General features: G+C 67.3%; 55 protein-coding genes and 1 tRNA gene (2 of these 56 only partly in view). 34 read left to right on the top strand and 22 right to left on the bottom strand.

Features of this window, described 5'->3' with window-relative positions; translation table 11 throughout:
• From EX20_RS17205 to EX20_RS17185, 5 genes are all read right to left on the bottom strand, one after another.
• Positions 1 to 1028 carry the 5' portion of a type II secretion system F family protein gene (locus tag EX20_RS17205; protein ID WP_034194183.1) on the bottom strand. It extends 187 nt beyond the left edge of the window, so 1028 of the gene's 1215 nt are visible here — the first part of the coding sequence; it begins with the start codon at positions 1026 to 1028; the stop codon falls past the left edge of the window.
• Positions 1025 to 2302 carry a GspE/PulE family protein gene (locus EX20_RS17200; RefSeq protein WP_034194182.1) on the bottom strand — a complete coding sequence of 426 codons (1278 nt, stop codon included), beginning with the start codon at positions 2300 to 2302 and terminating at the stop codon, positions 1025 to 1027. The genes EX20_RS17205 and EX20_RS17200 overlap by 4 nt, the downstream gene beginning before the upstream one ends.
• 82 nt (positions 2303 to 2384) lie before the next feature.
• Positions 2385 to 3671 (bottom strand): HlyC/CorC family transporter, encoded by a 1287-nt coding sequence (locus EX20_RS17195; protein WP_175464258.1) that lies wholly within the window; start codon positions 3669 to 3671, stop codon positions 2385 to 2387.
• A gap of 144 nt (positions 3672 to 3815) precedes the next feature.
• A tRNA-Pro gene (locus tag EX20_RS17190) sits at positions 3816 to 3892 on the bottom strand.
• A 151-nt stretch (positions 3893 to 4043) separates the two neighbouring features.
• Positions 4044 to 5039 (bottom strand): polyprenyl synthetase family protein, encoded by a 996-nt coding sequence (locus EX20_RS17185; protein WP_034194180.1) that lies wholly within the window; start codon positions 5037 to 5039, stop codon positions 4044 to 4046.
• Here EX20_RS17185 and EX20_RS33175 point away from each other — a divergent pair.
• The 5 genes from EX20_RS33175 (at position 5038) to proB (ending at position 8355) form a co-directional block, all read left to right on the top strand.
• Positions 5038 to 5169 (top strand): hypothetical protein, encoded by a 132-nt coding sequence (locus EX20_RS33175; protein WP_257786154.1) that lies wholly within the window; start codon positions 5038 to 5040, stop codon positions 5167 to 5169. The two genes, EX20_RS17185 and EX20_RS33175, sit on opposite strands and share 2 nt — an antisense overlap.
• Before the next feature lie 80 nt (positions 5170 to 5249).
• Entirely contained in the window at positions 5250 to 5561 is a 312-nt protein-coding gene (gene rplU / locus EX20_RS17180) for a 50S ribosomal protein L21 (RefSeq protein WP_006025184.1), read from the top strand.
• 24 nt (positions 5562 to 5585) lie between these two features.
• Positions 5586 to 5849 carry a 50S ribosomal protein L27 gene (gene rpmA / locus EX20_RS17175; protein ID WP_006476999.1) on the top strand — a complete coding sequence of 88 codons (264 nt, stop codon included), beginning with the start codon at positions 5586 to 5588 and terminating at the stop codon, positions 5847 to 5849.
• 185 nt (positions 5850 to 6034) lie between these two features.
• A complete protein-coding gene (cgtA, locus tag EX20_RS17170; protein ID WP_011883198.1) occupies positions 6035 to 7147 on the top strand; it encodes an Obg family GTPase CgtA in 1113 nt (370 codons plus the stop codon).
• An 89-nt stretch (positions 7148 to 7236) separates the two neighbouring features.
• Positions 7237 to 8355 carry a glutamate 5-kinase gene (proB, locus tag EX20_RS17165; protein WP_014722406.1) on the top strand — a complete coding sequence of 373 codons (1119 nt, stop codon included), beginning with the start codon at positions 7237 to 7239 and terminating at the stop codon, positions 8353 to 8355.
• A 102-nt stretch (positions 8356 to 8457) separates the two neighbouring features.
• Here the strand turns inward: proB and EX20_RS17160 are convergent, their stop codons facing one another.
• Together EX20_RS17160 and EX20_RS17155 are read right to left on the bottom strand one after the other, a co-directional pair.
• The gene (locus EX20_RS17160; protein WP_011883200.1) at positions 8458 to 9066 is read right to left on the bottom strand and encodes a CNP1-like family protein; all 609 of its coding nucleotides are present in this window, start codon (positions 9064 to 9066) and stop codon (positions 8458 to 8460) included.
• Between the two features lie 13 nt (positions 9067 to 9079).
• The gene (locus EX20_RS17155; protein WP_011883201.1) at positions 9080 to 9727 is read right to left on the bottom strand and encodes an RNA pyrophosphohydrolase; all 648 of its coding nucleotides are present in this window, start codon (positions 9725 to 9727) and stop codon (positions 9080 to 9082) included.
• A 216-nt stretch (positions 9728 to 9943) separates the two neighbouring features.
• On the opposite strand from EX20_RS17155, the gene EX20_RS17150 reads away from it, so the two are divergent.
• Together EX20_RS17150 and EX20_RS17145 are read left to right on the top strand one after the other, a co-directional pair.
• Entirely contained in the window at positions 9944 to 11680 is a 1737-nt protein-coding gene (locus tag EX20_RS17150) for a proline--tRNA ligase (protein ID WP_011883202.1), read from the top strand.
• A gap of 21 nt (positions 11681 to 11701) precedes the next feature.
• Positions 11702 to 12304, top strand: a complete 603-nt coding sequence (locus EX20_RS17145; RefSeq protein ID WP_011883203.1) for a MarC family protein — start codon at positions 11702 to 11704, stop codon at positions 12302 to 12304.
• A 77-nt stretch (positions 12305 to 12381) separates the two neighbouring features.
• On the opposite strand, the gene EX20_RS17140 is transcribed toward EX20_RS17145, so the two are convergent.
• Positions 12382 to 12933 carry a hypoxanthine-guanine phosphoribosyltransferase gene (locus tag EX20_RS17140; protein WP_011883204.1) on the bottom strand — a complete coding sequence of 184 codons (552 nt, stop codon included), beginning with the start codon at positions 12931 to 12933 and terminating at the stop codon, positions 12382 to 12384.
• A 97-nt stretch (positions 12934 to 13030) separates the two neighbouring features.
• The gene (ffh, locus tag EX20_RS17135; RefSeq protein WP_011883205.1) at positions 13031 to 14398 is read right to left on the bottom strand and encodes a signal recognition particle protein; all 1368 of its coding nucleotides are present in this window, start codon (positions 14396 to 14398) and stop codon (positions 13031 to 13033) included.
• A gap of 90 nt (positions 14399 to 14488) precedes the next feature.
• Between ffh and EX20_RS17130 the strand changes: the two genes are divergently transcribed.
• From EX20_RS17130 to EX20_RS30850, 7 genes are all read left to right on the top strand, one after another.
• Positions 14489 to 15382 carry a cytochrome C assembly family protein gene (locus EX20_RS17130; RefSeq protein ID WP_014722409.1) on the top strand — a complete coding sequence of 298 codons (894 nt, stop codon included), beginning with the start codon at positions 14489 to 14491 and terminating at the stop codon, positions 15380 to 15382.
• Between the two features lie 13 nt (positions 15383 to 15395).
• The gene (locus tag EX20_RS17125) at positions 15396 to 15692 is read left to right on the top strand and encodes a PP0621 family protein (protein ID WP_014722410.1); all 297 of its coding nucleotides are present in this window, start codon (positions 15396 to 15398) and stop codon (positions 15690 to 15692) included.
• Positions 15693 to 15702: 10 nt separating this feature from the next.
• Positions 15703 to 16293, top strand: a complete 591-nt coding sequence (gene ampD, locus EX20_RS17120; RefSeq protein ID WP_034194192.1) for a 1,6-anhydro-N-acetylmuramyl-L-alanine amidase AmpD — start codon at positions 15703 to 15705, stop codon at positions 16291 to 16293.
• 463 nt (positions 16294 to 16756) lie between these two features.
• Positions 16757 to 19747: a ribonucleoside-diphosphate reductase subunit alpha gene (locus tag EX20_RS17115; protein ID WP_011883209.1), complete on the top strand. Its 2991-nt coding sequence runs from the start codon at positions 16757 to 16759 to the stop codon at positions 19745 to 19747.
• 362 nt (positions 19748 to 20109) lie between these two features.
• Positions 20110 to 21321 carry a ribonucleotide-diphosphate reductase subunit beta gene (locus EX20_RS17110; RefSeq protein WP_011883210.1) on the top strand — a complete coding sequence of 404 codons (1212 nt, stop codon included), beginning with the start codon at positions 20110 to 20112 and terminating at the stop codon, positions 21319 to 21321.
• 82 nt (positions 21322 to 21403) lie between these two features.
• Entirely contained in the window at positions 21404 to 21730 is a 327-nt protein-coding gene (locus tag EX20_RS30855; RefSeq protein ID WP_011883211.1) for a hypothetical protein, read from the top strand.
• 28 nt (positions 21731 to 21758) lie between these two features.
• Entirely contained in the window at positions 21759 to 22460 is a 702-nt protein-coding gene (locus EX20_RS30850; RefSeq protein WP_011883212.1) for a histone H1-like DNA-binding protein, read from the top strand.
• 217 nt (positions 22461 to 22677) lie between these two features.
• On the opposite strand, the gene EX20_RS17100 is transcribed toward EX20_RS30850, so the two are convergent.
• The 10 genes from EX20_RS17100 to EX20_RS17055 form a co-directional block, all read right to left on the bottom strand.
• Complete coding sequence (locus EX20_RS17100) at positions 22678 to 23151, bottom strand: outer membrane lipoprotein (RefSeq protein WP_011883213.1); 474 nt, start codon at positions 23149 to 23151, stop codon at positions 22678 to 22680.
• A 19-nt stretch (positions 23152 to 23170) separates the two neighbouring features.
• Positions 23171 to 24109, bottom strand: a complete 939-nt coding sequence (locus tag EX20_RS17095; protein ID WP_011883214.1) for a carbohydrate kinase family protein — start codon at positions 24107 to 24109, stop codon at positions 23171 to 23173.
• Between the two features lie 94 nt (positions 24110 to 24203).
• Complete coding sequence (gene tpx / locus EX20_RS17090) at positions 24204 to 24707, bottom strand: thiol peroxidase (RefSeq protein ID WP_034194191.1); 504 nt, start codon at positions 24705 to 24707, stop codon at positions 24204 to 24206.
• Positions 24708 to 24778: 71 nt separating this feature from the next.
• A complete protein-coding gene (locus EX20_RS17085) occupies positions 24779 to 26545 on the bottom strand; it encodes a DUF3426 domain-containing protein (protein WP_034194179.1) in 1767 nt (588 codons plus the stop codon).
• A gap of 45 nt (positions 26546 to 26590) precedes the next feature.
• The gene (gene prmA, locus EX20_RS17080; protein WP_011883217.1) at positions 26591 to 27493 is read right to left on the bottom strand and encodes a 50S ribosomal protein L11 methyltransferase; all 903 of its coding nucleotides are present in this window, start codon (positions 27491 to 27493) and stop codon (positions 26591 to 26593) included.
• A 2-nt stretch (positions 27494 to 27495) separates the two neighbouring features.
• On the bottom strand, positions 27496 to 28863 hold the full coding sequence (gene accC, locus EX20_RS17075) for an acetyl-CoA carboxylase biotin carboxylase subunit (protein ID WP_011883218.1): 1368 nt from the start codon (positions 28861 to 28863) through the stop codon (positions 27496 to 27498).
• A gap of 84 nt (positions 28864 to 28947) precedes the next feature.
• Positions 28948 to 29421 carry an acetyl-CoA carboxylase biotin carboxyl carrier protein gene (gene accB, locus EX20_RS17070; RefSeq protein WP_011883219.1) on the bottom strand — a complete coding sequence of 158 codons (474 nt, stop codon included), beginning with the start codon at positions 29419 to 29421 and terminating at the stop codon, positions 28948 to 28950.
• 64 nt (positions 29422 to 29485) lie between these two features.
• Positions 29486 to 29938: a type II 3-dehydroquinate dehydratase gene (gene aroQ, locus EX20_RS17065; protein ID WP_034194178.1), complete on the bottom strand. Its 453-nt coding sequence runs from the start codon at positions 29936 to 29938 to the stop codon at positions 29486 to 29488.
• 194 nt (positions 29939 to 30132) lie between these two features.
• A complete protein-coding gene (locus tag EX20_RS17060) occupies positions 30133 to 30705 on the bottom strand; it encodes a TlpA family protein disulfide reductase (RefSeq protein ID WP_034194177.1) in 573 nt (190 codons plus the stop codon).
• A 7-nt stretch (positions 30706 to 30712) separates the two neighbouring features.
• A complete protein-coding gene (locus tag EX20_RS17055; RefSeq protein WP_014722418.1) occupies positions 30713 to 31357 on the bottom strand; it encodes a UDP-N-acetylmuramate--alanine ligase in 645 nt (214 codons plus the stop codon).
• A 222-nt stretch (positions 31358 to 31579) separates the two neighbouring features.
• On the opposite strand from EX20_RS17055, the gene mpl reads away from it, so the two are divergent.
• From mpl to pyrF, 17 genes are all read left to right on the top strand, one after another.
• Positions 31580 to 32965, top strand: a complete 1386-nt coding sequence (mpl, locus tag EX20_RS17050; protein ID WP_034194176.1) for a UDP-N-acetylmuramate:L-alanyl-gamma-D-glutamyl-meso-diaminopimelate ligase — start codon at positions 31580 to 31582, stop codon at positions 32963 to 32965.
• Entirely contained in the window at positions 32962 to 33531 is a 570-nt protein-coding gene (locus EX20_RS17045; protein WP_011883224.1) for a YqiA/YcfP family alpha/beta fold hydrolase, read from the top strand. Before mpl ends, EX20_RS17045 begins: the two co-directional genes overlap by 4 nt.
• An 81-nt stretch (positions 33532 to 33612) precedes the next feature.
• The gene (locus EX20_RS17040) at positions 33613 to 35721 is read left to right on the top strand and encodes an RNB domain-containing ribonuclease (protein ID WP_034194175.1); all 2109 of its coding nucleotides are present in this window, start codon (positions 33613 to 33615) and stop codon (positions 35719 to 35721) included.
• Entirely contained in the window at positions 35718 to 36584 is an 867-nt protein-coding gene (gene aroE, locus EX20_RS17035; RefSeq protein WP_034194174.1) for a shikimate dehydrogenase, read from the top strand. The genes EX20_RS17040 and aroE overlap by 4 nt, the downstream gene beginning before the upstream one ends.
• A gap of 14 nt (positions 36585 to 36598) precedes the next feature.
• Positions 36599 to 37336, top strand: a complete 738-nt coding sequence (gene mtgA, locus EX20_RS17030; protein ID WP_011883227.1) for a monofunctional biosynthetic peptidoglycan transglycosylase — start codon at positions 36599 to 36601, stop codon at positions 37334 to 37336.
• A gap of 426 nt (positions 37337 to 37762) precedes the next feature.
• Complete coding sequence (locus tag EX20_RS17025) at positions 37763 to 39373, top strand: S10 family peptidase (protein ID WP_034194173.1); 1611 nt, start codon at positions 37763 to 37765, stop codon at positions 39371 to 39373.
• A gap of 64 nt (positions 39374 to 39437) precedes the next feature.
• Positions 39438 to 39836 carry an EF-hand domain-containing protein gene (locus tag EX20_RS17020; RefSeq protein ID WP_014722420.1) on the top strand — a complete coding sequence of 133 codons (399 nt, stop codon included), beginning with the start codon at positions 39438 to 39440 and terminating at the stop codon, positions 39834 to 39836.
• A gap of 333 nt (positions 39837 to 40169) precedes the next feature.
• Positions 40170 to 41069 (top strand): IclR family transcriptional regulator, encoded by a 900-nt coding sequence (locus EX20_RS17015; RefSeq protein WP_011883231.1) that lies wholly within the window; start codon positions 40170 to 40172, stop codon positions 41067 to 41069.
• On the top strand, positions 41066 to 42091 hold the full coding sequence (locus EX20_RS17010) for a 2-dehydro-3-deoxygalactonokinase (RefSeq protein ID WP_034194172.1): 1026 nt from the start codon (positions 41066 to 41068) through the stop codon (positions 42089 to 42091). Before EX20_RS17015 ends, EX20_RS17010 begins: the two co-directional genes overlap by 4 nt.
• A gap of 13 nt (positions 42092 to 42104) precedes the next feature.
• The gene (locus tag EX20_RS17005; RefSeq protein ID WP_034194171.1) at positions 42105 to 42782 is read left to right on the top strand and encodes a 2-dehydro-3-deoxy-6-phosphogalactonate aldolase; all 678 of its coding nucleotides are present in this window, start codon (positions 42105 to 42107) and stop codon (positions 42780 to 42782) included.
• Positions 42782 to 43561 carry an SDR family oxidoreductase gene (locus tag EX20_RS17000; RefSeq protein WP_034194170.1) on the top strand — a complete coding sequence of 260 codons (780 nt, stop codon included), beginning with the start codon at positions 42782 to 42784 and terminating at the stop codon, positions 43559 to 43561. The genes EX20_RS17005 and EX20_RS17000 overlap by 1 nt, the downstream gene beginning before the upstream one ends.
• A gap of 111 nt (positions 43562 to 43672) precedes the next feature.
• Complete coding sequence (locus EX20_RS16995) at positions 43673 to 44668, top strand: arabinose ABC transporter substrate-binding protein (protein ID WP_011883235.1); 996 nt, start codon at positions 43673 to 43675, stop codon at positions 44666 to 44668.
• A 75-nt stretch (positions 44669 to 44743) separates the two neighbouring features.
• Positions 44744 to 46255 carry an L-arabinose ABC transporter ATP-binding protein AraG gene (gene araG, locus EX20_RS16990; RefSeq protein ID WP_014722425.1) on the top strand — a complete coding sequence of 504 codons (1512 nt, stop codon included), beginning with the start codon at positions 44744 to 44746 and terminating at the stop codon, positions 46253 to 46255.
• 79 nt (positions 46256 to 46334) lie between these two features.
• A complete protein-coding gene (gene araH / locus EX20_RS16985) occupies positions 46335 to 47351 on the top strand; it encodes an L-arabinose ABC transporter permease AraH (RefSeq protein WP_011883237.1) in 1017 nt (338 codons plus the stop codon).
• 23 nt (positions 47352 to 47374) lie between these two features.
• Positions 47375 to 48172 carry an SDR family NAD(P)-dependent oxidoreductase gene (locus tag EX20_RS16980; protein ID WP_034194169.1) on the top strand — a complete coding sequence of 266 codons (798 nt, stop codon included), beginning with the start codon at positions 47375 to 47377 and terminating at the stop codon, positions 48170 to 48172.
• A gap of 73 nt (positions 48173 to 48245) precedes the next feature.
• Positions 48246 to 49307, top strand: a complete 1062-nt coding sequence (locus EX20_RS16975; RefSeq protein ID WP_034194168.1) for an aldose 1-epimerase — start codon at positions 48246 to 48248, stop codon at positions 49305 to 49307.
• A 39-nt stretch (positions 49308 to 49346) separates the two neighbouring features.
• The gene (gene pyrF, locus EX20_RS16970) at positions 49347 to 50174 is read left to right on the top strand and encodes an orotidine-5'-phosphate decarboxylase (protein WP_011883240.1); all 828 of its coding nucleotides are present in this window, start codon (positions 49347 to 49349) and stop codon (positions 50172 to 50174) included.
• A gap of 277 nt (positions 50175 to 50451) precedes the next feature.
• Here the strand turns inward: pyrF and EX20_RS16965 are convergent, their stop codons facing one another.
• Genes EX20_RS16965 through thiL form a run of 3 tightly spaced genes read right to left on the bottom strand, consistent with a single transcriptional unit; the run spans position 50452 to position 52553 of the window.
• On the bottom strand, positions 50452 to 50952 hold the full coding sequence (locus tag EX20_RS16965) for a CinA family protein (RefSeq protein WP_011883241.1): 501 nt from the start codon (positions 50950 to 50952) through the stop codon (positions 50452 to 50454).
• 31 nt (positions 50953 to 50983) lie between these two features.
• Positions 50984 to 51529: a phosphatidylglycerophosphatase A family protein gene (locus EX20_RS16960; protein WP_034194167.1), complete on the bottom strand. Its 546-nt coding sequence runs from the start codon at positions 51527 to 51529 to the stop codon at positions 50984 to 50986.
• Positions 51519 to 52553, bottom strand: a complete 1035-nt coding sequence (gene thiL, locus EX20_RS16955) for a thiamine-phosphate kinase (protein ID WP_051974446.1) — start codon at positions 52551 to 52553, stop codon at positions 51519 to 51521. The genes EX20_RS16960 and thiL overlap by 11 nt, the downstream gene beginning before the upstream one ends.
• A 100-nt stretch (positions 52554 to 52653) precedes the next feature.
• On the opposite strand from thiL, the gene EX20_RS16950 reads away from it, so the two are divergent.
• The 3 genes from EX20_RS16950 to EX20_RS16940 all read left to right on the top strand — a co-directional run.
• Entirely contained in the window at positions 52654 to 54996 is a 2343-nt protein-coding gene (locus tag EX20_RS16950; protein WP_034194166.1) for an NADP-dependent malic enzyme, read from the top strand.
• 376 nt (positions 54997 to 55372) lie between these two features.
• On the top strand, positions 55373 to 55804 hold the full coding sequence (locus EX20_RS16945) for a ribonuclease (protein ID WP_034194165.1): 432 nt from the start codon (positions 55373 to 55375) through the stop codon (positions 55802 to 55804).
• A gap of 16 nt (positions 55805 to 55820) precedes the next feature.
• Positions 55821 to 56363 carry the 5' portion of a barstar family protein gene (locus tag EX20_RS16940; protein ID WP_011883246.1) on the top strand. The gene runs 21 nt beyond the window's last position, so 543 of the gene's 564 nt are visible here — the first part of the coding sequence; it begins with the start codon at positions 55821 to 55823; the stop codon falls past the right edge of the window.

Here is a 56363-nt window from a genome sequence, read left to right as displayed (position 1 = left end):
TCGGCGACGGCGATGGGCTGCACGACGTCGTCCGGAAAGCACCCGGCCGCGTGCATCGCATCGGCGAGCCGTACGCCGCGCAGCACGCGGGCCGCGATCTGCTCGGTGGCGCGCTCGAACACCGGATGGCCGGACGCGCGTTCGAGCGTCGCGAATGCGTCGGCGAGCGGCACGCCGGCGCCGAGCAGCGTCGCGAGCGAGCGACACCAGCGCGCGGCCGCGAACCGCGCGAGCGCACTGCCGACGACTGGCGCGTTCAACATCCGCTGCGCGACCGTGTAGCGCAGTTGTGGCGAGCGCCGCAACGCGTGGCGCGCAGCGAGCGCCAGCGCGGTCGCAACGGCGACGAACGTGCCGCCCCAGGCCGAGGTCGCGGACGAAACGGCGAGCAGGGCGCGGGTCGGTGCGGGCAAGGCGGCGCCGAAGCCGTCGAAGATCTGCCGGAAGGTCGGGACGACCCACACCATCAACGCCGCCGAGATCGCGAGCGCGAACGCGATGACGGCGACCGGGTACGTGAGGGCGGCGCGTGCCTTGCGCCACTGTGCGTCGGCGCGCTCGCGGTGCTCGGCGACGCGGGTGAGCACGGTGCCGAGCGCGCCTGATGCCTCGCCGACTTCGATCAGCTGCCGATACAGCGTGCCGAACTGCGACGGATAGCGCCCGAGGGCGACGGCCAGACGCTGCCCGCCGACGATCTCGCGCGCGAGACCCGCAGCGATGCGAGGCATCCCGTCACGCGTGCGGGTGCGCGCGAGCATCTCGAGCGACGGTGCGAGCGGCAGCCCGGCTTGCAGCAAGCTCGCGAGCTGACGCGTGAAGCGCGTCACGTCGCGCGTGCCGGCGGCGGGCGGCCGCGCGGCGCCGCGCGCGTCGAGCGCGAGCACCGCGATACCGTCCCGCGCGAGCGCGGCACGCGCGGCGGCCGCGTCGAACGCGATGACGTGGCCGCGGCACGCGCTGCCGTCGCGACGACGGCCGCGCCATGCGAACCGGGTTTCCTGACGGGGCGCGCGCATCGCGGTCATGCGTCCGGCGTCGCGGCAAGCGCTTCCGCGATACTCGTCGTGCCGTCGCGAACGTGCGCGAGCGCCGCGTCGCGCAGGTTGCGCACGCCTTCGGCCGCGGCGCATTGCGCCAGCGCACCGACGCTTGCGCGCGCGACGATGCGCTCCGCCATCTCGGCCGACACCGGCATCGTCTGATGCAGACCGATCCGCCCTCGATAGCCGATGCCGTGGCAGGCGGCACAACCGCGCGCGACGAACGGCCGCCAGCCGGACGCCAGCGCGGCGGCATCGCAACCGGCTTCGCGCAGCACGCTTGCAGGCGCATCGGAACGCACGCGGCACGCGGTGCACAGGCGCCGGACGAGGCGCTGCGCGGTCACGAGGCGCAACGCGGCCGCAAGGTTGTACGGCGCGACGCCGATGTCGAGCAGCCGTGCGACCGCTGCCGGGGCGTCGTTCGTATGCAGGGTCGACAGCACGAGGTGGCCCGTCTGCGCGGCCTTCAGCGCGACGTCGGCCGTCTCCGCATCGCGAATCTCGCCGACCATGATGACGTCCGGATCCTGTCGCAGCAGCGCACGCAGTGCGGTGGCGAAGGTGAGGCCGGCCTTTTCCGCGACGCCGACCTGGTTGATGCCGTCGAGCTGGATCTCGGCCGGATCCTCGACCGTGCAGACGTTGTGCGCGTCCCGATCGAGCATCTGCAGCGCGCAATAGAGCGACAGCGTCTTGCCGCTGCCGGTCGGCCCGGTCACGAGCACGAGGCCGTGCGGCGCACGTATCGCGGCCTCCATCGCCGCGGTCTGACGCGCGTCGAAACCGAGGCGCGCGAGCGTGAGGTCGGGCGGCAGCGTCTCGAGGCGGCGCAGCACGAGCTTCTCGCCGAACAGCGTGGGCAACGAGCTGACCCGGTAGTCGCCGCGCTTGCCGGCGTCGATCGCAATGCGCAGCCGGCCGTCTTGCGGAAGCCGCCGCTCGGCGATGTCCATCCGGGCGAGCACCTTGATCCGCGTGACGACCGCGTCGCGCAGATGAACCGGCGGGCGCAGGTGCTCGTGCAGCACGCCGTCGATGCGCAGTCGGATGCGCCAGCCCGTTTCGAACGGTTCGACGTGGATGTCGGACGCGTCGCGTACGCGCGCGGCATGCAGCGTATCGGTGAGCAGCCGTACCGCGGGGGAGTCGTCGAGCTGCGCGGCATCGAGCGAGCGCGGCGGCGCGGCCGACGACGCGGCGGAGGAGAGCGGCGGCCGCTGCATGTGCAGCGGCGCCGCGGGAGGGGGCGATTGCATGTGAGCCGGCGCTGGGCCGCCTGTTGATCGTGACCGGGAAATGGTCGCGTATCGCGAGCGGCGCCGACAGTCGGCCGTTCGGCTAGCGCACCGCGCGGGCGCGCGTGACGCGCGGCTTGAACAGTTTGACGGTGCGCACGGCCTGATCGTCGCTGCGCATCACCTCGAGCATCACGCCGCCGATTTTCACGCATACGTCGCCTTCCGGAATCTCCTCGAGGATCTCGAGAATCAGCCCGTTGAGCGTCTTCGGCCCGTCGGTCGGCAGTTGCAGATGCAGCCAGCGGTTCAGTTCGCGCAGCGGCATGCTGGCGGCGACGATGCATTCGCCGCTCTCGTTCCAGCCACCCGCGCGTTCGCCGCGCGGCATCGACGTCGTGAATTCGCCGATCAGCTCCTCGATGATGTCCTCGGGCGTCACGAGCCCTTCGAGTTCGCCGTACTCGTTGACGACCAGCGCGGTGCGTTGCCGGCTTTCCTGGAAGTACTGGAGCTGCTGGACGACCGGCGTGCCGGACGGCACGTAGTAAGGCTCTGCGAGCAGCGTGCGCAGCATTTCGCGGTCGAAGTCCTGGTTGTGCAGCGCCGTCAGCGTCTTGCGCACGTGCAGCACGCCGAGCACCTTGTCGATGTCGCCTTCATACACGACGAGACGGTTGTGATAGCAGGTTTCGATCTGATGCAGGACTTCGTCGAACGGCGCGTAGAAGTTCAGCGACTCGATCTGCCGCCGCGGCACCATCACGTCGTCCACCGTGATGTTCTCGAGGTCGAACAGGTTCAGCAGGATGCTGCGGTGCTTGGTCGGCATGAAGCTGCTCGATTCGAGCACGATCGCGCGCAGTTCGTCGGCCGACATGCGCTGGTCGCGGCCGCTCTTCGTGTTGATGCGCAGCGCCCACAGCACGCCGTTGGCGAGCGCGTTGACGAACCACACGACCGGCTTGAACACGCGCATCAACGGCGCGATCACGAGGCTCGCCGGCAGCGCGATGCGCTCGGGAAAGGTCGCGCCGACGATTTTCGGCGCGATTTCCGCGAACACGATGATCAGGAACGCGACGATCCCGGTCGCGATCGACAGCGCGAGGTTGTTACGGCCGAACGTGTGCAGCGCGAGCGACGTCGTGAGCACCGGGATGATCGTGTTGAACAGGTTGTTGCCGATCAGGATCACGCTGAGCAGCAGATCGGTGCGCGTCAGCAGGCCTTGCGTGGTTTTCGCGCCGAGCGCGCCCTGGCTGGCGAGATGCTTCAGCCGATGGCGGTTGAGCGCCATCATCGCGGTCTCGGAAATGGAAAAGAAGCTGGAACAGAGGAGAAGCAGGAAGACGGCGCCGATTTGCGCCCATAAGGGAATTTGGTCCACGCGTCGGAAAGGGCAGTGAAGACAGGGATGGAGGGAATATAGCAGAGGCCGACGGCGGGGATGTGTCGCGCGCGGCGGTACAGCGGTGATACGTGCAGCGGGCAAAAAAAAACCGTGCACACGGTGCACGGTTTTTTCAAATTCTGGTCGGGGTGAGAGGATTCGAACCTCCGGCCTCTACGTCCCGAACGTAGCGCTCTACCAGGCTAAGCTACACCCCGAATTTCTGCTGGTCCGACTTCGCTTTCTTGGTGAAGATCGCTGCGTCGTCTCAAGCAAGAACGTAACTATAACGATGTTTTTTCTAAAAGGGAATACCCTGGCGAAGAAATTTTTTCGGGGCAGGGTAGCGCGTCCCGTGCGCGGCGTGTTTTACGACTGCCGCGACGTCGAGTACGAGCACAGCCCGAGCAGGCTCTCCTTGTAGATGGAGTCGGGAAACGCGGCGATCGCGGCGGCGGCAGCCTGCGCTTCCTGGCGTGCGCATTCGAGCGTATGGTCGAGCGCGCCCGAACGCGTGATCGCCTCGAAGATCGTGTCGAAGCGATCCGTGCCGCCTTGCTCGATCGCCTCGCGCGCAAGCGCCGCTTGCTCGGGCGTGCCGCGTTCGATCAGATAGATGAGCGGCAGCGTCGGCTTGCCTTCGCGCAGATCGTCGCCGGCATTCTTGCCCATCGCTTCGGCGGTGCCCGCATAGTCGAGCCAGTCGTCCATGATCTGGAATGCGGTGCCGATGCGGCGGCCGTATTCGGCCGCGGCGGCTTCGGTCGGCGCGTCGGCGCCCGACAGCACCGCGCCCAACCGGGCCGATGCCTCGAAGAGCTTCGCGGTTTTGTAGCGGATCACCTGCATGTAGCGCGACTCGTCGACGTCCGCGTCGTGCATGTTCAGCAACTGCAGCACTTCGCCTTCCGAGATGATCGTCGTCGCTTCCGACAGAATTTCCATCACGCGCATCTTGCCGACGCCGACCATCATCTCGAACGAGCGCGAGTACAGATAGTCGCCGACCAGCACGCTGGCCGCGTTGCCGAACAGCGCGTTGGCCGTCTGCCGGCCGCGTCGCAGTTCGGATTCGTCGACGACGTCGTCGTGCAGCAGCGTGGCCGTATGGATGAACTCGACGACGGCGGCCAGCACGTGCCGCTGGTGCGAGGTCTCGCCGAGCGCGCCGGCCACGAGCAACAGCAGCGCCGGACGCAGCCGCTTGCCGCCCGCACCGATGATGTACTCGGCGATCTGGTTGATCAGCAGCACGTCGGACGCGAGGCTTTGCCGGATAACGCGATTGACCTGCTCCATGTCGCTGGCGATCGGAGCGAGCAGGTGGGCGGCGCTGAGGGTGGGGGAGGCGGTGGACGACGACATGATGATCGAAATGGGTGATGCGGCGGATTATAAGTCGAATCCGCCATATGCCGGTCTGTCCGACGTGAGCGGCCCGCGATTTTGGCCATCCGGCCAGGGCTTGCGCGCGGCAATCGTGGATCGGCTTTGACTCGGCCGCTAACCCCATGTATAATCACGTGTTTTCCGCGCGTGGTGTGCGGAAAAATTGGATCCAGAGTGAGGTTCTCAATGTACGCGGTCATAAAAACCGGCGGCAAGCAGTACAAGGTTGCCGTTGGCGAAAAACTCAAAGTAGAACAGATACCGGCTGACATTGACGCTGAAATCACGCTCGACCAGGTTCTCGCAGTGGGCGAAGGCGAATCGATTAAGTTCGGTACGCCGCTGGTCAGTGGGGCTTCCGTCAAGGCCACCGTCGTGTCGCACGGTCGTCATGCCAAGGTCACCATCTTCAAGATGCGTCGCCGGAAGCACTACCAAAAGCACGGCGGCCACCGCCAGAACTACACTGAGCTGCGCATCGACGCGATCAACGCGTAAGCGCCTCGGTAAAGGAGCAATCAGATGGCACACAAAAAGGCAGGCGGCTCTTCCCGGAACGGCCGCGACTCCGAGTCGAAACGTCTCGGCGTGAAAGTGTACGGCGGCCAGGCGATCAACGCCGGCGGCATCATCGTGCGTCAGCGCGGTACGCGCATGCACGCTGGCGAGAACGTCGGCATGGGCAAGGATCACACCCTGTTCGCGCTGGTCGACGGTCACGTCAAGTTCGCGACCAAGGGCGCGGACAAGAAGCATCTGGTCATCGTTGTCCCGGCGGCTGCCTAAGTCAAGGCACCACGGGCTTCGTAGCCGAAAGGCCCCGCAGTCTTCGCGGGGCCTTTTTTTATTTGGCCGCCGCGCGCAGGTGCGCGCCGGCGGCTGTCGCGAACGGCGGGCAATCGGCCGAACGGCAGATTGTTCAAGCGTGCCGGCGCGCGGCACAATAGCGGAAATACTGGTCGGAGTGACGAATGAAGTTCATTGACGAAGCACGAATCGAAGTCATCGCCGGCGACGGAGGCGATGGCAGCGCGTCGATGCGCCGCGAGAAGTTCGTTCCGTTCGGCGGGCCGGACGGCGGCGACGGCGGCCGGGGCGGTAACGTCTACGCGATCGCCGACCGCAACATCAACACGCTGATCGACTACCGTTACGCGAAGAAGCACATGGCGCGCAACGGCGAAAACGGTCGCGGCTCCGATTGTTACGGCAAGGGCGGCGACGACATCACGCTGCGCATGCCGGTCGGCACGGTCGTGACCGACATGGACACCGGCGAGCTGATTGCCGACCTGACCGAACACGATCAGCAGGTGATGCTCGCGAAGGGCGGCTCCGGCGGCCTCGGCAACCTGCATTTCAAGTCGAGCACCAACCGGGCGCCGCGCCAGAAGACCGACGGCAAGCCCGGCGAGCGGCGCATGCTGCGGCTCGAACTGAAGGTGCTCGCCGACGTCGGGCTGCTCGGCATGCCGAACGCCGGCAAGTCGACCTTCATTTCATCGGTGTCGAACGCGAAGCCGAAGATCGCCGACTACCCGTTCACCACGCTCGCGCCGAACCTGGGCGTCGTGCGCGTCGGCCCGAGCAAGAGCTTCGTGATCGCCGATATTCCTGGGCTGATCGAAGGCGCGGCCGAAGGCGCGGGCCTCGGCCACCAGTTCCTGCGGCACCTGCAGCGCACCGGCGTGCTGCTGCATCTCGTCGACCTCGCTCCGTTCGACGAAAGCGTCGATCCGGTCGCGGAAGCGAAGGCGATCGTCGGCGAACTGCGCAAGTATGACGAGGCGCTCTACGAAAAGCCGCGCTGGCTCGTGCTGAACAAGCTCGACATGGTGCCGGAAGACGAGCGCGACGCGCGCGTTGCCGACTTCCTCGAGCGTTTCGGCTGGGACGGCCCGGTGTTCCAGATTTCGGCCCTGACCGGCCAGGGCTGCGAGGCCCTGTGCTATGCGATCTACGATTACCTTGCCGAGCATTCGGACGCGCATCGCGCGGCGGAAGAGGAAGATCTGGCCGCGGACGTGCGCTTCCGCGATGCGCCGCCGAGCGACGGCGGCGCAACCTCAGGCGGCGATGCCTGAGCGAGCGCGTCACGCACCGGGCGCTGCGCCCGGTGCCGGAAATTCATCGCGCCCGGCCGGGGCATGCATCAGACAGGAGACAGCGCACGATGCGTTCGATCATCGCGGATTCGAAGCGATTGGTGGTGAAGGTGGGTTCAAGCCTCGTGACCAACGACGGCAAGGGCCTCGATCATGCGGCAATCGGCCGCTGGGCGGCGCAGATCGCTGCGCTGCGCGCGCAGGGCAAGGAAGTGGTGCTGGTCAGCTCGGGCGCGATCGCCGAGGGGATGCAGCGTCTCGGCTGGAACAAGCGTCCGCGCGAAATCGACGAATTGCAGGCCGCCGCGGCGGTCGGGCAGATGGGGCTCGCGCAAGTCTACGAAAGCCGCTTCACCGAGCATCGCATTCGCACCGCGCAGATCCTGCTCACGCATGCCGACCTGGCCGATCGCGAGCGCTATCTGAACGCGCGCTCGACGTTGCTCACGCTGCTGCGCCTCGGCGTCGTGCCGATCATCAACGAGAACGACACGGTGGTCACCGACGAAATCAAGTTCGGCGACAACGACACGCTCGGCGCGCTCGTCGCGAACCTGATCGAAGGCGATGCACTGATCATCCTGACCGACCAGACGGGGTTGTTCACCGCCGATCCGCGCAAGGATCCGAACGCAACGCTCGTCGCGGAAGCGAGCGCGGGCGCGCCGGAGCTCGAGTCGATGGCGGGCGGCGCGGGGTCGAGCCTCGGCCGCGGCGGGATGCTGACGAAGATCCTCGCAGCGAAGCGCGCCGCGCACAGTGGCGCGAACACCGTGATCGCGAGCGGTCGCGAGGCCGACGTGCTGGTGCGGCTGGCCGCGGGTGAGGCGATCGGCACGCAACTGATCGCACGGACCGCGCGGATGGCCGCGCGCAAGCAATGGATGGCCGATCATCTGCAGGTGCGCGGGCACGTCGTGATCGATGCGGGCGCAGTCGAGAAGCTGAGGGACGGCGGCAAGAGCCTGCTGCCGATCGGCGTGATCGACGTGCAGGGCGCGTTTGCGCGCGGCGAGGTGATCGCGTGCGTCGGCCCGGACGGGCGTGAAGTGGCGCGCGGCCTCACGAACTACAGCAGCGCGGAAACGAAGCTGATTCACCGCAAGCCGAGCGGCGAGATCGAGACGGTGCTCGGCTACATGCTCGAACCCGAGCTGATTCACCGCGACAACCTCGTGCTGGTCTGATCGTCCGGCGCACGACCGGCCGCAGCCGTGCATGAAAAAGCCCGCGCGGACGCGGGCTTCTGTACGACGCCGCAAGCCGCCTGAGCGGCCCGTGTCCTGCGCTCAGCGCAACTGGCTCATCGCAGTGCGGTGGAACTTGATGTTCTCGAGGATCTGGCGGGTCGTGCCCTGCGGCATCTTGTTCGCGCAGAAATAATCCTGGTACAGCGCCGAGTGGTACGAGTTCAGCTCGCCGTTCTCGATGCGGCGCCAGTCGTTCTCGACCGTGCGGTCCCAGCCGTCGTGATCCGAATTCAGCCCCGCATACTGACGCCATTCGTAGGTGTCGCAACGGATGCCTTCGTAGTTCACGTTACGCGCGCCGGCCGGACTCGTGATGACCACCGCATAGCGCACGACGCCGTCGGTGCCGACCGCGAGCGACTTGGCATCGACGAAGAACTTCAGCGGCGTGTTCTGCGACACGTTGAACGGCAGCAGATCGGCGGCTTGCGGAAGCGGCGGCAGCGTGTCGACCGCGTTTTCCTTCCATTCGCCCTGACGGTCCAGCAGATACACGAACGCGCTGTCGTCCTTGTTGGTCGGCGCGTTCGAGTGGGCGCAGCCGGCCAGCGCGGCCGCCGCGACGATCGACGCGAGCGCGAGAGCAATCGCTTTCAATATGCATTCCTCGTAAAAAAAGGGCGCGACACCAAGGTCGCGCCCGGTCATGCAGTCCAACTCGTCATTTGCCGATGATCACGCGGGGCGGCATCTCGTCGAGCGTGCGCGCCTCCACTTCGATCTCGGAACAGACCACCGATGTGTCGACAATCGTCAGCGTCTGCTGGGCCGGCGCGCCGCCGATGCGCGGATAGCGCAAGGGGCGCGGCCCGCGCGGCTTTTCGGCTCGCTGCGCCGGGCGGCGCAGGAAGCGCGACAACTCCGTCAGCGCCAACTGATAGACATCCCGCTTGAACTCGATCACCGCATCGAGCGGCACCCAGTACTCGTTCCAGCGCCATGCATCGAACTCCGGGTGATCGGTCGCGCGCAAGCAAATATCGCAATCGCGTCCGACCATCCGCAGCAGGAACCAGATCTGCTTCTGGCCGCGGTAATGGCCGCGTACTTCGCGTTTGATGAACTTGTCAGGCACCTCGTAACGCAACCAGTCGCGGGTGCGGCCGATTATCTTGACGTGTTCCGGATGCAGGCCCGTCTCCTCGTGCAGTTCCCGGTACATCGCCTGCATGGGGGTCTCGCCGTACTTGATCCCACCTTGAGGAAACTGCCAGGAATGCTCGCGGAGCCGCTTGCCCCAAAACACCTCGTTGCGCGCGTTCAAGAGGATGATGCCGACGTTCGGGCGAAAGCCTTCACGATCCAGCATACAACCACCTTCGAATCCTTTAAAATTGCTTTGATTATAAACAGATAACGGGCGCTGCGCACCGTGACGGAGCGAATCCGCGCGGGGTTTGCCGGCCGAAGTGTCCCTGATTTGTCTGCTAAGTCGTCTGCGCCACCGTCGTTCGCCGCGCGCAGCTTTTTCACCTTGAAACTTTTTCGGGCGCCCCGCCTGGGCGCCGTATTTGGAACCGTCCGCATGAAAGCTTCCCGTTTCTTTATCGGCACCCTCAAAGAGGCACCGGCCGACGCAGAGATCGTCAGCCACAAGCTGATGGTGCGCGCCGGCATGATTCGTCGTGTCGCCGGTGGCATCTATAACTACCTGCCGATCGGCCTGCGTTCGATTCGCAAGGTCGAGGCGATCGTGCGTGAGGAAATGAACCGGGCCGGCGCCCTCGAGCTGCTGATGCCGGCCGTGCAGCCGGCGGAGCTGTGGCAGGAATCGGGGCGCTGGGAGCAGTACGGCCCTGAGTTGCTGCGCTTCAAGGATCGCAAGGACAACGACTTCGTGATCGGGCCGACGCACGAGGAAGTGATCACCGACATCGCGCGCAACCAGATCAAGAGCTACCGGCAGATGCCGGTGAACTTCTATCAGATCCAGACGAAGTTCCGCGACGAGATCCGCCCGCGCTTCGGCGTGATGCGCGGCCGCGAATTCCTCATGAAGGACGCGTATTCGTTCGACAAGGACGCGGCCGGCCTTAACGAGTCGTACCGCAAGATGTACGACGCGTACGTGCGCATCTTCACGCGCCTCGGCCTCGAATTCCGTGCGGTCGCGGCCGACAGCGGCTCGATCGGCGGCAACTTCTCGCACGAGTTCCACGTGATCGCCGATACCGGCGAGGACGCGATCGCATACTGCCCGACCTCCGAATTCGCGGCGAACATCGAAGCCGCTGAAGCGCTGCCGCTGATCGCCGAACGTGCGGCGCCGGCCCAGGCGATGGAGAAGGTCGCGACGCCCGGCAAGGCGAAGTGCGAAGCGGTGGCCGAGCTGCTGGCGATCCCGCTCGAGCGCACGATCAAGTCGATCGTGCTCGCGACCGACAACGAAGGCGCCGAGCCGACCATCTGGCTCGTGATGCTGCGCGGCGACCACGATCTGAACGAGATCAAGGTGTCGAAGCTGCCGGGCCTGAAGAACCACCGCTTCGCGACCGAGCAGGAAATCGTCGAGTGGTTCGGCACGCCGCCCGGCTATCTCGGCCCGGTCGGCACGAAGAAGCCGGTGAAGGTGATTGCCGATCGCACGGTTGCGAACATGAGCGACTTCGTGGTCGGCGCGAACGAGGTCGACTATCACATCGCGGGCGTGAACTGGGGCCGCGATCTGCCGGAGCCGGACGTCGCCGACGTGCGCAACGTGAAGAAGGGCGATCCGTCGCCGGACGGCAAGGGCGTGATCGACATCTGCCGCGGCATCGAGGTCGGCCACGTGTTCCAGCTCGGCACCAAGTACTCGGAAGCGATGGGCGCGACGTTCCTCGACGAGTCGGGCAAGCCGCAGCCGATGCTGATGGGCTGCTACGGCGTCGGCGTCACGCGCATCCTGGGCGCGGCGATCGAGCAGAACTTCGACGACAAGGGCATCATCTGGCCCGAGTCGATCGCCCCGTTCGAACTCGTGCTGTGCCCGATGGGCTATGACCGCAGCGAGATGGTGCGTGAGGCCGCCGACAAGCTGTACGCGGAACTGACGGCGGCCGGCGTCGACGTGATCCTCGACGATCGCGGCGAGCGCCCGGGCGTGATGTTCGCCGACTGGGAACTGATCGGCGTGCCGCATCGCCTGGTGATCGGCGAGCGCGGGCTGAAGGACGGCAAGGTCGAGTACCAGGGCCGCCGCGACGCCGAAGCCACGCTGCTGCCGGCCGATGCGGCTGCTGCGACGGTGACGGAGAAGATCCGCGCCGCGCTCGCGCACTAAGCGCGACGGCGGGAGCGCGCGGTGGAATACACCTTCCTGTCGGCCACCGTGCTGCTCGTGCTGATCACGGATCCGCTCGGCAACATCCCGCTGTTCATCACGGCGATGCGCGACGTGCCGCGCGAGCGGCGCGTGAAGCTGATCCTGCGCGAAGTGGGAATCGCGTTCGTGATCCTGCTGTTCTTCATGGTGGTCGGCGACCGCTTCCTGCGGATGATGAGCCTCACCGACCTGTCGCTGCGGCTCGGCGGCGGGATCGTGCTGTTCCTGATCGCGCTGCGGATGATCTTCCCGCATCCGGACGGCGCGCTCGGCAGCGATCCGCGCGCGGGCGGCGAGCCGTTCATCGTGCCGCTCGCGATTCCGGCGCTCGCCGGGCCGTCCGCGCTCGCGACTGTGATGCTGCTCACGTCGCAGGCGCCCGGCAAGATGTTCGAATGGGTCGGCGCGCTGACGGTCACGATGCTCGTCTGTGCGGTCACGCTGGTGCTCGCCGAGCGCATCCAGCAGTGGCTCGGCGAGCGGACCGTCGCGGCGTTCGAGCGGCTGATGGGGCTCGTGCTCGTCGCGATTTCGGTCGAGATGCTGCTGGCCGGCGTGCGCGCCTTCGTGCATCAGCTGTAACGCCGGCGGCGCGTGCCGACGAAAAAAAGCGGCGCACCGGGAACCCGGTGCGCCGCTTTTTCTTTACGACGGGGCGATCAGACGTTCGCGGTCAGCGCGCGGATCGTCGGCAGGTTGCGCCAATAGCCCTTTGCGTCCATCCCGCAGCCGAACACGTAGCGGTCGGGCACGGCGAAGCCGCAGAAGTCCGGGTGCAGCGGCTTGGCCTTCGCGAGCGTCTTCTCGCACAGCACGGCCGACATGAAGCGCTTCGCGCCCATCTCGAGGATGCGATCGCGGATCGCGGCCATCGTCTCGCCTTCGTCGAGGATGTCGTCGAGCACGAGCACGATGCGGTCCTTCACCGATTCGCGCGGCGCGACGCGCCAGTGCATCTCCGGGCTGCCCTGCGTCGTGTTGCGGTAGCGGGTCAGGTGGATGTAGTCGAACTCCAGCGGGAAATCGAGGTGCGGCAGCAGCATCCCGGTAAACACGGCGGCGCCGCCCATCACCGACAGGACGAGCGGGAACGCATCGCCGATCTCGGCGCGGATCGCGTCGGCCATGCTGGAGATCGACGCGTTGACGGCGTCAGCGGAGACGATCTCTTCGGAGTGGTCGAAAATGTGGAGGGCTTCTTCGCGGTTCATGGCTTCTGGCGGGACGGAGTCGGTATACAAATAAGGATGAAGCAGAACGGGCGGCGCGCGCTACGGCAAAAACCCGCGCGCCGGCCCACGGGCGCGATCAGCGCATGCCGGGCATCATGCCCTTCAGGCCGCGCATCATCTTGTGCATGTTGCCGCCCTTCAGCTTCTTCATCATCGTGCGCATCTGATCGTACTGGTTCAGCATCCGGTTGACTTCCTGCACCGGCACGCCGGCACCGGCCGCAATGCGGCGCTTGCGCGTCGCCTTGATGATCTCGGGTTTCGCGCGCTCGGCGGGCGTCATCGAGTTGATGATGCCTTCCATCCGGCGGATCGACTTCTCGGCCTGGCCCATGTCGGCACCGGCCGCCGCCTGCTGGAACTGCGCGGGCAGCTTGTCCATCAGCGACGACAGGCCGCCCATGTTCTTCATCTGCGAGATCTGCGCGCGGAAATCGTTCAGGTCGAAGTCGCCGCCTTTCTTCACCTTGTCGGCGAGCTTCTGCGCGGCCTGCACGTCGACGCCGCGCTGCGCCTCCTCGACCAGCGCGAGGATGTCGCCCATGCCGAGGATCCGGTTCGCCATCCGGTCCGGGTGGAACACTTCGAGACCGTCGAGCTTTTCGGCGACGCCGACGAACTTGATCGGCTTGCCGGTCACGTGACGCACCGACAGCGCGGCGCCGCCGCGCGAATCGCCGTCGAGCTTGGTGAGCACGACGCCCGTGAGCGGCAGCGTGTCGTTGAACGCCTTCGCGGTGTTGACGGCGTCCTGGCCGAGCATCGCGTCGACGACGAACAGCGTTTCGGCCGGCTTCAGCACGCCGTGCAGCGCGGCGATCTCCTGCATCATCGCTTCGTCGATACCGAGACGGCCGGCCGTGTCGACGATCAGCACGTCATGGTAGTGGCGCTTCGCCCAGTCGACGGCGGCAAGCGCGATGTCGACGGGCTTCTGGTCCGGCGTCGACGGGAAGAAATCGGCGCCGACCTGTTCGCTCACCGTTTTCAACTGCATGATCGCGGCCGGGCGATAGACGTCGCACGAGACGGTCAGCACCTTCTTCTTGTACTTCTCGCGCAGCAGCTTCGCGAGCTTGCCGACGGTCGTGGTCTTGCCGGCGCCTTGCAGGCCGGCCATCAGGATCACGGCGGGCGGCGTGACGGCGAGGTTCAGCTCGGCGGCCTTGCCTTCGTAGTCGCCGCCGATCACGGCGGTGAGTTCCTTCTGGACCACGCCGACGAGCGCCTGCCCCGGCGACAGGCTGCTGATCACTTCCTCGCCGAGCGCCTTTTCCTTGACCTTGGCGATGAATTCGCGGACGACGGGCAGCGCGACGTCGGCCTCCAGCAGCGCGAGACGCACCTCGCGGAGCATCTCCTGGGTGTTCGCCTCGGTAAGCCGGGCTTCGCCGCGCAGCGTCTTGACGACGCGCGCCATCCGTTGAGTGAGATTGTCGAGCATGGGGAGCGTTGGACAGTGGGGGCCCGAAGGCGCGACGGAAACCGGATGAACGGACCGTCGCGAGGAGGGGGCCTAGTGTAAACTTCGAACATGGATATTGTACTGTATGCCCTCACCGCGTTCCTGTACGGCGGCCTGGCCGTCGCAGGCTGGCGCACGCACCGTCAGGCCGGTGCGCCGCTCGTCGCGAGCGTGCCGGCCGTGCCGGTTCCGGCGTCCGCCGCCTCGGGGATGAGCGCCGCCGGCCGCGCGCTGCTGCTTGCCGCGCTCGTCGCGCACGGCGTGCTGCTGCACATGACGATCTTCCCGCACGACGCGATGGTCTTCGGCTTCGCGTTCGCGCTGTCCGCGATGTTCTGGCTCGGCGCCGGCATCTACTGGATCGAGAGCTTCTTCTTCCCGCTCGACAGCCTGCGCCTGCTGGTGCTGCCGCTCGCCTGCGGCGCGTCGCTGCTGCCGCTCGTGTTCGGCGGCGTGCGGGTGCTGCCTTATGCCGCAGCGCCGCTGTTCAAGCTGCACTTCCTGATCGCCAACATCGCGTACGGGCTGTTCGCGATCGCCGCGCTGCACGCGATCCTGATGCTGATGGTCGAGCGGCGCCTGCAATCGCTGCGCAACGGCGGGCGCGACGGCTCGACCGGCTGGATCGCGAGCTGGCTCGAAACGCTGCCGCCGCTGCTCACGCTCGAGAAGCTGCTGTTCCGCCTGATCGGCGCCGGCTTCGTGCTGCTCACGCTGACGCTCGCGTCGGGCATTCTGTTCAGCGAGCAGATCGACGCGCGGGCGATGCGGCTCGACCACAAGACCGTGTTCGCGGTGCTGTCGTGGCTGATGTTCGGCGGCCTGCTGGTCGCGCACAAGACGTCCGGATGGCGCGGGCGCGGCGCCGCGCGCTGGGTGCTCGTGTCGTTTGGCGCGCTGCTGCTCGCGTATGTCGGCAGCCGCTTCGTTTTCGAGGTGCTGCTGCACCGTTCCGTGGTTTGAACGCAGGTTACCGATGCGACAGATTCTCCTCCTGATCCTTCTTTTCTTCGCGGGCTCGTGGCTTGCGCGCAAGCTGCGCCAGGCCCAGGATCACGCGCACGCGCGCACCGGCCGCGGCGCCGGTTATGGTGGCGGCGCGGCAGGCCCGGGCGCCGACACGCGCTCGCTGCCCGAGCCGATGGTGCGCTGCGCCGAGTGCGGCGTGCATGCGCCGAAGGGCGATGCGGTCGCGGGCGGCGGCGAATACTTCTGCAGCGCCGAGCATGCGCAGCGCCATCGCGCCCGCGCGAGCGACACCGATGCACGATGAGCGGCGCGCGATGAGCGACGCAGTACGGTTGTCGGTCGACGCGGACGGCTGGGTGCGCGAAGCGCGCCATGCGCGCTCGCCGAACTTCGAGGCGCGGCCGGCGGGTGCGGTGCCGACGCTGCTCGTCGTTCACAACATCAGCCTGCCGCCCGGCGAATTCGGCGGCGACGCAATCGAGGCGCTGTTCCTGAACCGGCTCGATTGCGATGCGCACCCCTATTACCAGAGTCACCTGCGCGGCGTGCGCGTGTCGGCGCACTTCCTGATCCGCCGCGACGGCGAGCTCGTCCAGTTCGTGTCGTGCGACGAGCGCGCGTGGCACGCGGGCGCGTCCGAGTTCTTTGGCCGCCCGCGCTGCAACGACTTTTCGATCGGCATCGAGCTCGAAGGCGCGGACGACGTGCCGTTCGACGCCGCGCAGTATGCGACGCTCGGCGCGCTCGCGCGCACGCTGGCCGCGCGTTATCCAATCGCTGCGGTGGCCGGGCATGCCGACATCGCGCCCGGCCGCAAAACCGACCCCGGCCCGCATTTCGATTGGCAACGCTTCGCAGGCGATGCCGGCTTTCCCGCCGAATACTTTCCTTTCCGTCAGCACTGAGCGCAGGGTTTTTGAACCGGCGAAATTTTTTTTCCGGACCAATGCCTTGTCACGTCTGCGCCTGCGCGGCGCGAGTGTGATGTCAAGACCTCAGGCGCAAATTATCCGTTTGGACGTCGTTCGAATGTCCACTATACTTGGTGCCTGTTGAGTAGTTCTGTACTAGATATAGTGTGTGCCGCAGGGATAACCCGAGCGGCACCGGCCGGCTGGCCAGGCCGGCGGACAGGGTTCTCAGGGCGGCGTGCCAGGCCGGGCGGTCCGGGCGTCGCGATCAAGCGCAGCGAACTTCGACGGGGCGGAGTACACATGACGAAGCACACGACCGGCTCGGTTGTCGCGCATCGGCCGAACCGGCTTTCCCGACGCATCGCTCGCCTCTTACCGCTCGCGCACCGCATTGCGCAGCGTTCGTTCTAATCCGCGGTTCTCTCCGCACCATCCCACACCAGGAGCTTTGCACATGCAAACCACCGACAACGCGACGTCCCAGTACGAGAGCGCCTCGAGCCGTCCGCTCGGCGGGACCGAACAGGGCGCGCAGGCGCTCGCGCCGCAGGCCACGTTCGCCGACTACAAGGTGATCCGCCGCAATGGCAGCGTGGTGTCGTTCGAGCCTTCGAAGATCGCGATCGCGGTGACCAAGGCTTTCCTGGCCGTCAATGGCGGGCAGGGCGCGGCATCGGCGCGCGTGCGCGAACTCGTCGAGCAGCTCACGCACAACGTCGTGCGTGCGCTGGTGCGCAGCCGTCCGAACGGCGGCACGTTCCATATCGAAGACATCCAGGATCAGGTCGAGCTCGCGCTGATGCGCGGCGGCGAGCACAACGTCGCGCGTGCGTACGTGCTGTATCGCGAGAAGCGTCACCTCGAGCGCCAGCACGCGGGCGAGGAAGCGGCGGCAGCGGGCGCCGAGTCGAACACCGGCATCAACGTCGTCGACAACGGCGTCACGCGTCCGCTCGACATGAACGCGCTGCGCGCGCTGATCGTGTCGGCCTGCGACGGCCTCGGCACTGCGGTAAACGCTGATCCGATCGTCGCCGAGACGGTGAAGAACCTGTACGACGGCGTGCCGATGAGCCAGGTCTACGACTCGGCGATCCTCGCTGCGCGCACGATGATCGAGAAGGATCCGGCGTACAGCCAGGTCACGGCCCGCATCCTGCTGCACACGATCCGTCGCGAGATCCTCGGCGAGGAAGTCGTCCAGGCCGACATGTCGGCGCGCTACGCGGAGTACTTCCCGCAGTTCCTGAAGCGCGGCGTCGACGCCGGCCTGCTCGACGACAAGCTGCTGCAGTTCGACCTGAAGCGTCTCGGCGAAGCGCTGGACGCGAATCGCGACCTGCAGTTCGGCTACCTCGGCCTGCAGACGCTGTACGACCGCTACTTCCTGCACGTCGACGGCACCCGCATCGAAATGCCGCAGGCATTCTTCATGCGCGTCGCGATGGGCCTGTCGCTGAACGAGATCGACCGCGAAACGCGCGCGATCGAGTTTTACAACGTGCTGTCGAGCTTCGACTTCATGAGCTCGACGCCGACGCTGTTCAACTCGGGCACGCACCGTTCGCAGTTGTCGTCGTGCTACCTGACGACGGTCGCGGACGACCTCGACGGCATCTACGAAGCGCTGAAGGAAAACGCGCTGCTGTCGAAGTTCGCCGGCGGCCTCGGCAACGACTGGACCCGCGTGCGTGCGCTCGGCTCGCATATCAAGGGCACGAACGGCAAGTCGCAAGGCGTGGTGCCGTTCCTGAAGGTCGTCAACGACACGGCCGTCGCGGTCAACCAGGGCGGCAAGCGCAAGGGCGCGGTGTGCGCGTACCTCGAATCGTGGCACCTCGACATCGAGGAATTCCTCGAGCTGCGCAAGAACACCGGTGACGACCGTCGCCGCACCCACGACATGAACACGGCGAACTGGATTCCCGACCTGTTCATGAAGCGCGTGATGGAAGGCAGTGACTGGACGCTGTTCTCGCCGTCGACCTGCCCGGACCTGCACGACAAGTTCGGCGCCGATTTCGAGAAGGCTTACACGGCTTACGAAGACAAGGTCGCGCGCGGCGAGATCAAGCTGTTCAAGAAGATTCCGGCGCAGCAGCTGTGGCGCAAGATGCTCGGCATGCTGTTCGAGACGGGCCACCCGTGGATCACGTTCAAGGATCCCTGCAACGTGCGCTCGCCGCAGCAGCACGTCGGCGTCGTCCACTCGTCGAACCTGTGCACGGAAATCACGCTGAACACGAGCGACACCGAAATCGCGGTGTGCAACCTCGGCTCGGTGAACCTCGTCGCCCACCTGGTGAAGCAGGCCGACGGCAGCTACGCGCTCGACCACGACAAGCTCAAGCGCACGATCAGCGTCGCGATGCGCATGCTCGACAACGTGATCGACATCAACTACTACGCGGTGCCGAAGGCGCGTAACTCGAACCTGAAGCACCGTCCGGTCGGCATGGGCATCATGGGCTTCCAGGACTGCCTGCATCTGCTGCGCACGCCGTACGCGTCGGAAGCGGCCGTCGAGTTCGCCGATCGTTCGATGGAAGCGGTCTGCTACTACGCGTACTACGCGTCGACCGAGCTGGCCGAGGAGCGCGGCCGCTACTCGAGCTACCGCGGCTCGCTGTGGGATCGCGGCATCCTCCCGCAGGACACGCTGAAGCTGCTCGCCGAAGCGCGCGGCGGCTACGTCGAAGTCGACACGTCGGAGTCGCTCGACTGGTCGACGCTGCGTTCGCGTATCGCGGCGCACGGCATGCGCAACTCGAACTGCGTCGCGATCGCGCCGACGGCGACGATCTCGAACATCATCGGCGTGTCGGCTTGCATCGAGCCGACCTTCCAGAACCTCTACGTGAAGTCGAACCTGTCGGGCGAATTCACGGTGGTGAACGAGTACCTCGTGCGCGACCTGAAGGAGCGCGGCCTGTGGGACGAAGTGATGGTCGCCGACCTGAAGTACTTCGACGGCATGCTGTCGCGCATCGACCGCATCCCGGCCGACCTGCGCGCGATCTACGCGACCGCCTTCGAAGTGGATCCGACGTGGCTCGTCGAAGCGGCATCGCGTCGCCAGAAGTGGATCGACCAGGCGCAGTCGCTGAACATCTACATGGGCGGCGCGTCGGGCAAGAAGCTCGACGAGGTCTACAAGCTCGCATGGCTGCGTGGTCTGAAGACGACCTACTACCTGCGCACGATGGCAGCCACGCACGTCGAGAAGTCGACGGTCGCGCACGGCGCGCTCAACGCGGTGCCGACGAGCGGCGGCTCGAGCAGCGGCGGCGCGCAAGGCGCAGCGGGCGGCTTCGGTGCGGCGGGCGGCGACGTGTCGTCGGGTGGGCTCAACGCAGCAGCGCTCGCGCCGGTCGAAGCAGACGGCCCGGTGTGCACGATGCGTCCGGGCGACCCCGGCTTCGACGAATGCGAAGCTTGCCAGTAACGCGGCGCGCATGAGTTGAAGCAGTTCGGGCGACGCGCACGACAGCCGATCGAGGTTGAAGTGTGCGTCGCTCTCTACTAAAAAAATGATAAGGAATCTGCAACGCGGCACATGCGTTGCAGGCAGCGACAAGCGATCGAAACATCCCCGACGACGTCGCGTTTCGATCAGCGTTCGATGCGTCGAGCGCACCTCGCGATACATGCGCGATACGCGTCGCACTCTGCATGAACGACGATGCGTTGCTCAAAGTGTTGTATCGAGGTCGCAACGCGAATCGAAAAAAGGATTTTTCGTGAGCGAACCCTTTTATCGCTCAGGAAAAGATGGTACAAACCGTTCTAAATTGATGGTGACAATTTATGCTCAACTGGGATGACGAGAAGACTGCCGTAACCCCCGCGAGCGGAGCGCAGCAAAACGCGATGCGCACCTCCGCAGGGATGGCCGTCGGACTGCAGGCTGCAACGCCTGCCGCCCATCAGGTCCGTGACATTTTCGAAGGCGATCTTGCGGTGCCGCCGCAAGCACCGGCTGTTCCCGCCGGCGGTTCGGAAGCGCGGGTCAACGTTGCGGACAAGCGCATCATCAACGGCCAGACTGACGTCAATCAGCTGGTGCCGTTCAAGTACAAGTGGGCGTGGGAAAAGTATCTGGCCGGTTGCGCGAACCACTGGATGCCGCAGGAAATCAACATGTCCCGCGACATCGCACTGTGGAAGGATCCGAACGGTCTGACCGAGGACGAGCGCCGCATCGTCAAGCGCAACCTCGGCTTCTTCGTGACCGCCGATTCGCTCGCTGCGAACAACATCGTGCTCGGCACGTACCGCCACATCACGGCGCCCGAGTGCCGGCAGTTCCTGCTGCGCCAGGCGTTCGAAGAGGCGATCCACACGCACGCGTATCAATACATCGTCGAATCGCTCGGCCTCGATGAAGGCGAGATCTTCAACGCGTACCACGAGGTCGCGTCGATCCGCGCGAAGGACGAGTTCCTGATTCCGTTCATCCATACGCTGACCGACCCGGCCTTCAAGACCGGCACGCTCGAAGCGGATCAGAAGCTGCTGAAGTCGCTGATCGTGTTCGCGTGCATCATGGAAGGCCTGTTCTTCTATGTCGGCTTCACGCAGATCCTCGCGCTCGGCCGCCAGAACAAGATGACGGGTGCTGCGGAGCAATATCAGTACATCCTGCGCGACGAGTCGATGCACTGCAACTTCGGCATCGACCTGATCAACCAGATCAAGCTCGAGAACCCGCATCTGTGGACCGCCGAATTCCGTGCGGAGATCCGCGAGCTGTTCAAGCATGCAGTCGAACTCGAATACCGCTACGCCGAGGACACGATGCCGCGCGGCGTGCTGGGTCTGAACGCGTCGATGTTCAAGAGCTATCTGCGCTTCATCAGCAACCGCCGTTGCCAGCAGATCGGCCTCGATCCGCTGTACCCGAACGAAGAAAACCCGTTCCCGTGGATGAGCGAAATGATCGACCTGAAGAAGGAACGCAACTTCTTCGAGACGCGAGTGATCGAGTATCAGACGGGCGGCGCGCTGTCCTGGGAATAACCCGCAGCAGCGAACCCGTCACATGATGGAGTAGCCGGCGGCCTCTCGGCCCCGGCCCAAGGTTTAGGAGCAAGAACGCCTGATGCAAAGCATGCCCGGTGCCTTAACGGCCCAACGACATCATCGGCACTTTGCGAACCCTTCAGTGGGATGGGCAAACTTCCCTCCGGAAAAAGCGGACGGCCGTGTGGCCGTCAGCTTGATCAAGCGATTAGGGGTAGCGGCGCGGGGTGCGCCGGCTACCGACTTGATTTGGCGCGCGAGGCCATGGGGTCACGCGCGCCATACCGTATTCATTAGCGTAAGCGCGCAGTATCCGCGTACGCCGATGAATAGCCCGCTTCGAAGCGCACGTCCTGAACAGCGTCCGCGGGAAGCGGGTTTTGACGAAGGGTGTAGTTTGAACTGACTCTCATCTGAACCTGAAGGAGAACAACATGGCTACTGCCAAGAAGAAACCGGCTGCCAAGAAGGCTGCTGCTAAGAAGACCGTTGCGAAGAAGGCAGCTGCGCCGGCAAAGAAGGCCGCTGCAGTGAAGAAGGTCGCTGCGAAGAAGGTCGCGGTGAAGAAGGTTGCAGCGAAGAAGGCAGCGCCGGCGAAGAAGGCTGCAGCGAAGAAGGCAGCACCGGCGAAGAAGGCCGCTGCGAAGAAGGTTGCAGCCAAGAAGGTCGCGGTGAAGAAGGTTGCTGCGAAGAAGGCAGCACCGGCGAAGAAGGCCGCTGCGAAGAAGGTTGCAGCCAAGAAGGTCGCAGTGAAGAAGGTTGCTGCGAAGAAGGCCGCACCGGCGAAGAAGGCTGCTGCAAAGAAGGCAGCACCGGCCAAGAAGGCTGCAGCGAAGAAGGCCGCACCGGCGAAGAAGGCTGCTGCGAAGAAGGCAGCGCCGGCCAAGAAGGCTGCGCCTGCGAAGAAGGCTGCCGCACCGAAGGCTGCTGCACCTAAGGCCGCTGCGCCGAAGGCTGCCGCCGCACCGAAGGCTGCTGCTCCGGCGAAGAAGGCCGCTGCTCCGAAGAAGGCCGTCGTGAAGAAGGCCGCGCCGGCAACCACCGCGTCGACCGCATCGGTTGCGCCGGCATCGGGCGTGAAGACGGCGCTCAACCCGGCAGCGGCATGGCCGTTCCCGACGGGCAGCCGTCCGTAATCGCGGCTGACCAGCATCACCCGGACACTCATGTGGTGTCCGCGGGTTGAGTAGCGCTACTCAATCGGTCCCGCCATCTGGCCTGGATGGCGGGATTTTTTTCGCCCGTACGCGGCCGGGCATGGACGTGATGCGCGGAGCGTGGACGAAAAAAAACGCATGTGCGACTTCGCACATGCGTTCGACCGCGGCTTGCGCCGCGTGCTGAGGATGCTCGTTAGTGCGTGACGCGCGTGACGCCGCCGCTCGACAGCAGTCGTACGCGCTCGCCTGCGCGGAAGACTTCGCCGCTGGCTGCTTGCGTGATCGAGCGCAGGTCGCCGTTGTCGAGGCGAACGGTGATTTCGACGCCGTTCGCGGTACTGAGGTTTTCGCCGACCGCGTTGCCCGCCACCGCGCCGACCAGGCCGCCTGCGATCGCCGTCAGGATCGAGCCCTTGCCGCCGCCGATCGCGCTGCCCGCGACCGCGCCGAGTGCGCCGCCGCCGAGCGTGCCGATCGCGCTGCCGCCGCCGTCCGACTGGATGCGCACCGCACGCACGCTTTCGACCGTGCCCATGCGAACCGTCTGTTCGCGCTGCGCCTGGCCGACGCTATAGACGTCGGCCGAACCGGGCGCGGTGAAGCAGCCCGCGAGAGTCAGGGTGGCCGTCAGCATCGCCGCGAGCGTGAGGGTTTTCTTCGTCAACATCTTTGCTCTCCAACAGTATTTATTTGAGACTGTAACCGAAGGCGGCCTCGAAGCGCGCGTCGACATCGGCGCGCGTCAGTGCGTAAGTCTGGGGGCCCTGATGGGCGATCTTGATCGAGCCCATCAGGCTCGCGAGGCGGCCGGTGGTTGCCCAGTCCAGACCGTTCTCGATGCCGTACAGCAGGCCGCCACGGAAGGCGTCGCCGCAACCGGTCGGATCGACGATCCGCTCTGCCTGCACGACCGGAATCTGTTCTTCGCCGTTCTTGTGAAGAATGGTAGCGCCGTGTTCGCCCCGCGTGACGATCAATGCTTGAACCCGGCTGGCGATTTCCTTCTCGGACCACCCCGTCTTGTCACTGACGAGCTTGCCCTCGTAGTCGTTGACCGCGACGAAGGTCGCGAGTTCAATGATGCGGCGCAGCGTCGCACCGTCGAACAGCGGCAGGCCCTGACCCGGATCGAAGATGAACGGGATGCCGGCCTTGGCGAATTGTTCGGCGTGCTGGACCATCCCGTCGAAGCCGTCGGGCGCGACGATGCCGAGCTTCACGCCGGGCACCTCGTCCGCACGGTTCAGATGCGATTCCATCATCGCGCCGGGGTGGAATGCGGTGATCTGATTGTTCTCCAGATCGGTCGTGATCATGGCCTGCGCGGTGTGCGCGTCGGGCACGACCCGCACGTTGGCTTTGGACAGGCCGAGGCTGTCGAGACGCTCGAGATAGCGGTCCGCGTCGTTGGCGCCGACCGTCGCCATGATGCGTGCGTCGCCGCCGAGCAGGTGCAGCGCGTACGCGATGTTCCCCGCGCAACCGCCGAATTCGCGACGCATCGTCGGCACGAGGAAGCTCACGTTCAGCAGGTGAACCTGGTCGGGCAGGATGTGCTCGCGGAACCGACCTTCGAAGGTCATGATGTTGTCGTAGGCGAGCGAGCCGCAAATCAGCGTAGTCAAGGCGTGGGTTCCTGTAGAGGGCAAAGGGAAAGCGGCCGGCCCGGCGGCCGCGGCGAGCCCGTCGGGCTGCGCGCGGCGGCCGGGCGGCTGCGGATTACTTCAGTGCGGCGAGTGCTGCGTCGTAGTTCGGCTCGTCCTTGATTTCGCCGACGAGTTGCGCGTGGATCACCTTGTCCTGCGCGTCGAGCACGACGACCGCGCGGGCCGTCAGGCCGTTCAGCGGGCCGCTCGTGACGTCGACGCCGTACGCGTTCGCGAACGCGCGGCCGCCGCGGAAGGTGGACGCCGTCACGACGTTCGCGAGGCCTTCGGTCGTGCAGAAGCGCGTGGCCGCGAACGGCAGGTCGCCGGACACGACGATCACGACCGTGTTGTCGAGCGACGACGCGGCTTCGTTGAACTTGCGCGTCGACGTCGCGCAGGTCGGCGTGTCGAGGCTCGGCACGATGTTCAGCACCTTGCGCTTGCCGGCGAAGCTGGCGAGCGTCAGATCGGCGAGGTCCTTGCCGACCAGCTTGAAGTCGGGGGCTTGCGAGCCGACGACCGGGAACGTGCCGGCGATATCGATCGGGTTGCCACCCAGCGTAACTTTGCTCATGTTCGTGCTCCGAAATAGCGCGCCGGTGCGGCGCGCGGGTTGAGACGGCGCGCATGCGCGCGCGCGATGCGTCACGGATAGAAGATCTGGACGCGGAAATTCGATGCGCTCGCGCCGTTCGTGTCGAGCCGCACGACCATCGTCTGCGTCGTGCCGGGCGGTAGCCCTGCGTCGATCGGCGTGCCCGGGCGGACGTAGTCGCGCGGCGCGAGCACGCGGCGCACGGTGACGTGATTGGTGTCGTCGAGCAGCGTCAGCTCGAGCGACGGGTACGCGAGCGCGACGCGATAGCGGTTCGTCAGCGGCGCCTTCAGCTCGAGCACGCGCGGCCCGTCGAGCTGGCGCAGGTCGGTCGCGTTGAGCCGCAGCCCGTCGATCGCGCGCGGCGGCGTGACCTTGCAGCCGAGCGGCGCGCACGCCTGACGGTACCAGCTCTGCGTGACCGGCCAGTAGATCATCACGGATTCGCGCTGCCACCACGCCAGCTGCGCGAACAGCAGCACGCCGAGCGTGGCCGCGACGACGCCGCCGAAAAAACCGGCGAGCATGCCGCGTCGTTGCGGCGCGCGGGTCTCGCGCGTCACCTCGAAGTGGGGGCGGTCGTCTTCGGTGAGTGCGGCGGGGAACGGGACGGCCGGTTGGGCGGGTGGCTTTGCCGCCGATTGGGCGTCGTCGGGCGCGTTTGCAGGTTCGCCCGCGGCCGCGACGCCACGCTCGGCAGCGTGGCTGGCGTCGGGCGCTGCGTCGGACGGCGCCGGCGTAAAGGCGAACCGCGGTTCGCGGGGAACGTCGTCGGGTTCCGGAAAGTGCGTGTGCGTGTGCGCGTCCGCGTTTGCGTTTGCGGGCGCGGTCGGGTCGACGGGATCGGCGCCCGCTTGCTCGATCGATTGCGCAGGTGCGATGAAGCGCGGTTCGCGTGGGTCGGTTTCTGCGGCTGGCAGGGTAGACGCGTCGGTGTCGTGCGGTGCCGCAGCCGGTTCGGCCGGCCATGCGGCCGCTTCGACGACGCGGCGTTCGGCAGCATCCGTCGAAATCGGCGCGGGCGTGCCGGTCTGGCGAACGGTGCCGGCGTCCGTGGTTTCTTGCCGCGTCACCGGCACGAGCGGTTCGGCGCGAATGGTGTGCGCGTTGTGCAGCAGCGACGGATCGACGCCGGCGTCGAGCCACGGCGCCCACATGTCCCAGCCCGCAGGCCTGAAGTTGCCATCCGTCGCCGCGTGCGCCGGCAGGTCGGCGGTGAAGAGCCGCGCCGGTGAGGTCGGGGAGGGCGTGTCGCTGACGGCGTCGGCCGGTGTTGCTTCGTCCAGCGCTGGTGCGGTGGGCGTTGGTTCGGGCGGAGCCGAGTCGACCGGTGCCGACGCGGCTGGCGTTGATGCGGACTGCGGTGCTTCGAGCGGGGCCGTATCGACCGGCGTTGCTCCAACCGGAGCTGATTCGACGGGCACCGCTTCAATCGGTGCCGCTTCAACCTGCGCTGATTCGACTGGCGCTGCTTCAATCGGCGCCGCTTCGACCGGTGCTGCTTCGGCCGGCGCTGCTTCAATCGGAGCTGATTCGACCGGTGTTGCTTCAACCTGCGCTGATTCGGCCGGCGCTGCCTCAACCGGCGTTGCTTCGATCGGTGTTGCTTCACCCGGAGCCGCTTCAACCGGACTCGTTCCAACCGAAGCCGTTCCACCCGCCGCTTCCCTCACCGTCGGCTCGGGAACGAGCGAGCGCGTCGCGTCGAACACCTGCCGGCAGTGTCCGCAGCGCACCAGCCCGTCATGCAGCGTCAGTTGCTCCTGCTGCAGCCGGAAGACGGTTTCGCAATGAGGGCAGCGCGTCGCAAGAAGCATGTCGAGCCGGGCGGCCTGCTGGCCAGAGTGAAGGACAGCGCTATTCTAATGGCTTTCCCGCCGCGTTCCGGCGAGGCAAACCCAACCTTCGTGCTCGCGCCATACCGAGATGTCGACGTAGCGCGCGTACACCGCCGCGACTTCGTCCGCCTGGCGCGCGAGCACGCCCGACAGCGCGATGCGGCCGCCCGGCTTCACCTTCGACGCCAGCATCGACGCCATCAGCTTCAACGGGTTCGACAGAATGTTCGCGACGACGATGTCGAACTCGCCGTCCGGGCACGCGTCGGGCAGCCCGTACGTGACGTCCGCATGGTTGCGTTCGCTGTTCTGCCGCGCCGATTCGACCGCCTGCGGATCGATGTCGATGCCGATCACCGGGTCCGCGCCGCACTTGCGCGCGAGGATCGCGAGGATGCCCGAGCCGCAACCGTAGTCGAGCACCGACTGGCCGGGCTTCACCGTCTGCTCGAGCCATTCCATGCACAGGCGCGTAGTCGGGTGGCTGCCGGTGCCGAACGCGAGGCCCGGATCGAGCTCGAGGATCAGCGCATCGGGATCGGGCGCATCGTGCCACGACGGCACGACCCAGATCCGTTCGCCGATCGGGATCGGCTCGAACTGCGACTGCGTGAGCCGCACCCAGTCCTGCTCCTCGACTTCACGCACGTCGAACTTCGGCGTATCGGCAATGCCGATCTCGTTCGCGGCCGCCGCGAGCAGCACGGCCGGTTCGAGATCGGGCGACAGCAGCGCGACCACGCGCGAGTGCTGCCACGCGGTGCGCTCCGGAACCAGGCCGGGCTCGCCGAAGAGCGGCTGCTCGTCGGGCGTGTCGGCGTCGGCGTCCTCGACGGACACCGACAGCGCGCCGAGGTCGAGCAGTGCGTCGGACAACGCCTCCGCATGCTCGCGGGCCAGTTCGACGACGAGTTCGCGATAGCTCATGCTTACGCTTCTTCCGGTGCGACCTGCTGCTTCTGCGCGAGCCGGTGTTCGAGGTAGTGGATGCTGGTGCCGCCTTCGACGAACTTCGAATCGATCATCAACTCGCGGTGCAGCGGGATGTTGGTCTGGATGCCTTCGACGACCATTTCCGACAGCGCGATCCGCATCCGGCGGATCGCCTGGTCGCGCGTCGCGCCGTAGGTGATTAGCTTGCCGATCATCGAGTCGTAGTTCGGCGGCACGAAATAGCCGTTGTACGCATGCGAGTCGACGCGCACGCCCGGCCCGCCCGGCGTATGCCACGACGTGATGCGGCCCGGCGACGGCGTGAACTTGAACGGATCTTCAGCGTTGATCCGGCATTCGATCGCATGTCCGCGGAACTGCACGTCGCGCTGGCGCAGCGCCATCTTCTCGCCGGCCGCGATGCGGATCTGTTCCTGCACGATGTCGACGCCGGTGATCAGCTCCGATACCGGATGCTCGACCTGCACGCGCGTGTTCATCTCGATGAAGTAGAACTCGTTGTTTTCGTACAGGAATTCGAACGTGCCGGCGCCGAGATAGCCCATCTTCTTGCAAGCGTCCGCGCAGCGGTCGCCGATGCGGTCGATCAGGCGGCGCGGAATGCCCGGCGCCGGCGCTTCCTCGATCACCTTCTGGTGACGGCGCTGCATCGAGCAATCGCGCTCGCCGAGCCAAATCGCGTTCTTGTGCGCATCCGACAGCACCTGGATCTCGATGTGGCGCGGGTTCTCGAGGAACTTCTCCATGTACACCTGCGGGTTGCCGAACGCACGGCCGGCCTCCTCGCGGGTCATGTTGACCGCGTTCACGAGCGCGGCCTCGGTGTGCACGACGCGCATGCCGCGTCCGCCGCCGCCGCCGGCCGCCTTGATGATGACCGGATAGCCGATTGCGCGCGCAATCTTCACGATCTCCTTCGGATCGTCCGGCAACGCGCCTTCCGAGCCCGGCACGCACGGCACGCCGGTCTTGATCATCGTCTGCTTCGCGGTGACCTTGTCGCCCATCAGGCGGATCGTGTCCGGGCGCGGGCCGATGAACGTGAAGCCCGACTGCTCGACGCGTTCGGCGAAATCGGCGTTTTCCGACAGGAAGCCGTAGCCGGGGTGGATCGCTTCGGCGTCGGTGACTTCCGCGGCGCTGATCAGCGCCGGCATGTTCAGGTAGCTGAGGTTCGACGGGGCCGGGCCGATACAGACGGCTTCGTCCGCGAGGCGCACGTACTTGGCTTCCTTGTCGGCTTCCGAGTAAACGACCACCGTCTTGACGCCGAGTTCGCGGCACGCGCGCTGAATGCGCAGCGCGATTTCACCGCGGTTGGCAATGAGGATTTTTTCAAACATAGCGAGTATTCGTCTCTTCGAGGGGCGCGCGAACGGCGCCTGGAGAGCATCGGCGGCGCGCGGCCGGACGGCCGCGCGGCGGGCTTAGCCGATCACGAAAAGCGGCTGGCCGTATTCGACGGCCTGGCCGTTCTCGACGAGGATTTCCTTGATCACGCCGGCCTTGTCCGACTCGATCTCGTTCAGCAGCTTCATCGCTTCGATGATGCACAGCGTCTGGCCTTCCTTGACCGTGTCGCCGACCTGCGCGAACGGATCCGCGCCCGGCGACGGCGCGCGATAGAACGTACCGACCATCGGCGACGTCACGACGTGGCCTTGCGGCACGGCGGGCGCCGCGGCGCCTGCGGCCGGTGCGGCTGCCGCACCTTCGGCCGGCAGCGCGACCGACGGGGCCGGGGCGCTGACCTGCGGGGCAAATCCGCCCGTCGGCTGGACATAGACCGGCGGCGCGTTCTTGACGATACGCACCTTGCCTTCGCCTTCCGTCACTTCCAGCTCGGAGATGCCGGATTCGGAGACGAGGTCGATCAGAGTTTTCAGCTTACGAAGATCCATCGGGAGTTCCCCTTTCAATACGTGAAAGCGCCGGTCAGACCGGCGCTGAATCTAGATCGCGAAATCAGCCGCGCGACGCGCCTTGCAGCTTGTCGAGCGCGTATTCGAGCGCGTACAGATAACCTTTCCAGCCGAGCCCGCAGATCACGCCTTCGGCCTGGTCGGAAAAGTAGGAGTGGTGCCTGAACGCTTCGCGGCGGTGCACGTTCGACAAATGAATTTCGACGAACGGGATGCCAACGCCGGCGATCGCGTCCCGGATCGCGACGCTCGTATGCGTGTACGCGGCCGGATTGATCAGGATGAAATCGGTCTGTTCCTCCCGCGCGGCCTGGATGCGGTCGACGAGCGCGCCTTCGTGGTTGCTCTGGAACGACGACAGTTCGGCGCCGGCAGCCTGCGCCCGCGCGGCAAGCGCCTGATCGATCTGCGCGAGCGTGACGCGGCCGTACACCTCCGGTTCCCGGGTGCCGAGAAGGTTCAGGTTGGGGCCGTGCAGCACCAGCAATCGTGTCATGGTCGCTTCTATTTCTGCGGAATTGCGCGAACTTTAGCGCTATTTAGAGAAATTTGTCTAGTTTTGCCGAACGGCCAACGGCGCCGGGCCTGCAAGAATTACCGGGAGCTAAGCGAAGTATTCGCGAATTCCGGTGAAACTGCGGCGATCGACCTGCAAAACACCGCGAACGTGCGGGCGCCCATTCGCGCATGTCACAACGCGTCGAGGGTCTTTTTGAGCTCGGCGGGCTGGATTTGCCCCAATTTTGTTTCGCGGATCTTGCCCGTTTGGTCGATGACCACCGTGAACGGCAGCGCACCGGCCGTATTGCCGAAATTACGCGCCAGATCGGCACCCGCATATCCGCTGACGAATACCGGATAGTCGACCTTCACCTTCTGCAGGAAGTTCTTCACGTTCTGGTCGGAGTCGACGCCGATTCCGATGAAGCGGATGCCCTTCTCCTTATATTGATGCGACAGCGCGACGAGTTCCGGCATCTCCTGGACGCACGGGCCGCACCACGATGCCCAGAAATTCACCACGACCTTCTGGCCCTTGAACGACGCGAGCGTCGCCGGCTTGCCGTCCACATCGGTGAGCGCCGCGGCCCACAGCTGCTCGACCGGGCTGCCGGACGGAGCCGGCGCGGCCGATGAGCCCGATGTGGCGGCCGCCACACCGTCGTCGGCGCTGCCGCCGCGGAACCAATGGCCGGCGGCGAGCCCGCCGCCGATCGCCGCGGCCGCGACGAGCGCCACCGCCAACATGCGTTTCATCATCATCGTGGAATCATTCCGGTTCGGAAGGCGCGTCGCCGGCTTCGAGCAGCGCGCGCAACGCGGCGGCGTCGGCCCGCGCGACGCGCCCGCGCGCGTCGGCCTTGACCGCGCCGCGCAGATCGTCGCTCGCATAGAGCGCGACGTGCACGCCGATGGCGTCCATGTCGCGCCGCGGGCGCCACAGGAAGCTGAGCGTCTCGACGTCGGCGCGACCGGCGAAATGCCGGGTCTCGGACACGTCGTACTGAACGTTCTGGTTCAGCAGGTAGATGGCGACGTCCTTCGGGTTGTCGGTGAATATCTGCAAATGGATGTCCGAATGCGCGTTCGCGGTGCCGTTCAGCACCGCGCCCGTCACGTACGGATTGAATTCGGCGAGCCGGCGCATCCAGTCGAGCGCCGCTTCGCGCAGCCGGCGGAGCTCGTCGGGCTGCGTATCGCTCTGGAACAACGCGATGTATTCGCGCAGTTCTTCTTCGATCAGGTCGTTATCGGGCAGCCATTCGCCCGCAACGCGCGTATCGCCGAACAGCTGGCGGGCGGCCTTGCGCTTCGCGCTGGCGTAATCGAGGCCGTCCTCCGCGATCAGGCGGGCGGCGGACTGGGCGATTTCCTCGCGGGCACGCCGCGGATCGACAAGAGGTTTGCGAGACATGATCCGGCAATCATACTCGATCGCCGCCGCGGCAGACCGCGGTGCGGCTGCGTGCCGCCCGCCGCGCCGGACGGCCTCGCGCGCCGTCGTTCGGCCCGGGCCGTCAGTTACAATGACGATCTTTGTGGCGCGGCGAAAGCGCTGGCCCGGACGGCGCGTTCGGCATGCCGCACACGTCCCTTTCCGAATCGACGGCGCCCGGCGGCGCGAAAGCATTCATCTATGCACATCCACATTCTTGGCATCTGCGGCACCTTCATGGGCGGTCTCGCCGTGCTCGCGCGCGAGGCGGGCCACACGGTGACGGGTTGCGACGCGGGCGTCTATCCGCCGATGAGCACGCAGCTCGAGGCGCAGGGCATCACGCTGATCGAAGGCTACGGCGCCGAGCAGATCGACCTGAAACCCGACCTGTTCGTGATCGGCAACGTCGTCACGCGCGGCAACCCGCTGATGGAGGCGATCCTCGATCGCGGCCTGCCTTACGTGTCCGGCCCGCAATGGCTCGGCGAACACGTGCTGGCCGGCAAATGGGTGCTCGCGGTCGCGGGCACGCACGGCAAGACGACCACCTCGTCGATGCTCGCGTGGCTGCTGGAAGACGCCGGCCTGAATCCGGGCTTCCTGATCGGCGGCGTGCCGCTGAACTTCGGCGTATCGGCGCGGCTGACCGATTCGAGCTTCTTCGTGATCGAAGCCGACGAATACGATACGGCGTTCTTCGACAAGCGCTCGAAGTTCGTCCACTACCGGCCGCGCACGGCCGTGCTGAACAATCTCGAATACGATCACGCCGACATCTTCCCGGATCTCGCCGCGATCGAAACGCAATTCCACCACCTAGTGCGCACGGTGCCGCGGGTCGGCCGGATCGTCACGAACGGCCGTTCCGACGCGCTGGAGCGCGTGCTGGCGCGCGGCTGCTGGAGCGAAGTCGAGCGTTTCGGCGTCGACGGCGGCTGGCAGGCGCTGCCGGCCGAGGACGGCGTGCCGGTGGACGAGCGCTTCGCGGTGTATTCGCAGGCCCAGCGCGTCGGCGAAGTCGCGTGGCAGGTGCAGGGCGATCACAACCGGATGAACGCGCTGGCCGCGATCGCGGCCGCGCGCCATGTCGGCGTGCCGCCCGCGCAGGCGGCCGCCTCGCTCGCATCGTTCCGTAACGTGAAGCGGCGCATGGAAGTGCGCGGCAGCGTCGACGGCGTGACCGTCTACGACGACTTTGCGCACCATCCGACCGCGATCGAAACCACGATCGCCGGCCTTCGTGCGCGCATCGGCCGCGAACATTCCCGCATCCTCGCGGTGCTGGAGCCGCGTTCGAACACGATGAAGCTCGGCGTGATGAAGGCGCAGCTGCCGGCCAGCCTCGCCGATGCCGACCTCGTGTTCGGCTACGGCGCGCCGAGCGGGCGCGACGCGCTCGGCTGGAACCTCGGCGACGCACTGGCGCCGCTCGGTGCGAAGGCGCACGCGTTCGACGACCTGCATCTGTTGGTGAAGGCCGTCGTCGTCGCCGCCCGCCCGGGCGACCACGTGCTGGTGATGAGCAACGGCGGCTTCGGCGGCGTGCACCAGCAGCTGCTCGACGCGCTCGGGAGCCGCGCGTGATCCTGTACCTGCACGGCTTCCGCTCGTCGCCGGAGTCGCAGAAGTCGCGGCTGCTGGCCGCGCGCATGGCGGCGCTGGGCCGCACGGCGGAGTGGCGCTGTCCGTCGCTGGCGGTGTCGCCGCTCGAGGCGATCGCTGTCGCCGAGGCCGCGGTGGCCGGCGCGCAGGACGTGACGGTGATCGGCAGCTCGCTCGGCGGCTACTACGCGACCTGGCTCGCCGAATGCCACGGCTGGAAGGCGGTGCTGCTGAACCCGGCGATCGTCCCGCAACGCGATCTCGAACAGTATCTCGGCGAGCAGCCGTTGTGGCACGGCGGCGGGTCGATCGTCGTCGAGCGCCGCCATCTGCAGGAGCTCGACGCGCTGCGCGTGCCGGCGATTTCGCGGCCCGAACGCTACTATCTGTTCGCGGCGACCGGCGACGAAGTGCTCGACTACCGCGAGATGCTCGCCCATTACCCGGGCGCGAAAACCCGCGTGATCGAAGGCAGCGATCACGGGATCAGCGAATTTGCCGACTACGTCGACGACGTTCTCGCCTTTTGCGATCAAAAAACGTCTTGAATCCGGCGTCATGCCGATCGAATTTCCATCATCATCCGGCGCCGCCGATGCGGCGCCCGGCAGTCTGAACGAGAGTACTGAGTGAACGTTTTCTTCGAGGAATCGGGCAGTTTCAAGGCGGGCAACGTGCTGTCGCGCCAGGGCGACGCGTTTCAGGTCGAGTTGCCCGGCGGGCGGCGCGCGAAGGTGCGCGCAAAGGACGTGCTGATCGAGTTCGAGAAGCCGGCCGCGAGCGAGCTGATGCAGGAAGCCGACACGGCTGCGCAGCAGATCGACCTCGACTTCCTGTGGGAATGCGCGCCGGCGGAGGAATTCGCCTATACGACGCTGGCCGCCGAATACTTCGGCGCGGGCTACGGCCCGGTCGAGCGCGCGGCGCTGGTGCTGCGGCTGCACGGCTCGCCCGTGTACTTCCGCCGCAAGGGCCGCGGCCAATATCAGCGCGCGCCGGAAGAGCAGCTGAAGATGGCGCTCGCGTCGCTCGAGCGCAAGCGCCAGCAGGCGCTGGTGCAGGCGCAGTACGAAGAGGAGCTGAAGGAAGGCAAGCTGCCGCAAGCGTTCGCCGGCAAGGTGCTCGCGCTGCTGACGCGACCGGACAAGAATTCGATCGAATACAAGGCGCTCGAGGCGGCGGCCGGGGCGCGCGGCGTGTCGCCCGCGCGGCTGATGCTCGACTGCGGCGGCATCGAGTCCGCCCGCGCGCTGCACGAGGCGCGCTTTCTCGCCGAGTTCTTCCCGCACGGCACGGGCTTTCCGCCCGTCGCGGTCGGCCCGCTGCCGGACGACCTGCCGCGCGCGGACGTCAACGCGTTCTCGATCGACGACATCACGACGACCGAAATCGACGACGCGTTCTCGGTCGAGCATCTGGCCGACGGTCGCGTGCGGATCGGCGTGCACATCGCGGCGCCGGCGCTGGGCATCGTGCGCGGCGACGCGGTCGACGCGATCGCGCGCGCGCGTCTGTCGACGGTCTACATGCCGGGCGACAAGATCACGATGCTGCCGGACGACGTGGTCGACGTCTTCACGCTGAAGGAGGGCGACTACCGCCCGGCGCTGTCGTTGTACATCATCGTCGATCGCGACACGCAGGAGATCGTCGCGAACGAGACGCGCGCCGAGCTCGTGTACGTGAAGAACAACCTGCGCCACAACACGCTCGACGAGCTGGTCAACGAAGAAACGCTCGCGGCCGGCACCGGCGATTACCCGCACAAGGACGACATCGCGGTGCTGTGGCCGCTCGCGCAGGCGCTGTTCGAGAAGCGCCAGGTCGCGCGCGCGGGCTACGGCCTGAAGCGCGAGGTGCAGCGCAATACCGACTACAACTTCTACGTCGAAGGCGAGCACGTGACGATCACGCCGCGCCGCCGCGGCTCGCCGCTCGACCTGATCGTGTCGGAGCTGGCGATCCTCGCGAACTCGACCTGGGGCGCGTTCCTGCACGATCACACGGTGCCGGGCATCTACCGCTCGCAGCGCGGCTTCGGCGCGCCGGGCCCGAAGCGCACGCGGATGCAGACGACGGCCGCGCCGCACGAAGGGCTCGGCGTCGCGCAGTATGCGTGGAGCACGTCGCCGCTGCGCCGCTACGTCGACCTCGTGAACCAGTGGCAGCTGCTCGCCTGCGTGCAGCACGGCGTCACCGCGAAGCTCGCCGCGCCGTTCAAGCCGAAGGACGCCGACCTGTACGCGGTCGTGCAGGGCTTCGACGACACCTATAGCGCCTACGCCGACTACCAGCGCCGGATGGAATACTTCTGGTGCCTGCGCTGGCTCGCGCAGGAGCAGAAGAAGCAGGTAGTCGCGAGCGTCGTGAAGGGCGATCTCGTGCGCCTCGAGGAAATTCCGCTGCTGCTGCACGTGCCGGGGCTGGGCGTGCATGCGCGCGGCACGCGCGTGCTGCTCGAGGTGATGTCGCTCGACGAGCTGACGATCGAGGCGTCGGTGCGGCCGCTGAGCGTGCTCGACGCGCCGACCGTGACGAGCGGCGATGGGGCCGACGAAGAAGACGACGCCGAAGGCGAAGGCGGCGACGACACGCTGGTCGACGCGCAGGATGCGTCGGCGGAATCGGAAGCCGAGGCGCTGGCCGAATCGGACGGCGCCGTGGCCGAAGGCGGCGACGCCGCAACCGGCGGCGAGCACGAAAGCGAGCCGGAAAGCGCCCCGGGACGCGCATCATGAGCGCGACGGCGTCGACGAGCGGGGCAGACCGCTACGTGGTGTTCGGCAACCCGGTGGCGCACAGCAAGTCGCCGTTCATCCACGCGCAGTTCGCCGCGCAGACGGGCCAGGCGCTCGTCTACGAACACCGGCTCGCGCCGGTCGACGGCTTCGAGGCGGCGGTGCGCGCCTTCGTCGCCGAAGGCGGCCGCGGCGCGAACGTGACGGTGCCGTTCAAGCTCGACGCGCATGCGCTCGCCGACACGCTGTCGCCGCGCGCGGCAGCCGCGGGCGCCGTGAACACGCTGCGCATCGATGCCGACGGCCGGATTTTCGGCGACAACACCGACGGCGTCGGCCTCGTGCGCGACATCGAGTCGAATCTTGGCGTGTCGCTCGCCGGCGCGCGCATCCTGCTGCTGGGCGCCGGCGGCGCCGCGCGCGGCGTCGTGCTGCCGCTGCTCGAGCGCGCGCCGCTGTCGATCACGATCGTCAATCGCACCGCGAGCAAGGCCGAGGCGCTGGTCGGGCAGTTCGCGCAGGCCGCGCACGACGCGGGCTGCGTGCTGTCGGGCGGCGGCCCGGACGTCGTGCGCGCCGAACCGTACGACGTGATCGTCAACGCGACGGCCGGCAGCCTCGACGCGGCGCTGCCGGCGTGCGACCCGGCCGCGTTCGGGCCGCACACGCTCGCGTACGACATGATGTACGGCGCGCAGCCGACGGTGTTCATGCAGCACGCGGCGTCGCTCGGCGCGCGCACGGCCGACGGGCTCGGGATGCTGGTCGAGCAGGCCGCCGAATCGTTCTACATCTGGCGCGGCGTGCGGCCGGACGGCGCGCCGGTGCTGGCCGCGCTGCGCCAGGCGCTCGCGGCGGGCTGAACGGGGCGCGGCAGATGGTGGCGGCAAGCGGTACGCAGCGCACGCGCACGGTGGGCCTGGCCCGCTGGATCGTCTATGCGGGCTCGGTATTCGCCGGCGCGTGGCTCGCGACGCAGCTGTTCTATCTGGTGCAGATCGCGCTGTGGTCGTTCATCAACCCCGGTTCGACCGCGTTCATGCGCACCGACGCATGGTGGCTGTCGCACGACAAGCCGCCTGCGCAGATCCAGCATCAATGGGTGCCGTACGACCAGATCTCGCGCAACCTGAAGCGCGCGCTGATCGCATCGGAGGACGCGACCTTTGCGACCAACAACGGTTACGACGTCGACGCGATCCTGCAGGCGTGGGAGAAGAACAAGGCGCGCGGCCACATCGTCGCCGGCGGCTCGACGATCACGCAGCAGCTCGCGCGCAATCTGTTCCTGTCGCGCGAGAAGAGCTACATCCGCAAGGGGCAGGAGCTGATCATCACGTGGATGCTCGAAACGGTGCTCGACAAGGAGCGCATCTTCGAGATCTATCTGAATTCGGTCGAATGGGGTCGCGGCGTCTACGGCGCCGAGGCCGCCGCCCGTTACTACTACCGGATTCCCGCGAGCCGGCTCGGCGCGTGGCAGTCGGCGCGCCTCGCGGTGATGCTGCCGAAGCCGCGCTGGTTCGACGCGCATCGCGGCTCGGCCTATCAGGCGCAGCGCGCGGCCGTCATCGCGCGCCGCATGGGCGCGGCCGAGCTGCCGCAATCGCAGTAAGCGGCGCGCTCGCGCTGCCGCAGCGCCGCTCATGCCGCTCAGGCGCCGATGCTGCGGCGCAGCGCAAGCAGGCCGCCGGTAGGCCGGGCGCAATCCGTTAGACGAATCCGTCTATTTCGCCTTTCCGAGCAATCTCCTCCGCACCGCGACGTTCGTTGCGGGCGTCGCACGCAATCCGTGCGCCTCTCCTAGTTTGTCCGCAGCGCGAACGCCGTTGAAAGCTGTGCGAAACCGGATAGTTCGGTAATCGAAGCGTTGATGAAAGGTGTGCGCTGCACCGAACTTCGGTCGAATATTTCCAAATTTTTCAAAGCCGGAACGCTCGCGTATATTGGCCAGCGCCTCGGCTCATCGGCCGCAAGCGAGGCGGGGGGCGGCTTACCGGGCTGCTCGACACAAAAAACATTCGAGAGAAGGAAAGCAACGATGCCAGCGAGCAAAGCGAAGCTGTTGTTGGGGGTCGTGTTCTCTTCGCTGATTCTGACGGCCTGCAACGACGACGTGACTTCGTCGGCCGCAGCAGGCGCCGCCAGTTCGGCCGATCCCGCCGCCCAGACGGACCAGCCGTACAACGATCCGAACAGCTATTCGTCCAGCGCGAGCGCGTCGCTCGACGCATCCGCCGCGGTCGAAAAGGCCGCCGTCACCCATCACCAGATCACGCTGAACGGCCAGACCATCCGCTACACGGCCAGCGCCGGTCACCTCGTCGCCCGCAATCCGCAGACGGGCGCGCCCGAAGCGTCGTTCTTCTACGTCGCCTACACCGCCGACAACCAGCCCGCCGCGAAGCGTCCGGTCACGTTCCTGTACAACGGCGGCCCCGGCTCCGCATCGGTGTGGCTGCATCTCGGCTCGTTCGGCCCGAAGCGGATCCAGACCGGCGATCCGAACGCGAACACGTCGAGCTTTCCGTTCGTCGACAACGCCGAGAGCCTGCTCGACACCACCGACCTCGTGTTCGTCGACGCGATCGGCACCGGCTTCTCGGAGGCGATCGCGCCGAACACGAACCAGACGTTCTGGGGCGTCGATCAGGACGCCGGCGCATTCCGCGACTTCGTCACGCGCTACCTCACGGTGAACCAGCGCAACGCTTCGCCGAAATACCTGTTCGGCGAGTCGTACGGCACGCCGCGCACCGACGTGCTCGCGAACCTGCTCGAGACGGCCGGCGTGAAGCTCGACGGCATCGTGCTGCAGTCGTCGATCCTGAACTACAACACCAACTGCGACATGGCGAGCGACTATGTCGGCAACTCGAACAACGGCGCGAGCCCGGTGAGCTGCGCGGGCTTCGTGCCGTCCTACGGCACCGTCGGCGCGTACTACCAGCTCGACAATCCGAACCCGTCGAACCTGCCGCAGTACGCGGACCAGATGCGCCTGCTCACCGCCGGCAGCTACGCGCCCGCGGTGAACGCGTATCTCGCGAGCCATACGCCGCCGCCGTCGTCGCTCGTCACGACGATGGTCAATGCTACCGGCGTCAAGCAGGCGCTGTGGAACGCGGACTTCAACGTGGTGCCGACCTTCTTCGACAACAGCTTCCAGGTGTCGCTGATCCCGGGCACGCTGATCGGCCGCTACGACGCGCGCGTGAACGTGCCGTCGTCGAGTCCGCTCGCGGCGGACGGCGATCCGTCGAGCACCTTCATCACGAAGCCGTTCACCGACACGATCGGCAGCTACCTGCCGAACGTGCTGAAGTACAGCGCGCAGTCCGCGTATTCGGTGAGCAGCGACGCGATCCAGACGTGGGACTGGACCCACGACGGCCTCGCGATGCCCGACACGATTCCCGATCTCGCGACTGCGCTGACGCTGAATCCGTCGCTGAAGGTGCTGTCGCTGAACGGCTATCACGACATCGCGACGCCGTTCTATCAGACCGAGCTCGACCTCGCGCGGCTCGGCACGCAACCGAACCTGACGATCAAGGACTATCAGGGCGGGCACATGGTCTATCTCGACGACACGTCGCGTCCGCAGGAGAAAGCCGACCTCGTGACTTTCTACGGCGCGGCCGCGCACTGATGCGATGTGCGGGCCGGCGCACGGCGCCGGCCGTCGACGACCTCATTCCAGACTGGAGCCTGACATGAACAAACGTTTCCTCGTGGTGGCCGTCGCGCTCGCATGCGCGGCGGCGTCAGCAACCGCTGCCGCATTCGCGCAGGCCGGCGACGCCGCCGCGCCCGCGCGGGCCCGCCAGGCGCAGCTCGGCGATCCGTACGTGCCGCCGGCCGCGCGCAAGCCGACCGCCGGCACGCAGACCACCGGCGCCGCGCTGCACGCGCAGGTCGTGCGCAAGCTCGCGCGGCAGTTCGGCGCGGCCGACACGCAGAACAACGGTTCGATCACCGAAGCGCAGGCGCGCGCGGCCGGCCTCGGCTACGTCGCGAACCACTTCCGGCAGATCGATGCGAGCGGCAGCGGCCGCGTGTCGTTCGCCGACGTGCAGCGCTACATGCAGGCGCGCAGCACGAGCCAGCAGTAAGCGCGGCGCAGGCGAACAACGGGGGCGGAGCCTGCGGTGCGCGGGCTCCGCCCCCGTGCGCATCGCGCCGCCGGCAGCACGGCGGCGCGTACTTCTCATTATCTGGACAACGCATTCAAATATTGGAGACGAGTGCGTGCGCTCCTACAATCCGAAGCACATCGACAGCTTCGGACCCACGCACCGCGCGGCGCCCGACGCATACGGAGACACCTTCCATGACCTTCGCCGGGCGCTTTCCTCGGTGCATCGACCGCCGCGTCGCCGCGACGCCCGCGCTCGCTTGCGCGTCGCGACGGCGGCTTCACCGATTCCGTTGACGAAGCCCGTTCCATGACCAACATGCCCGACACCCTTGCTCTCGACGCCCGGCGCGCGACGCCGGACGATGCGCCGCTGACCGACAGCATCGGCGCGACCAGCACGCCGCTCGACCTCGCCGCGCAGCAGGCCGGCACGCAGACGCTGCTGCGCGGCCTCGCGATCCTCGAAGCGATCGCGAACGGCGCGCGCGACATGCGTTCGATCGGCGCCGCGCTCGGCACGACGCGCAGCACGACTCACCGTCTCGTCAGCAGCCTCGTGCAGGCGCGCTACCTGCGTCAGGTGCAGGGCGGCTATCTGCTCGGGCCGAAGCTGATCGAGCTCGGCACGATCGCCCTCGAGCAGATGCCGCTGACGGCGGTCGCGCGCCCGCATCTCGAAGCGCTCGCCGAAGCGACGCTCGACACGATCCATCTCGGCGTGCGCGACGGCGACGACGTGCTGTACATCGACAAGATCCCCGGCACGCGCGGGCTGGAAATGCGTTCGCGCGTCGGCCACCGGATGCCGCTCGCGTCGACCGGCATCGGCAAGGCGATGATGCTCGACCTCGACCCGGACCTGTGGCGCTCGCTGTTCGAAGCCGCGCGGCGCGCGCTGGCCGGCGTGAATTTCAAGCCGGACAACCGGCCGGAGACGAGCGCGTTCCTGCAGCGCATGGCGCACTACGCGGCCGGCGGCTACACGTTCGACCTCGAGGAAAACGAGGCGTCGATCCGCTGCGTGGCCGCGCCGATCCGCGATGCATCGGGCGCGATCGTCGCCGCCGTGTCGGTTGCCAGCACGATTCCGTACATGCCGCACGACCGGATGGACGAACTGATTCCGCTCGTGCAGCGCGAAGCGCGAGCCATTTCCGCGGAGCTGGGCTGGAGCCCGCCGCAGGGTACCCGCAGGATCAAACGATGACCAATTCGACCGGGACCGCTCCGGACTCCGCACCGTCGCTGATCGGGCTCGACTGGGGCACGACGTCGCTGCGCGCCTATCTGTTCGACGCGCACGGCGCGCTCATCGACACGCGCAGCCGCGCGGCAGGCGTGATGCACGTGCCCGCCGACGGCGCGCGCGCGTTCGACGACGTGTTCGAAGAGGCGTGCGGTGACTGGCTCGACCGCGCGCCCGGCGTGCCGGTGCTGGCCGCCGGGATGGTCGGCAGCGCGCAGGGCTGGCGCGAGGCGCCGTACGTCGCGGTGCCGGCCGGCGCCGATGCGCTCGTCGCCGGCCTCGTCACGGTGAGCACCGCGCGCGGCACGACGGTGGCGATCGTGCCGGGCGTGATCGCGACGGGCGAACTGCCGGACGTGATGCGCGGCGAGGAAACCCAGATCTTCGGCGCACTCGCGAACGATCCATTGCTTGATGCCGATCGTTCAGGCGTACTGATCGGGCTGCCGGGCACGCATGCGAAGTGGGCGTGGGTGAAGGACGGGCTGATCGAGCGCTTCCAGACCTTCATGACCGGCGAGCTGTACGCGGCGCTGCGCGATCACACGATCCTCGGCCGCACCATGCGCGCGAGCGCGTCGCCCGACCGCGCGGCGTTCGAGCGCGGCGTCGCGGTCGCGCGCGGCGCGGCGCACACGGGGCTGCTCGCGACCGTCTTCAGCACGCGCACGCTCGGCCTGACCGGGCGGCTTGCGCCCGATGCGCAGGGCGATTACCTGTCCGGCCTGTTGATCGGCCATGAACTGAATGCGCTCGACGCGATGCTCGCGGAGCGCGGCGTCGCGCTCGCGAACCAGCCGCTGCTGCTGATCGGCGACGACGGCTTGTGCGCCCGCTACGTCGATGCGCTGCGCGGGTTCGGCTGCACCCATGCGCGCGTCGTCGCGCAGGCGACCGAACGCGGCCTGTGGTGGATCGCCGCGCGCACCGGGCTGGTGCGCGCCGACGGCGAGCACGCGGGCGCCGACCAACGAACCGATTGAAGAGGAACCGTCCATGCCGTCCGACCTCACGCTGCCCGCACCGTACACGCCGCACCCCGCCTTGATGCGTGCGTTCGACGCGTGTCCGCTGATCGCCATCATGCGCGGCATCACGCCCGCGGAAGCCGTCGATCACGGGCTCGCGCTGCATGAAGCCGGCTTCCGGATCGTCGAGGTGCCGCTCAATTCACCCGAACCGTTCGCCAGCATCGCCGCGCTGCGCCGCGCGTTGCCCGACGACATGATCGTCGGCGCAGGCACCGTGCTGCGCGCCGAATTCGTCGAGCGCGTGCGCGACGCGGGCGGCGCGCTGATCGTGATGCCGCACTCGGACGCCGCCGTGATCCGCCGCGCGCGCGAGCTGGACCTCGCCAGCGCGCCGGGCGTCGCGACGCCGACCGAGGCGTTCGCCGCGCTCGCCAACGGCGCCGACGTATTGAAGATGTTCCCGGCCGAGCAACTCGGCGTGCCGGTCGTGAAGGCGTGGCGCGCGGTGATCGACCGCGCGGTGCCGCTGATTCCGGTCGGCGGCGTCACGCCGGACAACATGCAGCCGTTCCTGGCGGCCGGCGCGAACGGCTTCGGGCTCGGCTCGGCGCTGTATCGGCCGGGCCAGACGGCGGACGCGACGGCCGCGAACGCGCGCGCGTTCCAGGCCGGCCTGCGCGCGGCGCGCGGCGGAGCCACGTGATGGCGCGGCTGGCCGGCAAGGTCGCCGCGGTGACGGGCGCGGCACGCGGCATCGGCGCGGCGATCGCGCATGCGTTCGCGCGCGAGGGCGCGTGCGTCGCGCTGCTCGACGTCGACGTCGAGCACGCGCAGCGCACCGCCGCCGCGATCGCCGCCGAGGTCGACGGCGCGCGCGTGCTCGCACTGCATGCGGACGTCACGCGCCAGGACTCGGTGCGCGCTGCGCTGGCGCGGACCGAAGCCGAATTCGGCCCGCTCGACGTGCTGGTGAACAACGCGGGCATCAACGTGTTCGCCGATCCGCTGACGATGAGCGACGACGACTGGCGCCGCTGCTTCGCGGTCGATCTCGACGGCGTGTGGCACGGCTGCCGCGCGGCGCTGCCGGGCATGGTCGAACGCGGCCGCGGCTGCATCGTGAACATCGCGTCGACGCATGCGTTCAGCATCATTCCGGGCTGCTTTCCGTACCCGGTCGCGAAACACGGCGTGCTCGGGCTCACGCGTGCGCTCGGCATCGAATACGCGGCGCACAACGTGCGGGTGAACGCGATCGCGCCCGGCTACATCGACACGCAGCTCACCCGCGACTGGTGGGATGCGCAGGACGACCCGGCGGCGGCGCGCGCGCAGACGCTCGCGCTGCAGCCGATGAAGCGCATCGGCCAGCCGGATGAAGTCGCGATGACGGCCGTGTTCCTCGCGTCCGACGAGGCGCCGTTCATCAATGCCACGTGCATCACCGTCGACGGCGGGCGCGCGGCGCTGTACCACGACTGAGGCGCCTGACGTAACGATTCGAAAGACCGCACGTGCGACGGCCGCGCGCACGCTGCGTCGAAACCAACAAGCGGCTGCATCCCGTTCGATGAAGACAAGGAGACACTGGACATGAAACGCAGAACCTTCGTAACGCTGGCCGCGGCGGCCGCGGTGGTGATCGGCAGCCCGCTCGCGCAGGCGGCCGATCCGGTCAAGATCGGTTTCCTCGTGAAGCAGCCGGAAGAGCCGTGGTTCCAGGACGAATGGAAGTTCGCCGAGATCGCCGCCAAGGACCGCGGCTTCACGCTCGTGAAGATCGGCGCGCCGTCGGGCGAGAAGGTGATGAGCGCGATCGACAACCTGTCCGCGCAGAAGGCGCAGGGCTTCATCATCTGCACGCCCGACGTGAAGCTCGGGCCGGGCATCGTCGCCAAGGCGAAGTCGCACAACCTGAAGATGATGACGGTCGACGACCGCCTCGTCGACGGCGCGGGCAAGCCGATCGAATCGGTGCCGCACATGGGCATCTCCGCGTACAACATCGGCAAGCAGGTCGGCGACGGCATCGCGGCGGAGATCAAGAAGCGCGGCTGGAACATGAAGGAAGTCGGCGCGATCGACATCACCTACGAGCAGCTGCCGACTGCGCACGACCGCACGAGCGGCGCGACCGACGCGCTGGTCGCCGCCGGCTTCCCGAAGGCCAACGTGATCGCCGCGCCGCAGGCGAAGACCGACACCGAGAACGCGTTCAACGCGGCGAACATCGCGCTCACCAAGAACCCGCAGTTCAAGCACTGGGTCGCCTACGGCCTGAACGACGAGGCCGTGCTCGGCGCGGTGCGCGCGGCCGAAGGGCGCGGCTTCAAGGCCGACAACATGATCGGGATCGGCATCGGCGGCTCGGAGTCGGCGCTGAACGAGTTCAAGAAGCCGCAGCCGACCGGCTTCTACGGCACCGTGATCATCAGCCCGAAGCGCCACGGCGAGGAAACCTCGGAGCTGATGTACGCGTGGATCACGCAGGGCAAGGCGCCGCCGCCGCTCACGCTGACGACGGGCATGCTCGCGACGCGCGAGAACGTGGCGAAGGTGCGCGAGGAGATGGGACTCGCGTCGAAGTAAGCGAGCAAGCGGGATGCCGGCCGCCGCGGCGATGCGGCGGCCGGCGATCGATCGATCTGGAAGTGGGGAGACGACGTGTCAGCGGCACTGCGTTTTGACAATATCGGCAAGGTATTTCCCGGCGTGCGCGCACTCGACGGCATCTCGTTCGACGTGCATGCGGGCGAGGTGCATGGCCTGATGGGCGAGAACGGCGCGGGCAAGTCGACGCTGCTGAAGATTCTCGGCGGCGAATACCAGCCCGATGCGGGCAGCGTGCTGGTGGACGGCCAGCCGGTGCATTTTTCTAGTGCGGCCGCGTCGATCGCGGCCGGCATCGCGGTGATTCACCAGGAACTGCAGTACGTGCCCGACCTGACGGTCGCGGAGAACCTGCTGCTCGGCCGGCTGCCGAACGCGCTCGGCTGGGTGAAGAAGGGCGAGGCGAAGCGCCACGTGCGCGAGCGGCTCGCCGCGATGGGCGTCGATCTCGATCCCGACGCGAAGCTCGGGCGGCTGTCGATCGCGCAGCGCCAGATGGTCGAGATCTGCAAGGCGCTGATGCGCAACGCGCGCGTGATCGCGCTCGACGAACCGACCAGCTCGCTGTCGCATCGCGAGACGGAAGTGCTGTTCAAGCTCGTCGACGATCTGCGCGCGCAGGGCCGCGCGCTGATCTACATCTCGCACCGGATGGACGAGATCTACCGGCTGTGCGACGCATGCACGATCTTCCGCGACGGCCGCAAGATCGCGTCGCACCAAGCGCTTGCCGACGTGCCGCGCGAGCGGCTGGTCGCCGAGATGGTCGGGCGCGAGATCGCGGACATCTACCACTACGCGCCGCGCGCGCTCGGCGACGTGCGGTTTTCGGCCGAAGGCGTCGATGGCCCGGCGCTGCGTGAGCCGGCGAGCTTCTCGGTGCGCGCGGGCGAGATCGTCGGCTTCTTCGGGCTGGTGGGCGCGGGACGCAGCGAGCTGATGCGGCTCGTGTACGGCGCGGACCGCCGGCGCGCGGGCGTGCTGACGCTCGACGGCCGGCGCATCGACGTGAAGCGCACCGGCGACGCGATCCGTCACGGCATCGTGCTGTGTCCGGAGGACCGCAAGGAGGAAGGGATCATCGCGATGGCGTCGGTCGCGGAGAACATCAACATCAGCTGCCGCCGCCATTCGCTGCGCGCGGGGCTGTTCATCGACCGCAAGACCGAAATCGAAACGGCCGACCGCTTCATCCAGCGGCTGAAGATCAAGACGCCGAACCGCCGGCAGAAGATCCGCTTCCTGTCGGGCGGCAATCAGCAGAAGGCGATCCTGTCGCGCTGGCTCGCGGAGCCCGACCTGAAGGTCGTGATCCTCGACGAGCCGACGCGCGGCATCGACGTGGGCGCGAAGCACGAGATCTACGACGTGATCTACCGGCTCGCGGAGCGCGGCTGCGCGATCGTGATGGTGTCGTCGGAGCTGCCCGAAGTGCTGGGCGTGTCCGATCGCATCGTCGTGATGCGCGAAGGGCGCATCGCGGGCGAGCTGCCGCGCGAGCGCGCGAACGAGCATGCGGTGCTGAGCCTCGCGCTGCCGCAGACGAGCGCCGCGCAGGCGGCCTGAGGCGGCCGCACGCGGCCGGGACATTCGAATCGATCACGCGCGGCACGGGCCGCGCGAAGCAGGAGCAGGAGACACAACCATGCAAGTCAGGGAAAACCTCGCGAGCGCAGCCGTGAAGCCGTCGGCCGACGCGCTGGTGCCGCAGCAGAGCGATCGCCAGAAGTGGTGGCAGCACCTCACCGAATACAGCCTGATCGCGATCTTCGCGGTGATGTTCATCACGATGTCGCTGACGGTCGATCACTTCTTCTCGATCGACAACATGCTCGGCCTCGCGCTGTCGATCTCGCAGATCGGGATGGTCGCGTGCACGATGATGTTCTGTCTCGCGTCGCGCGACTTCGACCTGTCGATCGGCTCGACCGTCGCGTTCTCCGGCGTGCTGTGCGCGATGGTGCTGAACGCGACCGACAACACGCTGGTCGCGATCGTCGCGGCGGTCGCGGCCGGCGCGGCGATCGGCTTCGTGAACGGCGCGGTGATCGCGTATCTGCGCATCAACGCGCTGATCACGACGCTCGCGACGATGGAGATCGTGCGCGGGCTCGGCTTCATCGTGTCGAAGGGGCAGGCGGTCGGCGTGTCGTCGGATACCTTCATCGCGCTGGGCGGGCTGTCGCTGTTCGGCGTGTCGCTGCCGATCTGGGTCACGCTGCTGTGCTTCATCGTGTTCGGCGTGCTGCTGAACCAGACCGTGTACGGCCGCAACACGCTCGCCATCGGCGGCAACCCGGAGGCGTCGCGCCTCGCCGGGATCAACGTCGAGCGCACACGCGTCTACATCTTCCTGATCCAGGGCGCGGTGACCGCGCTCGCGGGCGTGATCCTCGCGTCGCGCATCACGTCGGGCCAGCCGAACGCCGCGCAGGGCTTCGAGCTGAACGTGATCTCCGCGTGCGTGCTCGGCGGCGTGTCGCTGATGGGCGGCCGCGCGACGATCTCGGGCGTCGTGATCGGCGTGCTGATCATGGGCACGGTCGAGAACGTGATGAACCTGCTGAACATCGACGCGTTCTATCAGTACCTGGTGCGCGGCGCGATCCTGCTCGCGGCCGTGCTGCTCGACCAGCTGAAGAACCGCGGCGTACGCGACTGACCGATTCCACGGAGACGATCCGCATGACTCTCGACACTTCCGCGCAGCACGCGCGCTATGCGCGCTACCCGAGCCTCGCCGATCGCGCGGTGCTGATCACGGGCGGCGCGACCGGCATCGGCGCGTCGTTCGTCGAGCACTTCGCGCGCCAGGGCGCGCGCGTCGCGTTCGTCGACCTCGACGCGCCGGCCGGCGCGGCGCTGGCCGAACGCCTCGCCGGCGAGCCCGAGGTACGCCACGCGCCGCTGTTCGTCGCGTGCGACCTGACCGACATCGACGCGCTGCGCGGCACGATCGACGCGATCCGCGCGCGGCTCGGCGCGATCGACGTGCTCGTGAACAACGCGGCGAACGATGCGCGCCACGCGATCGCCGACGTGACGCCCGCGTCGTTCGACGCCGGCATCGCGGTGAACCTGCGTCACCAGTTCTTCGCCGCGCAAGCCGTGATCGACGACATGAAGCGTCAGGGCGGCGGCGCGATCATCAATCTCGGCTCGATCAGCTGGATGCTCAAGAACGGCGGCTACCCCGTCTACGTGATGGCGAAGGCGGCCGTGCAGGGGCTCACGCGCGGGCTCGCACGCGATCTCGGGCCGTTCGGGATCCGCGTGAATTCGCTGGTGCCCGGCTGGGTGATGACCGACAAGCAGCGCAGGCTGTGGCTGGACGACGCGGGCCGCGCGGCGATCAAGGCCGGTCAGTGCATCGACGCCGAATTGCTGCCGGACGATCTCGCGCGCATGGCGCTGTTTCTCGCGGCCGACGACAGCCGGATGATCACCGCGCAGGACGTGGTGGTCGACGGCGGCTGGGCCTGATTGCGATGTCGCGTTCGCACGGCGCCGCGCGAGCGCGCCGTATCGTTTCATCGACGAAGGAAAGGAGTTCGACATGACTGCCACGCCCTCGCGCGCATCGTCGTCCACGAGCCAGACGCGCCGCGCGCGCCTGGCTGCCGCCGCGCAGCCGGTCAGCGCCGGCCCGCAGACCGCCGCGTTCGCGCAGGGCGTCGGCGCCGCGCACGCGGCGGCCGTCACGCTGTCGAACGCGTTGCTGCGGCTCGACGTGCTGCCGCATCTCGGCGGCGGCATCGCGCGCTTCGACTGGCGCGGCGATCACGGCGTGGCGGTGCCGGTGTTCCGCCGCTGCGAGCAGCCGGATAGCGCGACCGATCCGAACGCGCTCGCGTGCTATCCGCTGCTGCCTTACTCGAACCGGATCGGCAACGGCCGCTTCGAATGCGACGGGCGCAACGTCGCGGTGCCGCGCAACCGGCGTGACGAGCCGCTGCCGATTCACGGCGACGGCTGGCTCGCGCGGTGGCAGGTCGACGACGCGACCGCCACGTCGCTGCAGCTGTCGCTCGACCGCGCGAGCGGCGCGCCGTATGCGTTCCGGGCGATCCAGTCGTTCGAGCTCGACGACGCGACGCTGTCGATCGTGCTGTCGATCGAGAACGCCGGGCGCGCGCGGCTGCCGTTCGGGCTCGGCCTGCATCCGTTCGTGGTGCGCGACGACACGACCGAGCTGGCCGCCGCCGCCGGCGGACTGTGGCTGTCGGGCGCCGATTTCCTGCCGGTGCGGCACGTGAGCGTGCCGCCCGCATGGCAGTTCGGCGTCGCGTATCCGCTGCCGCCCACGCTCGTCAATCACGCGTTCACCGGCTGGGGCGGCCACGCGACGATCAGCTGGCCGCGCCGCGCGCTGTCGCTGACGATCGCCGCCGACGTCGACGCGTATGTGCTGTACACGCCGCCCGGCGAGGATTTCTTCTGCTTCGAGCCGGTCGATCATCCGATCAATGCGGTGAACCTGCCGGGCGGCGCGGCCGCGCACGGGATGACGCTGCTCGCGCCCGGCGAACGGCTCACGCGGCGCTTTTCGTTCACCGTCGCGCGCACCGATGCGCGGGTCGACGCGGCCGCGCGCGAAGCGCGCTGGCGACGCGGGTAAAATACGCGGTCTACCAACGGTTTGCCGCGAGTATCCGCCATGTCTTCCCCGCTTACTTTCATCGAATCGCTGCGCGCCGCGTGGCAGCGCACGAATTCGCTGCTGTGCGTCGGCCTCGATCCCGAGCCGTCGCGCTTTCCCGTGCAGTTCGACGGCCAGCCCGATGCGATCTTCGAATTCTGCCGGCAGATCGTCGACGCCACCGCGCCGTATGCGAGCGCGTTCAAGCCGCAGATCGCGTACTTCGCCGCGCATCGCGCGGAAGACCAGCTCGAGCGGCTGATCGCCCATATCCATCTGCAGCATCCGGGCCTGCCCGTGATCCTCGACGCGAAGCGCGGCGACATCGGCAGCACGGCCGAGCAGTACGCGCGCGAAGCGTTCGAGCGCTATCGTGCGGACGCGGTCACGGTCAATCCGTACATGGGCTACGACTCGGTCGAGCCGTACTTCGAGCACGAAGGCAAGGGCGTGATCGTGCTGTGCCGCACGTCGAACCCGGGCGGCTCCGACCTGCAGTTCCTCGACACCAACGGCCGGCCGCTGTACCAGGTGGTCGCCGATCTGGCCGCGAACAAGTGGAACGCGAAGAACGGCCAGCTCGGCCTCGTGGTCGGCGCGACGTTCCCGAACGAGATCGAGGTCGTGCGCGGGATCGTCGGCGACATGCCGCTGCTGATTCCGGGCATCGGCGCGCAGGGCGGCGACGTGCAGGCGACCGTCACCGCGGGCCGCACCGCCGACGGCACCGGGATGATGATCAACTCGTCGCGCGCGATCCTGTACGCGAGCCGTGACGAGGATTTCGCCGAGGCCGCCGCGCTCGCCGCGCAGAAGACGCGCGACGCGATCAACGCGTATCGCTGACCTTGCCGGCCGCCCGTTCGGGCGGCCGCTCGCCGCGCCGGCGTGCGCAGCCGCGCCGCAGCCGCGGACCGCGAACCGCGCGCGTCGATCGCAACGTGTGCCGTGCTGGCGCACGCGAACACCTTCCCGTCGGATTCCTACCGCATCGCCGCGCGGCCAGCGCGCGTTGCTCGCGCTTGTCATCGATCCGTAACGACGGCACGCCGGTGAGACGGCAGACAGAAACCGGATCGTCGTGAAGCACGGCGCGATCCGCCGAGCGGGCGGGGCGGGCGGATCAGCCCTCGCGTTCGTCGAGCAGCTTCAACAGCCCGCGCAGCGCATGCGCGGCCGCCTGCGTGCGGATCTGCTCGCGGTCGCCCTTGAACACGAGCGTCTCGACGTCGGTGTGCAGCCGGTTGCTCCACGCGAACGACACGGTGCCGACCGGCTTCTTCTCGCTGCCGCCGCCCGGCCCGGCGATGCCGGTGACCGACAGCGCGACCTGCGCGCGGCTGTTGCGCAGCGCGCCTTCGGCCATCGCGCGGGCGACCGGCTCGCTGACCGCGCCGTGCTTCTCGATCAGGTCGGGCGGCACGCCGATCATCTCGCTCTTGGCCTGGTTCGAATACGTGACGAAGCCGCGCTCGAACCACTGGCTGCTGCCGGAGATGTCGGTGATCGCGGCGGCGATCATGCCGCCCGTGCAGGACTCGGCGGTGGCGAGCGACAGGTGCTCGTCACGCAGTTTGTTGCCTGCGCGGATCGCAAGCTGATGGACGACTGAATCGGTTGGCATGCGCGTCGGGAAACGGGAGTCGGGAAATCGGTCAGCCGACGACCGAGCGCCACAGCGCGATCACGAGCAGCGTCATGAACGCGGCGACCAGATCGTCGACCATGATGCCGAGCCCGCCTTTCACGCGGCGGTCGAAGTAGCGGATCGGCGGCGGCTTCAACATGTCGAACAGGCGAAACACGACGAACGCCCACAGCTGGCCGACGAAGGTCGCCGGCGTGACGAACAGCATCACGAGCCAGATCGCGACGATTTCATCCCAGACGACGGGGCCCGGATCGGCGTTGCCCATCTTGCGTGCGGTGAAGCCGGTCAGCCAGGTGCCGGCGGCGAAGCCGAGCGCGATCAGCGCCCACCATTCGGGCACCGTCAGATAGCGGTTGAGCACGACGAACGTCAGCCAGCCGAACAGCGTGCCGAACGTGCCGGGCAGGAACGGCGCGAGCCCGCTGCCGAAGCCGAGCGACACGAGGTGCGCCGGGTGCGACAGCATGAAGCGCGCGCTCGCGCGCCGCGGGGCGAGCGGGGCGGCGCCGGGCGCTGCCTCGGCTTGCGCGTGCGTCGGATCAGTGTGCATCGAAGTGGTCGAAGCCGTGCAACGTGAGGGTGAGGGGCGCGCCGGCGGCGTCGCGCCACGCGATCGCGGGCCGCTCCGACGGCGAAGACAACGCGCGTATTGTACCGATTCGCGTGACCCGCACCGCCGCGCTCGCGCCGGCTGCCTCGACCGCCCCGCGGGCCGCGGGCGGCGCGGTGAAGCACAGCTCGTAGTCGTCGCCGCCGGCGAGCGCGCAGCGCCGCTGCACGTCGGGCGGCAACGCCGCGAGCGCCGTCGAGCGCGGCACCGCATCGGCGTCGACGTCCGCGCCCACGTTCGAGCGCGTCAGGATGTGCTGGAGATCGCCGGCGAGCCCGTCCGAGATGTCGAGCGCCGCATGCGCGACGCCGGCGAGCGCGAGCCCGAGCGCAATGCGCGGCTCGGGACGCTCGAGCGCGCGGCGGAACGCCGCTGCGTCGTCGGCGCCGGCGCGCCATTCTCCGCGTGCGACGCCGAGGCCCGCGCGCGCGTCGCCGAGCGTGCCGGACACCCAGACGTCGTCGCCGGGGCGCGCGGCATCGCGCCGCAGCACGGCGTCCGGCGCCACTTCGCCGAACACCGTCACGCACAGGTTCAGCGGCCCGCTCGTCGTGTCGCCGCCGATCAGCTCGCAGCCGAACCGGTCGGCGAGCGCGAACAGCCCGCGGCTGAACGCGTCGAGCCACGCGGCATCCGCGCGTGGCAGCGCGCACGCGAGCGTGAACGCGCGCGGCGCGGCGCCCATCGCGGCGAGGTCGGACAAATTGACCGCGAGCGTCTTGTGACCGAGCGCGTCGGGTGCGACGTCGGGGAAGAAGTGGCGGCCTTCCACCAGCATGTCGGTCGAAATGGCCAGCAGTTTTCCGGAGCGCGGCTCGAGCAGCGCGCAATCGTCGCCGATGCCGAGCGTCGACGTGCGGGCGCCGCGGGCCGCGCGGCGCGCGAAGAAGCGATCGATCAGCGAAAACTCGGACAGGGCGGCTGGCACGGCGGACGGACCCGGAAGCGGTGAAAGGAACGGCATTGTACGAGGCGAACGGCGCCGTTTCTGCACCGTTCAGTCCATTTTTGTCGCGGCTGTTGCACCCGAAACGCCGGTCTGACGGGGTTGGATTGGCGCTACAATGCCGTGGAACAGTCATTCTAATCCGCCCGCCACGAGACACATGTCGACTCAAGCCTCCTCCAAAGCCAAGCTCCGCGAAGCCGCCCTCGACTATCACGAATTCCCGACGCCCGGGAAAATCGCGATCGCGCCCACCAAGCAGATGATCAACCAGCGCGATCTCGCGCTCGCGTATTCGCCCGGCGTCGCGTTCGCGTGCGAGGAGATCGTCGAGAACCCGCTGAACGCCGCGCGCTTCACCGCGCGCAGCAACCTGGTCGGCGTCGTCACGAACGGCACCGCGGTGCTCGGGCTCGGCAACATCGGCCCGCTCGCGTCGAAGCCGGTGATGGAAGGCAAGGCCGTGCTGTTCAAGAAGTTCGCGGGCATCGACGTGTTCGACATCGAACTGAACGAGTCCGACCCGCACAAGCTCGTCGACGTGATCGCCGCGCTCGAGCCGACCTTCGGCGGGATCAACCTCGAGGACATCAAGGCGCCCGACTGCTTCATCGTCGAGCGCGAAGCGCGCAAGCGGATGAAGATTCCGGTGTTCCACGACGACCAGCACGGCACCGCGATCGTCGTGGCCGCGGCCGTCACGAACGGCCTGAAGGTCGTCGGCAAGGACATCAAGAAGGTGAAGCTGGTCGCGTCGGGCGCCGGCGCGGCCGCGCTCGCGTGTCTCGACCTGCTGGTCGACATCGGCCTGCCGCTCGAGAACATCACGGTGACCGACCTGGCCGGCGTGGTGTACAAGGGGCGCGCCGAGCTGATGGACCCGGACAAGGAGCGGTTCGCGCGCGAAACCGATGCGCGCACGCTCGCCGAGGTGATGGAAGGCGCCGACATCTTCCTCGGCCTGTCGGCCGGCGGCGTGCTGAAGCAGGAGATGGTGAAGGGCATGGCCGAACGGCCGATGATCCTCGCGCTCGCGAACCCGACGCCCGAGATCCTGCCCGAACTCGCGCTCGAAGTGCGTCCGGACGCCGTGCTGGCCACCGGCCGCACCGACTATCCGAACCAGGTCAACAACGTGCTGTGCTTCCCGTTCATCTTCCGCGGCGCACTCGACGTCGGCGCGACGACGATCACGCGCGAGATGGAGATTGCGGCGGTCAATGCGATCGCCGAGCTTGCGCAGCACGAGCAGAGCGACATCGTCGCGACCGCGTACGGGATCCAGGATCTGTCGTTCGGCCCCGAATACCTGATTCCGAAGCCGTTCGACCCGCGCCTGATCGTCAAGATCGCGCCGGCCGTCGCGCAGGCCGCGATGGACGGCGGCGTCGCGACGCGCCCGATCGAGGACATGGAGGCGTACAAGCAGCATCTGCAGCAGTTCGTCTATCACAGCGGCACGACGATGAAGCCGATCTTCCAGATCGCGCGCGCCGCGCCCGGCGAGAAGAAGCGCGTCGTGTTCGCGGAGGGCGAGGAAGAGCGCGTGTTGCGCGCGGTTCAGATCATCGTCGACGAGAAGCTCGCGAAGCCGATCCTGATCGGCCGCCCGTCGGTGATCGAGCACCGTATCCAGCGCTACGGGCTGCGCCTGACGCCGGGCGCCGATTTCACCGTCGTCAACACCGAGCACGACGAGCGCTACCGCGATTTCTGGCAGACGTACCACAAGATGATGGCGCGCAAGGGCATCAGCGAGCAGTTGGCGCGTGTGGAGATGCGTCGTCGCACGACGCTGATCGGCTCGATGCTGGTGAAGAAGGGCGAAGCGGACGGGATGATCTGCGGCACGATCAGCACCACGCACCGCCACCTGCACTTCATCGACCAGGTGATCGGCAAGCGCCCGGGCTGCAGCGTCTACGCGGCGATGAACGGCCTCGTGCTGCCGGGCCGCCAGATCTTCCTGGTCGACACGCACGTGAACGTCGATCCGACCCCGGAGGAACTCGCCGAGATCACGATCATGGCCGCCGAGGAAGTGCGCCGGTTCGGCATCGAGCCGAAGGTCGCGCTGCTGTCGCATTCCAATTTCGGGACGAGCAACGCGCCGTCCGCGCAGAAGATGCGCGATACGCTCGCGATCCTGCAGGAACGCGCGCCGGAACTGAAGGTCGACGGCGAGATGCACGGCGACGTCGCGCTCGACGCGGCGCTGCGCAAGGAAATCCTGCCCGAATCGACGCTCGAGGGCGACGCGAACCTGCTGATCCTGCCGAACATCGATTCGGCGAACATCGCGTACAACCTGTTGAAGACGGCCGCCGGCAACAACATCGCGATCGGGCCGATCCTGCTGGGCGCCGCGCAGCCGGTGCACGTGCTGACCGAATCGGCGACCGTTCGCCGCATCGTCAACATGGCGGCGCTGCTGGTCGCCGACGTGAACGCGTCGCGCTGAGCCAACACGCGGGTGCCGCCCGGTCGAACCGGCGCGGCACAGCGGATGAAATTGTCAACAAAGGCAAAAAGAGGCGTGCCCGCAACGGGCACGCCGTCGGGTATCGCGCGAAGGCGCTTTCCCTAATCAACAACGGCATCTCTCCACTCCGGGTAATGAGCGTGGCAAGGAGGCAGATCTCGCCAGGTGACAGATGCCGCCGCCATTTTATCCTATGAAAGATAAAAGTGATGTGATTTAGGTAAAAAATGCCCGTTGCGGCGGGGCATCGGGCTTTCGGTTTCCAAACGAACATTGATTCGCGGGAACAATAGCGCTACGCTAACGCCTTTGGTTGGTCGTCAACTACTTGATTTAACAGCGGGAACCCTGGTTCATGGCACGCAAGTGGCTCCGCAACGGCGCGCTCGCGTCCGTCTTCGCGATGTTTGCGATGGGTATCGTCGGCGCGCCGACGGGCAGTCTGGTTTCCGCCGCATACGCACGGCAGGCCGCTTCGGCCGACGTGGCCGCAGCCGGGGTCGATACGGTCCCCGCGGCGCGTTTGCCGCGCGAGGCCGTGACCACGCTTGGCCTGATCGCCGACGGCGGCCCCTATCCTTACGAGAAGGACGGCGTCGTGTTCGGCAATCGCGAACGGATCCTGCCCAAGGCGAAGCGCGGCTACTACCACGAGTACACGATCCCGACGCCGCGCGCGCGCAATCGCGGCGCGCGTCGGATCGTCTGTGGCGGGCCGCTGCGCCGGACCGACAACTGTTATTACACAGACGACCACTACAACAGTTTTAAACGTATTGTTGAATGACTTCGGGATGAACGGCATGAGCGACTCCATCTACGCGCACGATACGGCGGCGGCGGAACTGTTCGCGGCCGGCGACGGCAATCTGTTTCAGCGCGTGATGCAACTACACGCGGCGGCACAGGCCGGCGGCGCGCCTGAGCAACAGGCGGCCGAGCCCGGGCTTTCATCGAACGAGGAGCCTATGAGCCTTTTCACGACCGTCCGACCCAATCTCGTGCAGTCGATCCGCGCGTTCCGCGTGCAGGATCTCGCCGACGAAGCCGGTCGGCTCGGCCAGCATTTCCTGTATGCGTATTGCGGCGCCGCGCAGTCGAAGCAGGAAGTGATGGAGACGATCGCGACGTCGTTTCTGTTTCCAAAGCATTTCGGCAAGAACTACGACGCGCTGTACGACTGCCTGACCGATCTCGTCGCGAAGGCCGGCGCACAGCCCGGTTTCGTGATCGTCCTCGAAGGGCTGCCGATCGCGCAGAAGTTCGACAAGGAAGGGCGCGAGACGCTGCTCGACGTGTTCCGCGAGGCCGCGGAGTTCTGGGCCGAGCGCAAGGTCGCGTTCCGC

Source organism: Burkholderia sp. WP42 (genome assembly GCF_000745665.1).
GTDB classification, from domain to species: domain Bacteria; phylum Pseudomonadota; class Gammaproteobacteria; order Burkholderiales; family Burkholderiaceae; genus Burkholderia; species Burkholderia vietnamiensis.
This window is presented reverse-complemented; position numbering and strand designations above follow the sequence as displayed.

Excerpts from the sequence above, each read along its gene's own strand:
- EX20_RS17200 (WP_034194182.1), bottom strand. The coding sequence starts at position 2,302 with ATGCAATCGCCCCCTCCCGCGGCGCCGCTGCACATGCAGCGGCCGCCG.
- EX20_RS33175 (WP_257786154.1), top strand. The coding sequence starts at position 5,038 with ATGATGATCGAAATGGGTGATGCGGCGGATTATAAGTCGAATCCGCCA.
- EX20_RS17185 (WP_034194180.1), bottom strand. The coding sequence starts at position 5,039 with ATGTCGTCGTCCACCGCCTCCCCCACCCTCAGCGCCGCCCACCTGCTC.
- rplU (WP_006025184.1), top strand. The coding sequence starts at position 5,250 with ATGTACGCGGTCATAAAAACCGGCGGCAAGCAGTACAAGGTTGCCGTT.
- rpmA (WP_006476999.1), top strand. The coding sequence starts at position 5,586 with ATGGCACACAAAAAGGCAGGCGGCTCTTCCCGGAACGGCCGCGACTCC.
- cgtA (WP_011883198.1), top strand. The coding sequence starts at position 6,035 with ATGAAGTTCATTGACGAAGCACGAATCGAAGTCATCGCCGGCGACGGA.
- proB (WP_014722406.1), top strand. The coding sequence starts at position 7,237 with ATGCGTTCGATCATCGCGGATTCGAAGCGATTGGTGGTGAAGGTGGGT.
- EX20_RS17160 (WP_011883200.1), bottom strand. The coding sequence starts at position 9,066 with ATGACCGGGCGCGACCTTGGTGTCGCGCCCTTTTTTTACGAGGAATGC.
- EX20_RS17155 (WP_011883201.1), bottom strand. The coding sequence starts at position 9,727 with ATGCTGGATCGTGAAGGCTTTCGCCCGAACGTCGGCATCATCCTCTTG.
- EX20_RS17150 (WP_011883202.1), top strand. The coding sequence starts at position 9,944 with ATGAAAGCTTCCCGTTTCTTTATCGGCACCCTCAAAGAGGCACCGGCC.
- EX20_RS17140 (WP_011883204.1), bottom strand. The coding sequence starts at position 12,933 with ATGAACCGCGAAGAAGCCCTCCACATTTTCGACCACTCCGAAGAGATC.
- ffh (WP_011883205.1), bottom strand. The coding sequence starts at position 14,398 with ATGCTCGACAATCTCACTCAACGGATGGCGCGCGTCGTCAAGACGCTG.
- EX20_RS17130 (WP_014722409.1), top strand. The coding sequence starts at position 14,489 with ATGGATATTGTACTGTATGCCCTCACCGCGTTCCTGTACGGCGGCCTG.
- EX20_RS17125 (WP_014722410.1), top strand. The coding sequence starts at position 15,396 with ATGCGACAGATTCTCCTCCTGATCCTTCTTTTCTTCGCGGGCTCGTGG.
- ampD (WP_034194192.1), top strand. The coding sequence starts at position 15,703 with ATGAGCGACGCAGTACGGTTGTCGGTCGACGCGGACGGCTGGGTGCGC.
- EX20_RS17115 (WP_011883209.1), top strand. The coding sequence starts at position 16,757 with ATGCAAACCACCGACAACGCGACGTCCCAGTACGAGAGCGCCTCGAGC.
- EX20_RS17110 (WP_011883210.1), top strand. The coding sequence starts at position 20,110 with ATGCTCAACTGGGATGACGAGAAGACTGCCGTAACCCCCGCGAGCGGA.
- EX20_RS30855 (WP_011883211.1), top strand. The coding sequence starts at position 21,404 with ATGCAAAGCATGCCCGGTGCCTTAACGGCCCAACGACATCATCGGCAC.
- EX20_RS30850 (WP_011883212.1), top strand. The coding sequence starts at position 21,759 with ATGGCTACTGCCAAGAAGAAACCGGCTGCCAAGAAGGCTGCTGCTAAG.
- EX20_RS17100 (WP_011883213.1), bottom strand. The coding sequence starts at position 23,151 with ATGTTGACGAAGAAAACCCTCACGCTCGCGGCGATGCTGACGGCCACC.
- tpx (WP_034194191.1), bottom strand. The coding sequence starts at position 24,707 with ATGAGCAAAGTTACGCTGGGTGGCAACCCGATCGATATCGCCGGCACG.
- EX20_RS17085 (WP_034194179.1), bottom strand. The coding sequence starts at position 26,545 with ATGCTTCTTGCGACGCGCTGCCCTCATTGCGAAACCGTCTTCCGGCTG.
- prmA (WP_011883217.1), bottom strand. The coding sequence starts at position 27,493 with ATGAGCTATCGCGAACTCGTCGTCGAACTGGCCCGCGAGCATGCGGAG.
- accC (WP_011883218.1), bottom strand. The coding sequence starts at position 28,863 with ATGTTTGAAAAAATCCTCATTGCCAACCGCGGTGAAATCGCGCTGCGC.
- accB (WP_011883219.1), bottom strand. The coding sequence starts at position 29,421 with ATGGATCTTCGTAAGCTGAAAACTCTGATCGACCTCGTCTCCGAATCC.
- aroQ (WP_034194178.1), bottom strand. The coding sequence starts at position 29,938 with ATGACACGATTGCTGGTGCTGCACGGCCCCAACCTGAACCTTCTCGGC.
- EX20_RS17060 (WP_034194177.1), bottom strand. The coding sequence starts at position 30,705 with ATGATGATGAAACGCATGTTGGCGGTGGCGCTCGTCGCGGCCGCGGCG.
- EX20_RS17055 (WP_014722418.1), bottom strand. The coding sequence starts at position 31,357 with ATGTCTCGCAAACCTCTTGTCGATCCGCGGCGTGCCCGCGAGGAAATC.
- mpl (WP_034194176.1), top strand. The coding sequence starts at position 31,580 with ATGCACATCCACATTCTTGGCATCTGCGGCACCTTCATGGGCGGTCTC.
- aroE (WP_034194174.1), top strand. The coding sequence starts at position 35,718 with ATGAGCGCGACGGCGTCGACGAGCGGGGCAGACCGCTACGTGGTGTTC.
- mtgA (WP_011883227.1), top strand. The coding sequence starts at position 36,599 with ATGGTGGCGGCAAGCGGTACGCAGCGCACGCGCACGGTGGGCCTGGCC.
- EX20_RS17025 (WP_034194173.1), top strand. The coding sequence starts at position 37,763 with ATGCCAGCGAGCAAAGCGAAGCTGTTGTTGGGGGTCGTGTTCTCTTCG.
- EX20_RS17020 (WP_014722420.1), top strand. The coding sequence starts at position 39,438 with ATGAACAAACGTTTCCTCGTGGTGGCCGTCGCGCTCGCATGCGCGGCG.
- EX20_RS17015 (WP_011883231.1), top strand. The coding sequence starts at position 40,170 with ATGACCAACATGCCCGACACCCTTGCTCTCGACGCCCGGCGCGCGACG.
- EX20_RS17010 (WP_034194172.1), top strand. The coding sequence starts at position 41,066 with ATGACCAATTCGACCGGGACCGCTCCGGACTCCGCACCGTCGCTGATC.
- EX20_RS17005 (WP_034194171.1), top strand. The coding sequence starts at position 42,105 with ATGCCGTCCGACCTCACGCTGCCCGCACCGTACACGCCGCACCCCGCC.
- EX20_RS17000 (WP_034194170.1), top strand. The coding sequence starts at position 42,782 with ATGGCGCGGCTGGCCGGCAAGGTCGCCGCGGTGACGGGCGCGGCACGC.
- EX20_RS16995 (WP_011883235.1), top strand. The coding sequence starts at position 43,673 with ATGAAACGCAGAACCTTCGTAACGCTGGCCGCGGCGGCCGCGGTGGTG.
- araH (WP_011883237.1), top strand. The coding sequence starts at position 46,335 with ATGCAAGTCAGGGAAAACCTCGCGAGCGCAGCCGTGAAGCCGTCGGCC.
- EX20_RS16980 (WP_034194169.1), top strand. The coding sequence starts at position 47,375 with ATGACTCTCGACACTTCCGCGCAGCACGCGCGCTATGCGCGCTACCCG.
- EX20_RS16975 (WP_034194168.1), top strand. The coding sequence starts at position 48,246 with ATGACTGCCACGCCCTCGCGCGCATCGTCGTCCACGAGCCAGACGCGC.
- pyrF (WP_011883240.1), top strand. The coding sequence starts at position 49,347 with ATGTCTTCCCCGCTTACTTTCATCGAATCGCTGCGCGCCGCGTGGCAG.
- EX20_RS16965 (WP_011883241.1), bottom strand. The coding sequence starts at position 50,952 with ATGCCAACCGATTCAGTCGTCCATCAGCTTGCGATCCGCGCAGGCAAC.
- EX20_RS16960 (WP_034194167.1), bottom strand. The coding sequence starts at position 51,529 with ATGCACACTGATCCGACGCACGCGCAAGCCGAGGCAGCGCCCGGCGCC.
- thiL (WP_051974446.1), bottom strand. The coding sequence starts at position 52,553 with ATGCCGTTCCTTTCACCGCTTCCGGGTCCGTCCGCCGTGCCAGCCGCC.
- EX20_RS16950 (WP_034194166.1), top strand. The coding sequence starts at position 52,654 with ATGCCGTGGAACAGTCATTCTAATCCGCCCGCCACGAGACACATGTCG.
- EX20_RS16945 (WP_034194165.1), top strand. The coding sequence starts at position 55,373 with ATGGCACGCAAGTGGCTCCGCAACGGCGCGCTCGCGTCCGTCTTCGCG.